We start from the raw sequence: 57,671 nt of genomic DNA, 5'->3' as shown, positions 1-57,671 counted from the left end.
CCGGACGAAGGGGCCACCGTTAACGAACCGTTTTGACTTAGGCTATAGCTATCCGGGGTTGAAGAAACGGGAATTTGTTCTTCCACAAACGGAAAATAACCATCCGTATTAAAATAGTAATTAAGTTTGTACGGCACTGGAGACGCGTCGCTTAAATCCGGCAGACCAAAAGCAGTCCCATTGTAAGCAAACCGTCGGTCAAGCAAAGCAAACAGCGGGGCGTAGAATTGGATGGGATACATCTGGCCTTCAGCCGGCGTATAAAAGTTAGCATGCATATTGTAAATTGGAAACAACGAGATTTGACCGAGCCATTCCTCGCCCATTAATTCAGTTGAATCGAAGCCTGACATCGAGATGGCATAACATATTTGCGCCGTCCCGCCGTTATCGCTCGGAACGTTAATCGAAGCAAGGTTAGGCAGGGCGAATGTATTAATGCCATCTCCGCCGAAGGCATTGCCGATTTTATAAAATAATGATTCATTCCCCGCTTTCGGAAACACGCTTCCATCCGTCCAATGCGCGGAAGCTCCGGGATCGAGATCAAAAGCAACCAATCGGATTTCCCCCGCCAGTGGCAAAATGAAATCCCATCCGGTTGTCGGAAAGATTCCGCTAATCGAGATATAATAATCGACGCCGTCGATCGGCGCGGCTTTCCGCAAGTCGGGCAGCTTGAAATTCGTGACGCCGTCTCCTCCGTATTTGGTCCCGATCAGCGAGTATAATTCCCCATATTCCGCAATACTCAAGATTTGCCCGTTGCAATAGGCCCAGCCTGAAGGTGGCCCGCCGTAAGGAAACAGCCGAATTTCACCCATTAGCGCAGAGCCGCTAGAGGCAGATACGGGCTTCGCGAAGCTTAAACCGCTCAGAAGCATCGTTAAAATCATGAAAGCAAGCAAAACCTTTTTCCCAGTCGGCGACTTACGCAACTTGCTCATCTCCCTATCGAACGAAGTAAAACATCTTTCGATAGCGTAGCAAGGCATTCTCCCAAAATTCTCACAAAAACAAAAAAAGGCCAGGACTCCTCAAACAAGGGCGCCCCGGCCTATTCCTCCGTCTTATATTTTCAGAACCTCCAGCAGCTTATAAATCATCGCCGTCGCTTCCGCCCGGGTTGCTTGATGATCGGGCCGGAAAGTTCCATCCTCATAGCCGTTCAAAATTCCTGCCGAAACGGTCGCCTCAACCGACGCTTGGGCCCAGCCCGGAATGGCCGCAGCATCTTTGAAGCGATCTGCTCCGCCATCGGTTGCATTCCCATCTGCACACAACGCGCGCGCGATCATGACAGCCATTTCCGCTCGGGTGATCGTTTGATCAGCCTTGAAACGTACTGCCCCTTGCTCTGGATATCCGTTTATAAGACCGGCTTTCACCGCTGCGGCTACGGCTGATTTGGACCAGGACGGAATTTCGCCATCATCCGCAAAACCGGTAACTCCAGCGGCTGCCGGAAGCCCCAACGCTGCGGCAAGCATTGTCGCAAATTGCGCCCGCGTTACCGTTGCATCCGGACGGAACGTTCGATCCGGGTAGCCTGTAATTACTTTCATGCCCATCAACCGGTCGATAAGCACCTTCGCCCAATGCCCTGCCATATCGGCAAACGAGAGCGGCTCATATTCGAAAACGGCGAATTTCGTGAAATGGCTGACGCTTACCGTTACCGTCCCGTCCGCGTTAACCGTTCCTCCGATATAAATCCATCGATGCTGCTGCTCGTTGTAGTAATAGACGGCTGCTTGACGCCCATCGCCGATTTTCTCCTGATCATAGTGGAACGTAATCTCCACAGGCTTACTGAACGTATGGCCGGTCGAGCTTGTGAATTCGACCACCTGGCTTGCCGCTTCAAGCTCGCCTGTCGGAGGAACCTGATCATCGGCGACAACAGCCACGAATATTTTACCATCCGCCGGCACCGCTCCTGCCGGAACCTTCAGCTCGGCCAAATCTTTTATTTCCCCTGACCCGCCTTGCTCCGGAGTTACGCTCATTTGCAGCGGACCGGCGCTATTCGGGACTGGATCTGCTGACGGAGCTGGACCGTTGCCGCTACCGCTGCTGCCGCTGTCGCTTCCGCTGACAGGCTTCGCGCTAACCTGAGCGGAATTTACGCTTTCTCCAATCGCGTTGTGCGCGGTGACCACATAATAGTACGTGGTTCCGTTTGTTAAACCAGTATCGACATAAGCTGCCGATGTGAGATTCGTCGCGATCGTCACATAAGGACCTCCGTCGATCGTGCTGCGCTTCACGGAATAGAATTCCGCTGTTCCCACGGCACTCCACGCTAAGGCAACTTGGCGGCTGCCTGGCGCAGCCGCCAAGCCCTCAGCCGAAGTCGGCACAGAAAGCGGCGTTACCGGAGCCGAGGCGACGGACGCGGGTGAAGTGCCATTCGCGTTGACCGCGACAACGGTGAAGGTATATGCCGTTCCGTTCGTCAGACCCGTTACCGTGATGGGGCTAGACGAACCGGATGCCTCTTTGACGGCCTGTTCATCTTTCCAAGCCGTAACCCGGTATTCCGTGATCGGGCTCCCGCCATCATCCGAAGGCGGCGTGAAACGGATCGTCGCCAGTCCGTTGCCCGCGGAGGCGGTCACTCCCGTAGGTGCTCCCGGTATCGTTCCGGGACGAACAATCGACAAAGGCGTTGCGCTTACTTGCTCGGACATCTCGCTCAAGCCTATCGAGTTCCCCGCTTTCACGATAAAGTAATAGGTTGTGCCGTTCGTCAGGTTCTGGATCGTGTAAACAGAGTCCGCTACCGTTGCAACTGCAATCTCCCCAAACTCTCCTGGAACGTCTGCCAAATAAACCGCATAGTAAGTGGCCCCCGTCACCGTGTCCCATTCCAGCGCAACCTGACGGTCTCCTCCAACTGCAACAAGGTTCTGCGGATTCGCAGGTACTTCAGAAACCGGTGCCGCCGCGACTGTTATCGTTGCCGTGCCGCTCTTGGAACTATCCGCCGTCGATGTTGCGGTAATCGTGTAGTCGCCCAAAGCGGCGTCGCTTGCGACCGTGACCATCCCCGAAGCATCGACGGCGACTTTCCCGCTCGCATCGCCGCTTGTCCAAGCAGCCGTCTGGGCCGCTCCACCCACGACGGTTACGGTCGCCGTCAACTGCAGGCTTTCCCCTTGAGTAACAGTCGCGCTGGCCGGGCTTACAACCATGCTCGTGACGGAGGGAGTCGGTGTCGAGTCGCCGATAGTGACGATCAGCGTCGGATCCGTTCCCGCGCTCATGTCGAACATGAATACTTGATCCCCTGCATCCAGGGCGGCCAAATATTCCTTTTTGATCGTCACCGTGTCGCTGGAAATAGTGTAGTCGGTACCCGAAATCAACGGCGTACCGCCATTCGAGATGTTCTGAAACGTATTGCCGTTCAGCGTCATCGTTGCTGTGACGTCCGCCTGCGCCGATGCATTCTTGTCGAAGGGGGCCGTCTCCGGACTGATCGCGCTGTCCAAGGTAAACCTTGATATCGCAACCTCTAGCATCCCTTTTTTCATCGGACTGGTCTTCGAAGTCGCCACCAGTGTGAACTTGCTCTTGTCGGCCGCCGAATCGGTGACCGTAACCGCCCCTGAATCCGCATCCACGCTGACGCCGTCAACCGCACTCTGCAAGCTCCACGTTACCTGTTCACCCGTCAATATCGCGCCGTTTTGATCCTTAACCGTAGCCGTATACGTTTCCGTCCCCGAATGACCGCTCTGCAAGTCGATCGACGTCGGACCCGAAATCTCAACCGTAGTCACGACGGTAACATCGACGGTCGGCGTGAAAAAGATCATCTGCACTACGCTCGGCAGCGCGGCGGCTGTCGCGGCCGTCCTCACCCTGAATGTTTTCGTGCCGGACAATTCAGGCGGCGTCGAACCGGCAACCCATGTCGATCCGCCGTCCAAGCTATATTCGTAAGCGTCCGTCAGCCCCGTTATCGTGTCCGCCGTATCGTCGTATTCGAGATTCGGCGCAGCCGCCGGCGGAGCGATGACCGCGACCGAGCGGACATTCGTATGATCCGAAGCTTCTCGAACATAGACGTTTCCGGCAGCAAAGGCGATGTCCAACGTCTCCCCATCGCTTGCGGTGCTCCAACTCCCGTCCGTTCCATCCGTAGAATCCAGGCTGTAATCCATTCCGGAGGTCGTACCCGTGATTTTGCCGGCCGCCACGTTGACGGCCACATCCAACATGTGGTCGCTCGTACTGGCCGCGGTCCGCGTAACCTTCACAGTGTAGGTTTTCGTCGCGACCCCGTCCTGGCCCTTGACGACAATCGGGATCGTATTATCCCCTGTAACTAGCGGGACCGTAACCGCATGCCCGCTCATTGCCGGATTCCCGTTCACCGTCATCGTCGTCGCGCCGTCTGCGAGCGTCGGCGTAATATCCACGCTTGCAACGGGGTAAGCGACATTGACCGTATAGTTCGTGGTGTCCGCGTCAAATGACAGCGTTCCTTCGCTAATCGTCAAGCCGCCCAAATCCACATACGAACCAATCGCCAATCGGCTAATCTCGTTTCCTCCCGCGAACAACGTGCCATTCAAATAGGCGAGGTCACTTGCAAAATACGGGCTGCCGTCAAGCTTTTTCCACATGCCGTTCCGGTTGGTCCATACGCCGTCGTACGCCCCTACATAAAGCGTGCCGTTTAGCCCGAACATGGAGTAAACGACGCTCGGTGTGCCGCTCAGCGGCGTCCAGACGCCGTCTTTATAGACTTGTATCCCGGAAGAGCTCTCTACATACAAAGCACCATTCAGGTTGACGAAGTGATCCACGTCGGCAGGCGAGCCCGGAACGAGCGTCCAGCCTCCTTCGCCGTACGTCCATATATCCTGAGAGGTCGCCCCGTACAGCGTTCCGTTCGCTTCGGCCAGGACTCGGATACTTCCCGTATCCGGCATCGTCCCCGGCGTCTCCGACCAAGTTCCGTCACGGTAAGCGTACACTTTCAAGTCCGTAGATAGCGCGTACAACGTACCGTTCACGTACGCCAGTGATATGACGCTATCCGGCGAGCCCGGCATTCGTGCCCAATTGCCGGTTTCGAACGTCCATACCTCGTTGACATCGGATGCCGCCGTCGATCTCGTCCCCGCGTAGAGCTTGCCGTTAGCTTGAATCAAATCTTTCACGGCGCTCATCGGGGTCACGATCTCCGTCCATTCGCCATTGCTATAAGCCCAAGAGCCGCCGGCCCCATACGAATACAGCGTTCCGTTAAGAACTTCGAATTCGCTGATAGATCCCGGCATTCCCGGTATATGTGTCCACATCCCGCCGCTGTAAGTCCACATCCCGTTGCTGCCGACATCCGAAACCATTGCCACCAGCATGCCGTTCAGTACCGCCAACGCGGTTACGTTGTTAGGCGATCCATCGATTTTCGACCATGTGCCGTTCTCATCCGCTTTCCAAACGCCGTCGTATTTGGACAGCGCATAGACTGTGCCTTCCACAACACTCAAGCTGTTCACATAGTCAAGCGAAACGCCCGTTCGCGAAAAATTACCGCTTGCGTCCATGGACCAAATCGCTTGACTCCTTTCATTCGTTACCATATGCAGGGTCCCGTTCGCATAAGCGAGGTCCGTCACAAAGACTAACGAATCCGGCGGCACGAACACGTTCGTCCATGTTCCATTCGTCTTATCGTACTTCCACACGCCTTTATCGCTTCCAGCGTACAGCGTGCCGTTCGAGTTCGCCAGCGCTGTTACCAGTCCCAAATTACCGCTCGTCGCCGACCATTCGCCGCTGTTGTCCATCTGCTTGACGCCTAAAGAGCTGTTCGCGGCATAGAGAATGCCGTCTATGTACTCGAGATCAGCCACGAACCCGTTTACCCCGCTGGATGGAATCAATTCCCCGCTCACGCCCATCGACCAGACGGGTTGAATGCCGGAGGAGCCCGCATACAAGATCCCGTTCGCGTATTCAAGGGTACGCACGTTCCCTGGCGAGCTAAAGTGCCCCCACATGCCGTCGCCGTATACCCACAAGCCGCTACCAGGAGAACCCGCGTACAACTCTCCGTTCACCGCGACCAGCGACGTGACGTCGGCAGGGGGTTCGAACGGCACATCCGTCGTCCATGTCGGCGCCGCCGCGCTTGCCGTCATCGCCGGACCGGACAGCACCGATAAGACGATGGCGGGCAGCAATAGCCATGCCGCGACCCGCCTCCACATTTCAATCCCAAACCAAATATAATGCTGCTTCATCAAAGCACCTCTAATCAATAGAAATCAACAGATTCGATCTATTGACGACAGGGTACCAGACGATTCTCCCAAAATTCTCACAAGACGACAACCGGCATGAAGAAAAAAGAGACTCCGTTTCAGAGTCCCTTTGCGCAAACCCGATATCATCGACTCATGCTTGCCGCAAGCTCCCGCATCGCGGCCGAGGGAGCGATACCCAGCTCGTCCTCCAGCAGCCGCCTGTAGCTCTCGTAATGCCGGCAGAACGCCGCCGCGTCTCCGCTCTCCGCGCAGAGCCGCAGCAGCTCCGCGTTCATCTCTTCGTCGAGCAGCTCGTGCCCGAGATAGAGGGAAAGCACGTCCTTGGCGGACGCGAGATCGCCTTGCCCCCGGTGCCAAGCCGCCAGCATCCGCGCAAGCGTTGCCTGCTGCGCGGACGCCTCAGCCGCGATGCCCGCGCTCCATGCATAATCCTTGCCTCCGAACAAGGTTCCCCGGCAAGAAAGCTGCAGCTTCTTCGCTTCCGCGGCGTTCCGCCCATCGATCTTGGCGGAGCGGCCCAGAAACTCCCGCAGCCGCCCGAAATCCGAAAACTCCGCGCCCGAAGCCAAATGATACCCTTCGTTCGTGCTGCCGAGCTCCAAGGAGAACCCCGCTGCTTTCAGTGCCTTTTTGAGCCGGTAGACGGTGTTATGGACATTATGGAGCCCGCGCTCTTCATCGAGATCCGGCCAGAGGAGATCGGACAGCTGCCACTTGTTCACAAGCCGGTTCGGATAAGCGAGCAGGTAAGCGAACAGCTCCTCCGTCTTCCGGGTCGGCCAGTTCACCATGCCGCCGCCCGCCCCTCTTGTTTCGAACGTACCGAAGCAACGGACGGACGGCACCGCTTCCTCGGCCGGCTCGCGGTTCCCCGCTCTCAGCGAATGGTTCTTCGAAAGTCGGCCCGCGACCCTCTCCAGATCGTCCGGCGTGACCGGCTTGAGCAAATAATCGACCGCGCTCACGCGGAACGCGTCGACCGCGTAGCCGGGATAAGCCGTCGTGAACACGACCTGGAGCTCTTCGTCGATCGCTTTAAGCTTTTCCGCCAGCTCGATGCCGCCCATCTTCGGCATCTCGATGTCGAGAAAGGCGGCGTCCGGCTTCAGCTGCGAATACCGTTCCAGCGCCTCGATCGGACTCGTGAACGCTCCCGCGACCTCTAGCATCGGATGCCGGCCGACAAGCCTCTCCATCAGATCCAAGATCGGCTCCTCGTCCTCCACGATGATGACGCGAAGCATGTTTACTCCCCCCTGCATCTTCAGCTTGCCTTCGTGTGCCGATCCAACCAGCTCAGCATATCCGCGAAGAAACGCTCCCGCCCCAAATCATCGAACGGGCGGTGCCGCATGGCATCGTACTCGTAGGTTTGTTTGTCCCCGGAACCGACCGAATGGTAAAATTCCCGTAGCTTCCCGGGGGGAGTAATCTCGTCGCCAAGTCCGTATTGCAGCAGCAGCGGGAGTTGAATAGACTTTGCCTGTTTCATGACCCGTGATACGGCTTGCATCATGCCGAGGCCCAAACCCGGCGTTACCGTATCGTGCCGTAACGGATCGGAGGCCAGCCGATTTCGAATTTCGGGATCTTGCGTGAGCAAATCCGGGCTCCCGTTTTTTTGAACGGTCATATCCGGCTTCAGTTTCCCCATGAGGACAACAAGGCATTTTTCAAAGAAGGGCGATTCATAGGAAATGGCAGGAGCAATCAGCACGAGCCCCGAAATCCCCTGGCCATAAAATAACGAATAATCCGCGCTAATGAGTCCGCCAAGGCTATGTCCCATCACGTAAACGGGCAGTCCGGCGGTCTCGGAGGCGACCAACTCGCGAAAAGCATGCAGATCACCCCGATACTCTTCCCATTTGCGGATACTCCCCCGGACCCCCGGGCTTCTGCCATGTCCCCGCAAATCATGGGCATATACGTGGTAGCCGCTGTCGGCCAATTTTTCAATTAGGTTCTCCAGCCCTCTGCTGTGGTCGCCGTGTCCGTGAACGGCAATGACCGCTCCTCGAACCGTTTCCCTTGATGTCAGTATTCTTCTGTAAAACAGTTCAACCCCGTTAACCCCGTAAAAGGTTCCTTCCGAGACTGCCACTAACGAATCCCCCGCTCGCTGTAAGTAAATGCCAGTACCCTATATTCGAATGATAGATGAGCCCGCTCCCAAAATTCTCCCAAGGAGGGACAACGGTCTACCTGCAACCGATGTCCTTTTAACCCGCTCCCAATGCCGCCACACCCTGCTTCGGCAAATAAACGGTGACCTTCGTCCCCCGCTCCAATGCGGAATCGACCGTCACGCTCGCGCCCGGAATAGCCGCCAGACGCCTGCGGACGTTCGTCATCCCGATGCCGGCGCTTTCCGGCCGGTCGCCTGCTCTTAGGCGGTAGAGCGTGTCATCCGCCATGCCGACGCCGTCATCGGCGATATCGAATCGGATATAACCGTCACCGTCCGCGATGGTCAACGTTACCGTGCCGTTGCCTTCTTTTTCGAACAGGCCGTGCCGGATCGCGTTTTCGACGAACGGCTGGAGGATCAGCGAAGGAATGACGGCCGTTTCGAGATCCGGATCCGTCTGCAGCTTGTAGGCTAGCCGTGCGCCGAACCGGGCTTTCTCGATTTCCACGTATGCTTTGATAAGCTCAAGCTCCGTGCTTAGCGGCACGAACAACGCCTTTTGGTCGCGTTCGAACACGATTCGCAAATAGCGGCTCAGCATGGATAGCAAATAAGCGGCCTTTTCCCCGTCGGTATAGCAGAAAGAGACGATGCTGCTGATGGCGTTGTACAGAAAATGCGGTTTAATTTGCGCTTGCAGGAACGCCATTTCGTTCTTGACGGCCCGGTCCATCGAGGTTTTCATCGACAATAACGTCCGTACCCTTGCGGCGAGCGTCTTCGGATCGAACGGCTTGGCGATGAAGTCGTTCCCTCCCGCCCGGAAGCAAAGCTCTATATCGTGCAGGGAATCCTTCACCGTCGCGAACAGAACGGGCAATTCGAGCACCGAACGCGTTTCCCGTACGGTCCGGCATAGATCGATGCCCGACATCTCCGGCATCATGACGTCGAGGATCATCAGATCGATCCGCGGACGATCTTCCAGCTTGCGGAGCGCCTCCTTCGCGGAAAAAGCCGTCAGCACGTTGTACTCGTCGCCCAGCAGATTGAGCAGGATACGGACGTTGGACGCCTCGTCGTCGACGACAAGCACGGTGTACTCCCGCGTCTGGTCGACGATATCGAGCTCCGCCGGGAAGACCTGGCTTGGCCGTTCCGCGGTAGCGGCAACATAACCTTCCGCGGATGCCCAGCCCTTGGGATCGGCGGCCGGGAGGGTGAACGCCATCCGCGTGCCTTGTCCAGGCTCGGAGCGCTCCACGCGGATTCGGCCGCCCATCCGTTCCACCAATTGGCGGCTGATGTATAGACCAAGCCCCATTCCCGTGTAACCGTCCTGAGGCAGGAGACGTTCCGCTTGCTCGAAATATCCGAAGACCGCTTCATGGCTTTCCTGCGGAATCCCGATTCCCGTGTCCTCCACCCATACGGTAACTTGGCCGTCCGCAACCGTCGCGCCGATCTCGATCCAGCCTTTTTTCGTATGCTTGATCGCGTTATGGATCAGGTTGTACAGCACCTGACGCACCCGGTTTTCGTCTGCGAGGACGAACGTACCCGGAGCAATACGGTTCTCCCATCGCACATCCTTGCCCGCCAGCTCGAACTCCAGCACCTGGAACGCCGTCCGAGCGGCGACTCGCAGGTCCAGAACCGTCTCCTGCAGCCCCAGATCCCCATGCTTCATCCGGACGACGTCTACGAGATCGTTCACGAGCGCGGACAGCTTTGTGGACGTATCCTGGATGAGAGACAGCTCGCTCCGCTGCTTGTCCGTAAGTGCCCCCGCCTTCCCGTCGAGCAAATAGGAGGCCATATTCTGGATGCCGTGCAGCGGCGTCTTTAATTCGTGCGACGTGTTCGCCAGAAATTCGTCCTTCAGCTTATCCCGTAGGATCAATTGCTCCGTCAACTGTTCTGTGCGATTCGTGGCGCGGGCGAGACGGAAAGCAAGTAGTGTGTTCATGAATGCGATGACCGCGAGAAACGCGATCTTCTGGCCAAGATAGGTTTCGACCAAACTGAGGGAATAGAAGATTCCGAACATCGCAATCATCGTGATCGCCACGATCATCCCGACAAGCAGAATAATTTCCTTGCGGTCCAATTGACCGTCTTGCTTGATATACAACCGTATGGCCCGGTAGAGGTAATAAGCAATCAACAGTGCCGCATAGTACGATATAGGATCGCTGAAGCTCGAATAGTACGAATAAGGAAGCGTCGCAACCGCAACGAGAAAAACGGCAATCGGAGCCATAAGCAACTTAAGCAGCCTGAGAGACATCAGCTTGCCGTCCAAATGATAGAGGAAAATCCCAAGCACCACGTAATTCAACAAGCCGGCAAAATAGAAAATTTGCTTCGCTAATTCGTAAGAAAATCCCGGAACGAGTTGGAGCAGCAGCTTATCCCCGCTCATTGAGGCTACGGAAAGCAAGGTTAAGAAATATATGGCGCTGAATAGATAGGCTCTGTCCTTCGGCCTTATGACGTAGAGACTCAAATGATATCCGCTAAATAGCAGCATGATGAGCATACCGGCAAGCTCTACAGCGAAGAGGATCCGGTCCTTGAGGAGCATGTCCGCCTGTAAACCGAGCTGCAATTCCTCGAATCCCCCGGAATGAGCGTAATTCTCGTTCGCCACTTGAAGCATGATATCCAAATTCCTGGTTACATTTTGGACGAACGTCGTGTACGGCTTGTTTTCCGGCTTGTAATCCTGCGGATTATCGGACGGATTTCCCCCGTTCCCGATCAGAAGGCCGTTCACATATAGTCGGTGCGCCCGATTGATGTTGTTCACCCGTATGCCGTAGCTGCCGCCCTCCTTGAGCTTGACGGCCAGCCGATATGTACCGTACGGGGCTTGGCTCGCCTCATTCGGAGGGCTTCCTCCGTACCAAGCATTCGGGATGCGGGAGGTGATGGCACTTATGCCGCCTTCTCCGCCGCTTCGGAAATCGTCCGGCGTTAGCAGCCGGTTCGGATAGAACGTCCACTCACCGTCGAGATTGACGAAACCGCTCCCGTCGAAATCCCATTCGCTCAGATCCAGCACGCCGTCCTGCGCGATCGGGGCCGACCGGTTCGGCACCGTATATTCGTAAATCCCCATCAGCAGAAGAATCGAAATAAGCGGAATCAACGTCAGGCCTAACGCCCGGAAGCCGAAACGCACCCCTTTTCGCAAACCTATGCTTCCCACCGCCGTCCCTCCCGACTTCCCCATTTTCGCTAGCATATCAGCTTGCGCTCCCAAGATACTCCCAAGGCCATTATCACAGAATTTTCGACAACCCGCCACGTTAAGAAAAAACCGTCAGTTCACCCTGACGGTCCTTGCGCTATGCTTCTTCTATCCGATTAGAATCATTTTTGAGGACTCAGAGTTTTGATTAGCTCGGTAAGCTCCTCTACACTGTGAACATTCCCTGACCCGCTGACGATCCCCGACTTGTCTGCCACATAGAGATAGGGAGTCGACGGCACCTTATACAAGTCTGTCATTTCATCCTCTCGTATAGGATATACGGGAAAGTCGAATTCATAATAATCCGTTAATTGACGAATTTCCTCCTCCTTGCCTTTGACGAACATCCGCACGCCTCCCGCAAAACCGCTCAAAAACGAGGGCAAGTCCGACAATAGATAAACGCACTCCCGGCATGTTAAGGAGATAAACAAGGCGAGGTTAACATCGTTTGTCGTCCCCGCAAATTCCAAAGGGAACGGTTGGCCAGGCGGAATCGCTTCTACTGCAACTTTCCCGGACTGCTTCATCTGAATAGACTTAAACAACTGTTGGAACGCTCCCATATTTAGACCGGACCCCCTCCATGGTATAAGCTTCAAACATACGACTGTATTTTCCATTCAATTGCAGCAATTCATCATGATGACCTTGTTCGACGATTCGCCCTTCCTGAAGGACGACACTCTTGGAGAAAAGAGGGCAGACGTTCATCCGGTGAGTAATGGCAATCAACGCTTTAGTCGAGCGCTCCGTCATCAGATCGTGGAAAAAACGCTTCTCCGTCTCGGGATCCAATGCCGAAGTGGCTTCATCCAGAATTAATACCGGAGAATCCTTATATAAAGCTCGAGCGATCGCGAGCTTCTGCCACTGTCCCCCGGACAATTGAGTGGCTCCGGTTCGATCAAGGCCAACAATCGAATGCTTATCCATTCCCTCCGGGAAAAGATACGGATACCGCTTCCTTATAGCCTCGTAACGGGCGTCGTCGGGATCGGCGCTCATCGTCACGCATTCGTAGATCGAGAATGGATAGTTGATATAATCCTGCGTAACGATCGATACCTTTTTGTAAATTTGTCGACGTTCAAGCCTGTTGGTATCGGCTCCGTTGTAGAAAATCATTCCCGCATCCACCTCATGGAGCCCCGCGATCAGCTTGGCCAAAGTCGATTTGCCGCAACCGTTATCGCCTACCAGCACGATACTATCGCCTAACCGAATCTGCAGAGAAACTTGCCGGATCGTCGGCCAATCCCGGCCCGGGTAAGCAAAGATTAGGTTTCTCAATTCAATCGTTCGAAGCCTCTGTTGGAAGAGCATCGGCTCGTCTTTCTTCGATTGTTCGCTCAAGTATTCATTCAAAAAGCCGATCACTTTCTTCTTCGTCAATTTATAGTGGTGCAGTTGCCCGGCATATGAAGCAAGCGACAACAAAGAGGCTTCCAGCACTCCCGTAGCGGCAATGACCGAGATGTAAGCTCCAAGGGTAATCGAGTGCTGAATGACGCCGACAATAAGCAGGAACTGTACCGCGATCTGAGCGATGACGGCTATACAGGAGTAACCCATCTTTCGTATGGTTTCCAGTCGATTGAAGCGCAGCTCTTGCTTCATATTTTCGGCGTAAGCTCTCCTCCACTTTCTCATGATGAATAGTTTGGAAGCGAATACGAGTTGCTCCGAGAAGGTGGCCGGATTGAATAGCAGTTCTTGAAGCAGCGTTTTCTCGCGGGCAACCTCGGATGTCCGCACCGCGAAGACAAACCGGTCTCGGGCAGTCCGCCGTTCTTGATGCCACTTGGGCGCATTCAACAAGAGAATAACGAATGGCAAATACCATACATGTTTGAAGATCAGAATCATATAAGTTCCGATCGATACGACGGCAACCGTGATTTGCATAAAAGTCAAATATAATCCCGCCAAAGATTGAAAGCTGAACCGCACCACGTTCAAATCGTTTTTGAATCCGGGAGTTTCGGTTCTGCTGATGGTGACGGGTTCGATCGAAAAGGCTAATATCCGGTCCAAATTCCCTTGTACCCGAAGTTGAATTCCGTTCTGCCTATATTGTTGGTATAGGCGAAGCAACGCCGCGCAGATCAGCAAAGCGAACAACTCGGCAAGCAATAATAACGCCGTTCGCGGAGAGGCCAGGGCAACCAGCTCGTCCGTCATATTCTTCGTGACATCCAGTTGATAGGACGTCAGGGCGGTTAACAGAAGTCCAATCAGCGCCGTGATCGCGTAATCCTTATACGTTCCCTCCAGAACCTGCTTGTTGAACGATCGAGAATCAGTCATGACGATAGCGGGGGAGTCCGGAGCGGTTCAATCAACCGCTGGAAGGACTCCAGATCCAAGAACGGATGCGTCGACAAAATTCGTCTGTCCTCGCCTACACAAAATGCCGTGGGCAAGTACTGCATTTTTAAATATCGATTCATGAGGTGAGGCATGACGATGTAGATCCTGGCCCGATTGTTGAAAATGTTTCTTAGCTCGTGAAGAGCGGCGGGATGTGTATCCATTAAGATCAACACGTTCAAGTCGCTGCTGCGCATTGTATAGTCGTTCAAAGCATCCAGGGTCTGTTCGCATAAATCGCACCCCGTGCTTCCCAACACGAGGACAAGATGATCCGTAATATAACTGTGTAAATTCGTCTCCGTTCCATTCTCGTCTTGAATCGTCAAATCCGGAAGCAACTCGCCCGCTTTCAATGTTTCTTCTTCGAATCTTTGCAGTACGGGAGGCTTTTCTTTTTTTAAATAACGGTTTATCATCCAATCCCCTCTCTTCGCTTCGATATCGAATCATCTGCATTATAGAGCATTATTTTACCTATTTCCCTAAATTGCGCATTAATATTCCCGCAAAATAATTGACACCATCTATAATAAATGTAAACATTAGGCATGAACTTCCAAACGGAAAGGGGAGAAGCCAAATGGTCATTATGTTATGGACTCGATGTTGGACATGCTCTTTGCCGCTTGAGACAGAAATCGTTTTCAAGGGGCATCAACTGATTTCCATCGTCAACCGCAATGAACTAACCCCTCTTCAGTTGGATTCAATCAAGCACATTCTCTTATACTGGCCAACGCTATCGGCAAGCGATTTGGACGTCTGCCTCTCGATTCGCAAGAGCTATTCCATGCCCGTCACTCTCATCTGCCAGCGATTAAATCCTGAGGACGCTTCTGTATTAACCTTGCACGACATTGAGATTATCGAGAACAATGTAAGCGTTTCATTGCAACGCATTCAACCGGCGGAGGCCATTGAGCCCGAACCTAACGTCTCTCAGGCGTTGTCTAGATCCGGTACTGAACGCTCGATTCAACTGATGCATTCAACTCGAACGGTAAAGGTGGGAAATAAAGAAGTCGAGTTAAGCCGAAGGGAATTCGGCTTGCTGAAGTTCATGTTTGAGAGAAGCGGGAAGATTATCGATCGCGAGGAGCTGATTCATTCGATCTGGGACGGAGCGGCCGCAGACTCCAATGTGTACATCACCATTCAGAAGCTACGTCAGAAGATTGAGGAGAACCCTCAATATCCGAAGTACATTGTCACCAAAAAAGGCGGAGGCTATATGCTCTATAACCAATAAGCCTTGGAAGGCGGGAGATTTTTATGATTCGTTTGTTCATAGACACGTCGATTGCGCTATTGTTCATGTCGGCTTTCTATTTCAAAATCAAAAAACCGAGAGACACCGTTCGGAACATCCAAGCCTATCGAGTCGTCAGTGGCGCTTGGGCCATTGGGGCCGCGATCGTTCTCCTCTTCGCCGAGCTGTCAATCGCGCTGTGTTACATCTACGATTGGTTCGGATTGTGGAGAGACCTGGCTTGCGTCGGCATGCTCGCGGCTTTTCTCTATTTGGTGTTAAAACGGAAGAACGAGGGGCAAACGGATTGCGGCTGCTTCGGATCGATTCGTTGGCTGAACCGCTCCCCCCTACTCCGGAACCTAGCTATGTGCCTGGCGATTGTCTGCCGCGAATGGCTGCCGGCCCGAACGGCTTCGGCTCCTGATTCTACCCTGTTACTGATGCTGCTCGTGCTGCTCGTTCTAGCGTCGGATGCGGTACTTCTTATCCGAACCTTCAAGGAGTATTCGTCCTATGGCAACCTTCGAGCACAATGAGTCTTTTATCGCCTTGGCCGCGATCGCCGTTTTTATTTTATCCGGTGGAATCGCCTGGATAACCCGTCAAATCCACATTCGGGAGAATCGATTGATTAAGCTGATTTGGAAGGAACTGAATTTTGTCGAACCGTTCGGGGACAATCGGCAGGCGCTGCTCATTCTTCGTCTGGATTCGAATCATTTCGTTCTTATGGATAAGCTTCTTCAAGACGAGCGCCTCCCCCCGCTTCATATCTGCCTTCTCGGTCCGTCTTGGCTCGCGTCAACCAAACAGACGATCTGGCAGCGGCATGTCGTCAGACCGGGAGAGTCATGCTCTATCTGTGGCAAGTTCGGTTCGCCGAACGACCGGATCTTCGTTCTCGACAACGGCGTCGTTCGGGAGAGAAGCCAGGAGCCCGTCATCTTTTTGGAGGAATGGTCCACACGGCTCGCGCGAAAACCGGCTTAACAAAACGATTTGCAAGGCGGATTGGATCTACCTTGCAAATCGTAAGTTCTTGGAAGTGCTAGCAATCGCAATCTTGCCAGTAGCTGTTATTCCAATAACAATAACTCGGCGCTCCGGAAACGGGAGGTCTGCACTTATCCCAAGTATTCAAGTACAGCGCTTGATTGCTCCAACCCGAACAAGCCGTGCCGCAGCTATACGTTGCGGTACAGCCGCCTTCATTAATCCATCCGCTTGGACATGCCATTCGATTTCACCTCCTTTATTTTGAACTACTTTTAGTATAGAAACGTCTAGTAAATGTTGGAATAAACGACCAATAAATGATTGATTAACTTTACCTTACTTTTGAAGGGAGAGTAACGATGAAGACACGTCTATGTTTAACCGTCGCAATCATGCTGATATTCGCCGCTCTGGCATCGGCCTGCACCGACCGCAAGAAGGAGCCGTTCGACCGTTCCGAACACGTGACGCTGAAGGTGTTGGGAGACGGCGACGAGAAAAGCTTCTACTCCGCCTACGGGAACGACTTCAACGACGAATATCCAAACATCGAGTTCGAGTTCGTCAGCTTCCAGGATATAAATCCGGACCGGACAATCGAGAAGTTCATCGAAACCGAGAAACCGGACATCGTCATCGCCCAGCGGTACAACTATCCCGTACTCGCGGAATCCGGATTGCTCGCCGAACTTGATCCGTTCGTAAAAAGAGACGGGTATGACCTGTCGACGATATCACCGCCGGTTATCGACCTGCTTCGGGCTACGGACAGCGGCAGCCTCTACGGATTGGCCCCCTTCTTCAACAATAGCGTCCTCTATTACAACGCTGCCTTATTCCGCCAATATAAGGTCGAACCTCCTCGCAACGGGATGTCGTGGGAACAGTTGCTCCAACTCGCCAAGCGGTTTCCCGCGGATTCCGGAATCTCCGGATTAAGTCTGGATCGCAATTCAAGGCCGCTCGGCACCCTCGGAGCGTTATTCGCTCAGATCGGCAAATCGAACGGCCTCCGGCTGGCAGCGGTTAACCGGAAGGATAACCTGGTACTCGATACGGAGGGGTGGATCCGGGCGGCGGAGACCGCCGCCTTGGCCTACCGTTCCGGAACGATCGCCATCGACGATAACAAGCAGCCTCTGCCTCCGGACGACGCCGTCAAGAAGAATCGATTCATCTCCGGCGATAGCGCCATGACAATCGGCGGCTTCTCCCTGCTTCAGCTGATCGATCGCCATCTGTTCCCCGTGAACGGCGTCCAGCCCATCGACTACGGTATCGTCACCGTACCGATCGACCCAAGCCGCCCCGAAGTCGGTACGCTCGCCGAACTCGGAGGCGTCCTCTGCCTCTACAAGAACTCCGAGCACCGGGAAGCCGCCTGGGCCTTCATCCAATATCTCGGCGGCGACGTCTACGCGAAGCTCAAGTCCCAGTCGAGCGAACAACTGATATCCCGAACTTCTCATCAGAAGGATCTCGTGCCCGAACGGAGCCTGGAGCCCTTCTACTCCCAGCATGCCGATCCGGATGCGGATGCCTATGCCGGTATCAATCCCCGCGTATACGGCGGGCTCGTTCAGCTCTTCGACCGGAAGCTCAAACAGGCGGCGGAAGGAGAAGTATCCGTTCAGGAGGCGATTGACTCCATGGTATCGGAGGGCAATACGCTGGTGAAGTCGTGGCGGGAGAAGGTGAATGCCTCATGAGGCGGCGCCGGGCGTTCAAGATCGCCGTCTGCATCGGTCTGGCAGGCCTGCTCTCTCTGGCTTCCGGCTGTCGGGACGACAAGCCGTTCGGCCCGAAGGATCGCGCCGAGCTCGCCGTCATGTATGGGGACGAGCGAAGCTTCGCGACCGATTATGGCCGCGCGTTCGCCGCGCTGTTCCCGAACGTGACGATACGAGTAGTGCCTACCGGAACCGAGACGGCCGAATCGCCGGACATCGCGCTGTCCAACCTGGCCCAATACGAAGAACGCGCGACCGCAGGCTCCTTCGTGAACCTTGAACCGCTTATCCGAAGCGACCAGTATGATCTCGACTCCATAGCCCCCGTGGTACTGCACCTACTGAGGGGATACGGTTCCGGCCAGCTGTACGGGCTCGCTCCCGTTTTCTCGGCGCAAGCGCTCTATTATAACGAAGATCTGTTCCGCGAGAAGGGCGTGGAACCGCCTGTGAACAGGATGAGTTGGGCGGAGGTGCTCCGTCTGGCCGAGAGGTTCGCCGAGGCCGAGGGAGGAAATGGCGGCGGTACCGATCCCGACTCCGAGGAAGCCGGCATGGGCAGCGATGGCAGCGGGGCCGGGAGCCAAGATGGCGAAGTGGTTGGGCTGACGTTCCCTTCGACCGTCACCATCGCCTCCCTGCTCGCCCGAATCGGACAGACGGAAGGGCTGAACCTGATCGATCCCGTTCAGCATACGCTGCTGCTCGATTCACCTAAGTGGAAGGAAAATGCGGACCTGCTTCTGCGGGCGTTCCGATCGGGAGCGGCGCGCATCTCCGATGAGGCGACCGGACGCACGCCGGACGAGATGGCGCGCAAGCACCTGTTCGCGGCCGGACGCAGCGCCATGGCCGTCGAGGACGAATCGTTGCTGTCGCTTCTAACTTCAGGGATGCTGGAGCGGCCGATTCCCTTCGCCACCGTCACCGCGCCCGTAAGTACCGGCGACCGGAATCTCGGTTACGGCCAGCGGCTGGACAAGATTTTCAGCATTCATGCCGATTCCGATCAACTTGACGCCGCATGGGAGTTCCTAAAGTTCGCGGCCGGCGAAGATCGCGCCAAGCGCCAGGCGCGAACGGACAGGGAATTGGTCTCGCGCATCCCTTACGCTTACGAGCGCAGCCCGGTTTACGAGGCGTTCTACGCGCCGGATGCGAATTCGGAATCGCGCCCGAACGGCGGGCTCGGCTATCAGGACTATACGATGCTCATCGGATTGATCGATGAGCAGCTGCGATCCGTCCTGCAAGGCGGTCAGACTTGGGAAGAAGCGGTCGCCCGGATGAAGGCGGACGCGGCTCCGCTGCTGGCCAACCTGGATTCTAGCAAGACAGGAGAGCGATAATCGCTCTCCTGTCTCGTTCCCGCCAGCCGAACCGCTCGCCCGCATCCGCTTGCACGATCGGGTGAAGCGCTAAGAGCTGATCCGCTAATGCAAAAATCCCCGGAGAAGAGTCGTCGTCTGGGACGGTCTTCTCCAGGGATTGGAGAGTTAAGCTAGAGTTATACGGCTTGCTTGATTACTTAAAGTTTTTAAGGTTGTAGAACGCTTTTTTGCCCGCGTAGGAAGCGGTCGTTCCCAATTTGTCCTCGATGCGGAGCAATTGGTTGTATTTCGCGACCCGGTCGGAACGGGAAGGAGCGCCCGTTTTGATCTGACCCGCGTTCGTAGCGACCGCGATATCGGCGATCGTGCTGTCTTCGGATTCTCCGGAACGGTGGGAGATAACGGCCGTGTAGCCTGCGCGTTGAGCCATCTCGATCGCGTCGAACGTCTCGGTCAAGGAACCGATTTGGTTGACTTTAACGAGAATGGAGTTGCCGATGCCGTCTTCGATGCCTTTGGACAGACGCTCGGTGTTCGTTACGAACAGATCGTCGCCGACGAGCTGGATTTTGCCGCCCAATTTCTCGGTGAGCAATTTCCAACCTTCCCAGTCGTCTTCGGAGCAGCCGTCTTCGATCGTGATGATCGGATATTTGTCGGCCCAGCTAGCGAGCAGGTCGACGAACTCGGCAGGCGTGTAGGATTTGCCTTCGCCTTCGAGGTGGTATTTGCCGTCTTTGAAGAATTCGGTGGAAGCGACGTCCATGCCGAGGAAGACGTCGACGCCAGGTTTGAAGCCGGCTTTCTCGATCGCTTCGAGAATCGTCGTGATCGCTTCTTCGTTGGAAGTGAAGTTAGGAGCGAATCCGCCTTCGTCGCCTACAGCCGTGTTCAAGCCTTTCTTTTGCAGGACGCCTTTCAGGGAGTGGAAAATTTCCGCGCCCGTGCGAAGAGCTTCCGCGAAAGTAGGAGCGCCTACAGGCAGAACCATGAACTCTTGCACGTCGACGTTGTTGTCCGCGTGCGCGCCGCCGTTGATGATGTTCATCATCGGAACAGGCAGTTTTTTGGAGTTGAAGCCGCCCAGGTACGTGTACAAAGGAACGTCCAGCGCTTCGGCAGCCGCGCGAGCGACGGCGATGGACACCGCGAGAATCGCGTTGGCGCCCAATTTCGCTTTGTTCGGCGTGCCGTCCAGAGCGATCATTTTGTTGTCGATCTCGACTTGGTCGAGAGCGTCGTAGCCGATGATTTCAGGGGCGATGATCGCGTTTACGTTCTCGACCGCTTTCAGTACGCCTTTGCCGAGGTAACGGCTTTTGTCGCCGTCGCGAAGCTCTACCGCTTCGTATGCGCCGGTGGATGCGCCGGATGGTACGATCGCGCGGCCGAGAGCGCCGGATTCCAAACGAACTTCGACTTCGACCGTCGGGTTGCCGCGGGAGTCGAGCACCTCGCGTGCGTAAACGTCAGTAATGATCGTCATGAGTAACACTCCTTAATGGGGTTTAGGTTTTACCGGGTCAATCTTCTAGACGATTAACGTCTTGCCCGTCATTTGTACGGGTTGAGGCAGTTGCATCAGCGTGAGAATCGTCGGAGCGACGTCGGCGAGAATGCCGCCTTCGCGAAGCGAATGACCGGATTGCGTCACGATGCACGGAACCGGGTTCGTCGTGTGCGCCGTGAAAGGACGTTCATTGTCATCGATGACCATATCCGCGTTGCCATGATCGGCGATAATGACGCAAACGCCGCCTTTGGCCGTAACCGCGTTGACGACTCTGCCTAGGCACTCGTCCGTCGCTTCGACCGCTTTGATCGTCGGCTCCAGCATGCCGGAGTGGCCGACCATGTCCGCGTTCGCGAAGTTCAGGATGATGGCGTCATGGTGCTCCGCTTCGATCTCCTTCTCCAGCGCATCCGTAACCTCGTAGATGCTCATCTCCGGCTGCAGGTCGTATGTCGCGACCTTCGGCGAATTGATGAGAATCCGCGTCTCGCCTTCCAGCACGTGATCGCGTCCGCCGCTGAAGAAAAACGTGACGTGAGGATACTTCTCCGTCTCCGCGATACGAAGCTGCTTCTTGCCTTGCTGCACGAGAACCTCGCCCAGCGTGTTGTCCAGCTCCTTAGGCTTATACGCAACGAAGCCGCCGACGGTTTCCGCGAAAAGGGTCATGCAGACGAAATACAGGTTTTTCGGGAAGCTTTCGCCGCGGTCGAAGCCGCGGAAGTCTTCGTTCGTAAACACGTTCGAGAGCTGAATCGCGCGGTCCGGACGGAAGTTGAAGAAAATAACCGAGTCTTCCGCTTCGACCAAGCCGACCGGCTTGCCGTCTTCAGAGACGATAACCGTCGGGAGGAAAAATTCGTCGTAAACGGCGCTCTCGTACGATGCCTTTACCGCAGCGATCGGATCAGCCGCCGTCGGACCTTCACCGTACACCATGGCGCGGTACGATTTCTCCGTCCGCTCCCAGCGCTTGTCGCGGTCCATCGCGTAATAACGGCCTTGCAGCGTCGCGATTTTTCCTACGCCGACTTCCGCGATCTTCTTCTGCAGCTCCTCCACGTAACCGAGGGCGCTGTCCGGAGACACGTCGCGGCCGTCCAGGAACGCATGGACGTACACTTCATCCAAACCTTGCTTCTTCGCGAGCTCGAGCAGCGCGAACAAGTGGGCGATGTGGCTATGTACGCCGCCATCGGACAGAAGTCCGTACAGGTGAAGCTTCTTGCCGTTATCCTTCGCGTGCTTGACCGCTCCGAGGAGCGTCGAGTTGTCGAAGAAATCCTGATCGCGGATCGACTTGGAGATGCGGGTCAAGTCTTGATACACGATGCGGCCCGCGCCGATATTCAAGTGGCCGACTTCGGAATTGCCCATCTGGCCTTCCGGAAGTCCGACCGCTTCGCCGCTAGCCGTCAGCGTCGTGTGCGGGTAATTGTCCCACAGCCGATCGAAGTTCGGCTTCTTCGCTTGCGCGACGGCATTGCCGTGCGTGCTTTCGCGAAGGCCGAAGCCGTCGAGGATAATGAGAGCTACCGGTTTAGGAGCCGCCATCTTACTTCGCTCCTTCGACCAGCGCCACGTACGAAGCCGGCTCCAAGCTCGCGCCGCCGACAAGGGCGCCGTCGATATCGGATTGGCCGAGGTATTCGGCAACCGTGTTAGGCTTCACGCTTCCGCCGTATTGAATGCGTACTTTCGCCGCGACTTCCGCGCCGAATTGCGACGCCACGACGCCGCGAATGTAGGAGATCGTCTCGTTCGCTTCCGCGGACGTCGACGATTTGCCCGTTCCGATCGCCCAGATCGGCTCATACGCGATAACTGTCTCGGCGACTTGCTCGGTCGTCAGACCGGCGAGTCCGCCTTCGGTTTGCACGCGGACGACTTCGTTCGTCGTGCCGGCTTCGCGCTCTTCGAGCTTCTCGCCGACGCAGACGATCGGCACGATGCCGTGACGGAACGCCGCATGGGCTTTCTTGTTGACGATCTCGTCCGTCTCGCCGAAATATTGACGGCGCTCGGAGTGACCGATGATGACGTAATGAACGCCGAGATCCTTCAGGAACGCGCCGCTGATTTCGCCGGTGTAAGCGCCGCTGTCTTCGAAATGCAGGTTTTGCGCGCCGACCTTGATCGACGTGCCTTTAACCGCTTCGATAAGAGCGGGAAGAGCCGTGAACGGAGCGCAAATGACGCTTTCCACGCCGGCGACTTCCGCTTTGCCTTTCACTTCGGAGACGAACGCCGTAGCTTCGCCAGCCGTCTTGAACATTTTCCAGTTACCCGCGATGATCGGAGTTCTGCTCATGGTTTCACCTCTATTTATCGTTGAGGGCGACGACGCCCGGAAGAACTTTGCCTTCCATGAACTCCAGGGAAGCGCCGCCGCCCGTGGAGATATGGTTCATCTTGTCGGCCAGGTGGAACTTCTCGGCTGCCGCAGCGGAATCGCCGCCGCCGATGACCGTATAAGCCGCCGTGTCCGCGCAAGCTTGCGCGACCGCGCGAGTGCCGTGGGAGAACGGCTCGATCTCGAACACGCCCATCGGTCCGTTCCAGACGACCAACTTCGAGTTCTTAATCACTTCCGCGTAGATTTCGCGCGACTTAGGACCGATGTCGATGCCTTCCCAGTCGGCCGGGATGGAGTCAGTGTCCACGATTCGCGTGTTCGCGGAAGCACTGAAACCGTCGGCGACGACGATGTCGACCGGCAGGTAGAAGTTCTTGCCGAGCTGCTTCGCTTTCTCGATAAAGCCGAGCGATTGCTCCAGCTTGGAGTTGTCGAGCAGGGATTTGCCGATTTCTTTTCCTTGGGCTTTCAGGAACGTATAGGAAAGGCCGCCGCCGATGATGATATTGTCCGCGATCTCGATCATTTTATTGATGACGTCGATCTTGTCCTTTACCTTCGAACCGCCAACGATCGCCGTAAACGGACGCTCGGGGTTGTTCAACGCTTTGCCCAACACGTCCAGCTCTTTCTCCATCAGCAAACCGGAGACCGCGGGAATGTGGTGCGCGATGCCTTCCGTCGAAGCGTGCGCGCGGTGCGCCGCGCCGAACGCGTCGTTCACGAACAGGTCCGCGAGCGAAGCGAAAGCTTTCGCCAATTCCGCGTCGTTGCTCTCTTCGCCCGGGTGAAATCGGACGTTCTCGAGCACGAGCACGTCGCCTTCATTCAAAGCGTCGACTTGCGCTTGCACGCTAGCTCCGACGACTTCGTCGGCTTTCGTGACCGGCTTGCCGAGTAATTCGGATAAACGGGCAACGGCAGGCGTCAGACGCAACGCGTCGACGACTTCGCCTTTCGGACGGCCGAGGTGGCTAGCCAGAATGACCTTCGCGCCCTTCTCGATCAGGAACTTGATCGTAGGCAGCGTCTCGCGGATCCGCGTGTCGTCCGTAATGGCGCCGTTCTCGAGCGGCACGTTGAAATCGACCCGGACAAATACTTTCTTCCCTGCAACATCGACGTCTCTAACGCTTTTCTTGTTCAAGAGTCAAACCTCCTAGGGGATGCTGGTTGTATGTCTCCGGGCGCAAAGCTAGGCTCCAAGCTTATGGAGCCTTGCTCTATGTCCTTATGGTTCGTTACGGTATTCGAGCGGCGCAGACAGCGCGGGGAAGTACCACGCTTTGGCTTGGCACTTCGAGCGGCGCAGACAGCGCGCGGAAGTACCACGCTTTGTCTTGGCACTTCGAGCGGCGCAGACAGCGCGCGGAAGTGCCACGCTTTGTCTTGGCACTTCGAGCGGCGCAGACAGCGCGCGGAAGTGCCATGCTCTCGTTAAGGACTCGCAGCGCGCGAAATCGCGCGACTCGAGTCCCCCGCCTGCTCCTAAGTAAAGCGTAGTCCCGGTTTGCGAAGCAAATCCGGGACGTAGCGTTCTATGCACGTTGTAACCCCACCCCGCTCGTCGACCGATCATCCGGCGATTTGCGGGTGTCCAGAGGGCGCGGCCCTTTGGAGTCCCCCTTCCTGGAGGAAGGGGGATTTAGGGGGATGGTCGAAATTTCTTCGAAGAAGAAACTTATAGTCCTTTAGAAGCGATAAATGCAGCCAGATCTACAACGCGGTTAGAGTAGCCCCACTCGTTGTCGTACCAGGAGATGACTTTAACCATGTTGCCTTCGACGACCATCGTGGACAGCGCGTCGATCGTGGAGGAAGCAGGATCGCCGTTGTAGTCGCTCGATACGAGCGGCTCTTCGGAGTAGTTCAAGATGCCTTTCAGAGGGCCTTCGGAAGCAGCTTTCAGAGCCGCGTTCACTTCTTCGACCGTTACGTTGACTTTGAGCTCGGCAACGAGATCCGTTACGGATACGTTAGGAGTCGGAACGCGCATGGACATGCCGTTCAATTTGCCTTTCAGCTCAGGCAATACGAGGGAAACGGCTTTCGCTGCGCCCGTGGAAGAAGGAATGATGTTTTCGGCGGCAGCGCGAGCGCGACGCAGGTCTTTGTGCGGGAGATCCAATACGCTTTGGTCGTTCGTGTACGAGTGGATCGTGTTCATCATGCCTTTAACGATTCCGAATTGGTCGTTCAATACTTTAGCGAACGGAGCCAAGCAGTTCGTCGTGCAAGACGCGTTGGAGATGATTGTATGTGCGGATGGATCGTATTTGTCTTGGTTAACGCCCATAACGATCGTGATGTCTTCGTTCGTCGCGGGAGCGGAGATGATGACTTTTTTAGCGCCGCCTTTAAGGTGGAGCTCGGCTTTTTCTTTAGCCGTGAAAATACCCGTCGATTCAACGACGATTTCGGCGCCTACGGAAGCCCATGGCAGGTTGCCCGGGTCGCGCTCGGCGAATACTTTTACCGTTTTGCCGTTTACGATCAGCGCGCCTTCGCCCACTTCGACCGTTCCGTTCAATTTGCCGTGAGTCGTATCGTATCTGAGAAGGTGAGCAAGCGTGTTAACGTCCGTCAGGTCGTTGATCGCTACGATTTCTACGTTCGGGTTGTTGAGGGAAGCGCGAAAAACGTTACGTCCGATACGACCAAATCCGTTAATACCCACTTTTACTACTGCCATGATTGGTTTCCTCCTTGGAATGAAAGCCTTTTTATATGTCAGGCGCCAAAACGCCGAGACCTCGTTACTTTGTAGGATTCCCCGTTATTCGGGCTTAAAACTGAATACGGCGTCCGCATCGTGATTCACACGTGCTTGAGCGCCTCCGAAGCCGCCGCTTCGTCCGTCACCAGCACGTCGTCGTGACCGAATCTCATAACCGAAGCGATCGCTTCTCCCTTGCTCTGGCCGCCCGCGATGCCGATGACAAGTCCGGCCGCCTCGATATCGTCGAGTCTGAGCCCCGCCGTCGCCATACGATGAACGACTTTCCCCGTCCGGTCGAAATAGTAGCCGAACGCTTCCGCCAGCGCGCCGTCCTTCACGAGCTCTTCCTTCGTCTCTTCGCTGAGCTTTCTTCGCCTCGCCATCGTGACGGCGTCCCCGATGCCATGAACGACGATTCTCGCTCCCCGGATCATGTCGACCACTTCGCGTACATTGGGCTCCTGCATGATCGTCTGGTACGCTTCTTCGCTAAGGTGGTCCGGCACGTGGAGCATGCGGTAACGCGCTCCCGTTCTCTTGGCCAGCTCCGCGGCGATCGTGTTCGCCTGATAATCGACGCTCTCGCCCAAGCCTCCCCTTGCGGGTACGAACCAATTATCCTTCAATTGAGACGGATTGGAAAATTGCGAAGCCATGCGGGCCATCGTCGATCCGCCCATGACGGCAACGACGTCCCCCGACGACAAGCTCGTTCTCAGCACGCGGCTGCCGGCTCTGCCGAGCTCCATCTTCGTATGATCCGATTCGTCCGAATTGCCGGGAACGATAATGACCCGCTTCAATCCGAAAGCCTCGCGCATACGGTCTTCCATGTCCGATAGTCCGAACAACTCCTTGACGATCGGTTCCATCTCTTCGACCAGCTGTTTGCCGCTCGCGCTCAGCGTCATGCCGGAAGGGGCCATATCGAGCAACCCTTGCGCGCGTAGCAGCTCTAACTCGGCTCGCAGCACCCGTTCCGTCATATCGACGTTCGCGGCCAGCGTGCGCCTGCCGATCATGCCCGCCAAGTTGATGCGATGGAGAATGTCGTACCGTTTCTCCATGACCTGCAGCAGATCGGGTAGAAGCTTCTTCTGAATATCCACGATTTTTCGCATAGTTCCCGCTTTTCCTCCCGAGACCGGATGGCTGTTGCCGGCTTCGATGCGAATGTTGTGGTGACATCGGTTGGTTGGACATAAAACGTCCCGCATCAACCTTTTTAGTCCCACCTTTATTTTAGCTAAAATCCCCCTCTCGCGCAAGTACGGCCGTACACGAAAATTACAAATTTAAAATGGTCCATTCCCTTGCTTTTTAACTTCCCGCGGATTATAATAATTCTTGCTGTCATTCACGAGCGCCCGTGGTCCAACGGATATGACGCAGCCCTCCGAAGGCTGAGATTGAGGTTCGATTCCTCACGGGCGCGCCAACTTTTATCATTTAACTTCCCCGACCGTGCCATACGGTCGTTTTTTTGTTTTTATCGGCTTTTCCCCACCTTTGACTTTCTTTGACTTTTGCTCGAGGATTCGCTATGATTAGAAAACCGCAAGCGTTACATTAGATAAAACCATTCATGAGGAGGGACGCCAGCATGAGTTTCGTACCTATGGTTGTCGAGCAAACGAATCGAGGAGAACGGGCTTACGATATCTATTCCCGTCTGCTCAAAGATCGCATCATTTTCCTCGGAACGCAGGTTAACGACGTGGTTGCCAACTCGATCATCGCCCAATTGCTGTTCTTGGCGGCCGAAGATCCCGAGAAAGACATCCACCTGTACATCAACAGCCCCGGCGGTTCCATTACGGCGGGAATGGCCATTTACGATACGATGCAATTCATCAAACCGGACGTGTCCACCATCTGCGTCGGCATGGCCGCTTCGATGGGCGCTTTCCTGCTCGCGGCGGGCGCCAAAGGCAAACGCTTCGCGCTTCCGAACAGCGAAGTAATGATCCACCAACCGCTCGGCGGAGCGGAAGGCCAAGCGAGCGATATAGAGATTCGCGCTCGCCGCATTCTCAAGCTTCGCGACAAGCTGAACGGCATCTTGTCCGAGCGTACCGGCCAACTGCTGGAGCGCATCGAGAAAGACACCGACCGCGACAACTTCATGGAAGCCGCGACGGCCCAGGAATACGGCTTGATCGACAAAGTCATCGATAAAGTCACCTAAACCACGAAAAACTCCGACGCCGTAACCCGGATGTCGGAGTTTTTTTGCAGATATCGCCCAAATCGCCCCATCTATTACCACACTATTCGCGATATGTCAACAACAATTCAAATCTTTGAATACCCCCTCTGCGATCCGGACAATCCATGGTATGCTTTCCATGAGGTTATTCCAATTGCCTCCAATTATAGTTATCTCCTAGGAACCGCAGAGGAGGGAAATTAATGTCAGATCGTACTTATCCTTACTTGGTGAACAACTCTTCCACGATGCATTCACCGCCCATTGCTACCCGAAGTTTCCATGAAAGAGAACACGACTCCCACATCGACATGGTAGCCGCCCGCCGGCTTAGCGACAAAGCATCGCTTCTTCGCCCGCTGAAGGACGAGCATCTGCTCGAGGTGTACAGGGAAGCGAAGAAAATGAACCTTTCCGTGGAATTCATCGAGCTGCTTGAAGAAGCTCTCTCCATTCGGCAGATGCACCAATACAAAGAAGCTTAATCGGCCCGCGCATTCGCGAGCCCTCGCATGAACCGTCTCCGGCTCCCGGAGGCGGTTTAATTTGTGTTCGAAGCCACGCCTGACTAGAGCAAGACCGGATTCCGGTCTTGCAACGCCTTTATTGGCCGGATCCGCACCGCAAGACCGGATTCCGGTCTTGCAACGCCTTTATTGGCCGGATCCGCACCGCAAGACCGGATTCCGGTCTTGCAACGCCTTTATTGGCCGGATCCGCACCGCAGGACCGGATTCCGGTCTTGCAACGCCTTTATTGGCCGGATCCGCTCTGCAGGACCGGATTCCGGTCTTGGAGGGAAAAACGAAAAAATGAGCTGCCCGCAATGTCACTTTGAAATGACATTCGGAACAGCTCATTTTTCCTGCCGGGCAATGGCGATCGGCTCGCTTTATTCTCGTTAGCCATGCCTCATCCCGCTATCTTAACGTCCTTCTTACTGCATCTCGTACTGTACCGTCACTTGAGCGCCGATCTCGATCTGCCCCGCCTGCACCGATGTCGGCGCCGCGGAATCGGCGGCCATCTTCGCCATCGAATTAAACATGACGCCCGGATAGGGGATCGGGCTCGTTCCCGAGTCGCTCTGAACGATGTTGATGACGCCCTTGAGCTGACGTTTCGCCGAAGTGGCGAGGACGCCGGCTTTGGCCGCCGCGTTATCCATCGCCTTCTTGAGCGCGTCCAACTCGTACTGGTCCCGCTTCTCGGTCGAGAACTGTACGCCGTTCACGCGATTGGTGCCCGCCGCCGTCAAAGCGTCGAGCAGCTTGCCGATTTCCGTCAGCTTGCGGTAGGACACTTGAATGGAATGAACGGCGACGTATCCCTTCAGCACTTGCCCGTCTTTCTCCGTGTAGTTGTACTCGGGCTGCACGTCGAAGCCGGTTGTCTGCACGTCTTTCTTGTCGATGCCGAATTTCTCGTACAGCACTTTCTCGACGCCCGCGAATTTGTCCGCGTTCGCTTGCTGGGCGTCCGTCGCTTTCGCGCCCCTCGTCTCCACCGCCACGTTCACGTAAGCGATATCCGGATCCACCTTAATCGATCCGCTAGCTCCAACCGTTACCGTGTAAGGCGCCGCTCCCGATGCCGCCGTCGTTTCCGCGGATGCCACGCTGCCCTCTCCCCTTCCGAATCCGATCCATGCGACCGTCAGTACCATCGCCGCGGCCACGGCCCCCTGTAACCATACGCGTCCTTTCATACGATCCAACCACCTTTCGACTGTTATCATTCATAACTCATGACGCAATCGGATAACCAAATGTTTTAAATAATGCCCGAAAAATGCAAAAAGCCCCCATCGGGAGCTCCATGCAACGGTTGCTTATTGGTTTTCGAGCTCTTCTTTGCTGACCAATTGGACTAAAGCGGTTACAGCCTGCTCCGCGTCGGAACCTTCCGCGCTGATCGCCACTTCCGTGCCGGAGCTGATCGCCAAGCTCATAATGCCCATGATGCTCTTCGCGTTGACTTTCTTGTCATCCTTCTCCACGAAGACGTCAGAGGAGAATTTATTGGCTTCTTGCACGAATAGTGCCGCCGGTCTGGCGTGAAGACCCGTTTTAAGCCGAACGACTACCGGCTGTCTCGTCATGGACCGGATACCCCCTATCATTGTTCGTCCCGCGCGTCGGGACCCCCGAGCTACAGTTTCCATCCTATTATAACACTGAAGTGAACAAATACGCCATACGGTTTATGCGCCGCCGTTCCGGATTTTTTCCGCCCATTCGTCAAGCTTCCGAAGCCGATGGTTTACCCCCGACTTGCTGACCCGGCCTTTGAGCAGATCGCCGACCTCTTTCAGGTTGATATCCGGGTGCTGCAGTCGAATTTCCGCGACTTCCCGCAGTTTGTCCGGCAAGTTATTCAAGCCGACTTCCTTCTGCAGAAGCTTGATATTGTCGATCTGCCGCACGGCCGCCCCGATCGTCTTGTTGAGATTCGCCGTCTCGCAATTGACGATCCGGTTGACGGAATTGCGCATGTCCCGCATGATGCGAACGTCCTCGAACTTGAACAGCGCCTGATGCGCGCCGATTATGCTCAAGAATTCGATGATTTTCTCGCCTTCTTTAATATAAAGAATGAAGCCCTTCTTCCGTTCGATGAATCTCGCGTTCAAGTGGAACTTGTTCGCCAACTCGACGAGGGCGTGGCAATGTTCTTCGTACATAGACGCGATTTCCAGATGGTACGAGGAGCCCTCCGGATTGTTCACCGAGCCGCCGGCGAGAAACGCCCCGCGCAAGTAGGCTTTCTTGCAGCAAGGCTTGCGAATCAGATTCTTGTCGATGCTCGGATGGAACAGAAACCCTTCGGAGACGATCGATAGATCGTTCAGGATCGTTTCCGCGCCCGCCGGTACCCGCACGACGTAGACGTTGTTTTTCTTCAGCCGCATTTTCTTCCGCACGAGCAATTCGGTCACGACCTTAAAATGCTTCTTCAGAAGGGTGTACATCCGGCGTGAAATCGCGGCATTCTCGGTTGCGATGTCGAGGATCACCCGTCGGTTCGACAGGGCGATCGTTCCGTTCATGCGGATGAGCGCCGAGAGCTCCGCCCTCTGGCAACATTCCTCCGCGTCGAGCATCGTTAACTCCTTCTTCGTTAGCGCCGCAAACGACATGCCTTATCCCCCCTTTCGCAGCATCCAATCTTCGACCAGATGATAAATGTGATCGCTTAGCTTCGCGGCGTCATGGCGTAAATACGTTCGGAAAAGCACCAACGTATCCGCGATGACCTTGTAGCCTCGTTTCGTGACTTCCTCCAAATCCAGATGTACCGCGGTCGATCCCTGCTCCGCGTACAGGTCTTGGACTTGGGGCGGAATTTCCCCATCGTTCACGATGACATAGTCGAACAGATGATGGCCGATATGCGCGTGCACCGCGGCCAGATGGTCGCTGACCGAATAATTGTCCGTTTCCCCCGGCTGCGTCATGACGTTGCAGACGAACAGCTTTACCGCCTGCGATTGTACGATCGCCTCGGCGAGCTTCGGCACGATCAAGTTCGGAATGATGCTCGTATACAAGCTTCCCGGCCCGATCAGTATCGCGTCCGCGTCTTGAATGGCCTGCACCGCCTCGGGCAGCGCTTCGACGTCCGCGGGCTCCAGGAACACCCTGCGGATCGCGAGCCCCGACTTCGGAATGGTCGACTCGCCGACGACGATCGAGCCGTCCTCCATCTCCGCTTTCAGCACGATCGCGTGGTTCGCCGCCGGCAGCACGCGGCCTCGCACCGCGAATATGCGGCTCAGCTCCTTGATACCGGTCACGAAATCTCCCGTAATATCGGTCATCGCCGCAAGAATAAGATTCCCCAAGCTATGTCCGGCTAAGCTAGGTCCGTTGTTGAATCGGTACTTCAGCACTTCCGCCAAGAGCGGCTCCGTGTCCGCGAGGGCGGACAAGACGTTGCGTATATCGCCCGGCGGCGGAATCTGCAGTTCCTCCCGCAGAATGCCCGAGCTGCCGCCGTCATCCGCTACCGTCACGATAGCCGTAATGTCGAGCGGTTTCTGCTTCAAGCCGCGCAACATGACGGACAACCCCGTACCCCCGCCGATGACGACGATACGCGGTTTCCGGCTTAGAGTCTGTTGTTGACCCTTCATCCCCTCACCTCGGCTCTGCCTGATCGCGATCGGAATCGCGGTGGCTTACTCTCACCATCTCGGTATCGCTGGAACCGAGCCTGCGGCCCAAATACTCCGCGAGCGCGACGGAGCGATGCTTCCCGCCCGTGCAACCTATCCCGATAACGACTTGGCTCTTGCCTTCCTTGTGATAGAGCGGGATCAGATATTGCAGCATATCGAGCAGCTTCGTCAAAAACGTTTGCGTCTCCGGCCATTTCATGACGTAGTCGTACACTTCCGGATCGACGCCCGTCTTCGGGCGAAGCTGCTCGATGTAGTGCGGATTCGGAAGAAAACGGACGTCGAAGATCAAGTCCGCGTCGATCGGTACGCCATACTTGAAGCCGAAAGAAGTGACGTTGATATTGATATGGTTGCGGTCCATGTTCGTGAACCGGTTAATGATCTTCTCCTTGAGCGCGGCGGGCTTCAAGCTGCTCGTGTCGATGACTTGCGTCGCCCAGCCCTTCAAGTCCTCGAGAAGCTTGCGCTCCGAATGGATGCCTTCGAGCGGCAAGCCTTCCGGCGCGAGAGGATGCCTTCTGCGGCTTTCCTTGTACCGTTGCACGAGAACGGAATCGGTGGCGTCCAAGAACAAGATCTCGTAATGGAACGTGTAATGCTCGCGTATATGACTCAAGGACTCGGACAGCGCCGTGAAGAACTCGCGGCCCCGCAAGTCGATGACGAGCGCGATCTTCGCGATTCGTCCTTGGGATTGCTCGATCAGCTCCGCGAACTTCGGAATCAGCACGGGAGGCAAGTTATCGACGCAAAAGAACCCCAAATCCTCCAAGCTTTGTACCGCGATCGTTTTCCCTGCGCCCGACATTCCCGTGATGATGACGAGAGTCGGCTGCGTCCCGATCGTATCCATGCCTATTCCTCCCCCGGTAACAAACGACGACTTTGCGATGATGAAACTCGATGATCGGAACACGTATGAGTTCGTCCGAAGCAAGAGGCGCCCGGCCCGCGATAACGAGAAGCGGTGCCGGGCGCCTGCTTTATGTTATGCGCGAAGGAACAATCCTGCCGCGCCCACCACTCCGGCGTTGTTGCCTAACTCCGCCGCGACGATCTCGACGCCCTTGCGCGCGCTGTCCGGCGTCAGCTTGTCGAACACCTCGCGGATTTGCGCGAACAAGAATTCCCCGGCCTTGCTTACGCCGCCGCCTAGAATGAACCGTTGCGGGTTAACGACGACGGCCACCGCGGCCATCGATTTGCCCAAGTAGAACGCCGCCCGGGCGACGATGCGCTGCGCGGCTTCGTCGCCGGTTTTCGCCGCGTCGAACACGTCTTTCGCCGTCAGCTCGCCTTCCACAAGGCTCAGCGTCGTCCGGTCTCCCCGGGCGACGGCGTCCTTCGCCATGCGAATGATACCGGTTGCCGACGATACGGTTTCCAAGCAGCCCATCTTGCCGCAGCCGCATTGGATCGCTTCGAGATCGGCCACGATCGACATGTGGCCGAGTTCTCCTGCCATGCCCGAGAAACCTTCGATCAGCCTGTCGTTCAGAATAATGCCCCCGCCGACTCCCGTTCCGAGCGTATAGCAGACGCAGTTGGCGACGCCTTTGCCCGCGCCTCCCCAAGCTTCGCCGAGAGCGGCTACGTTGGCGTCGTTATTGATCTTGACCGGCTTGCCGATCTTCTCTTCCATGATCTTCTTCGCGGGAACGTCGCGGAAAGGAAGGTTCGGCGAGAAATCGATGATTCCCTCCGGGATGTTAAGGAAGCCGGCGATGCCGATGCCGACACCGGCGACGGCTTCCCAATCCGGCGTTCCCGAAGGAACGAGCTCCTTGACATAGGACGCGATATTGGACAGCACGGCGTCGGTCCCGTCCGCGGCTTGCGTCGGTCCTTCGAACGTGCGAATCAACTCTCCCGCCGAATTGCACAAGCCTACTTTAATGGCGGTACCGCCCAAATCCACGCCTACATACAACGATTCTGACATTTTTGTCGACACCTCATAAGGAAAATTAATGGTCGTACGAATGAAGGGTTCTCGGTGCTGAAAACCGGTCTTTTTGAACTCGCATTTACAGCGTCTGGCTCCAGTCGTGAACGGCGGAGTGCTCCAGGAATTTCTCGCAATCGAGCGCGGCCATGCAGCCGCTGCCCGCCGCGGTAATCGCTTGGCGGTACTTGTGGTCCTGCACGTCGCCGCAAGCGAAGACGCCCGGCACGTTCGTCTCGGACAAACCCGGCTTCACCTTGATGTAACCAAGTTCGTCCGTCTCGATCTGGCCGTCCAAGAACTTCGTGTTCGGCGTGTGGCCGATCGCGACGAACAGGCCTTGCGTGTCGAGAATTTCTTCTTCGCCGGTCGCGTTGTCGCGCACTTTGAGCCCGGTAACTCCGTTCTCTCCCGCGACGACTTCGACCGGCGTCTTGTTGAGACCCCAGAGGATTTTGTTATTCTCCCGCGCGCGATCCTGCATGATCTTCGACGCCCGCATCTCATCGCGGCGATGAACGAGCGTAACTTCGGACGCGAACCTCGTCAGGAAGTTCGCTTCTTCCATCGCCGAGTCTCCGCCGCCGACGACGATGATTTTCTTGCCCCGGAAGAAGAAGCCGTCGCAAGTGGCGCAGGTGCTGACGCCGCGGCCTACGTTGTCTCTCTCGCCGGGAATGCCCATATATTTGGCGGAAGCGCCGGTGGAGATGATGATCGTCTTCGCCTGCAGCGTCTCCCCGCCTTCGAGGTTAAGGGAAAACGGCCGCTTCGACGTATCGACCGAGTTGATCCAGCCCGTGCGGAACTCCGCGCCGAAGCGCTCCGCCTGTTTGCGCATGTTCGCCATCAGTTCCGGGCCCATGATGCCTTCCGGGAAACCCGGGAAGTTCTCGACCTCGGTCGTCGTCGTCAACTGTCCGCCCGGCTCCGGTCCTTCGATGACAAGGGGGTTCAGGTTCGCCCTGGCCAAATAGATGGCCGCCGTCAATCCCGCGGGACCGGTACCGATTACGATCGTTTTGTGCATTCGTTGTTCCTCCTTGTTGCGCAACGCGAGATGCGAGATGCCGTCAGTGAAACGAAGGCGTCGTCAGATCCAGCTTTTCCCGGATGCCGCAGGCTTCGTCGATCCGGTTCGCGTAACGGCTGATGCTTGCCTGGGAGACGCCGTATCGATCGACCAAATCCGCGTACGTGACCGTTCTTCTGTGCATTTTCGCCGTCCAATACTCCAGCGCCGCCGCCCATCCCGTCGACTTGTGCAGCTTCGGCACCTCGGGATAGACGCGGGACAAATAATCGACCCAAAGCGTCATCATATCGTGCTGCTGCACGACGTCGTAGCGGCCCGACATACCGTCGAGCGCCTGCTCCAGCACCGCCTGCCAAGAGCTGTCCCATACGGGCAACCTCGCCGACTTGCGCCGGGCTTCCAGCGTCAGCGTCCGTCCGCTGAACGTCACGGCGAGCGAATCCTGTACGCCGATCGACCGCAGGACGAGCACCGCCACCCGTTTCAACTCGTCTTCTTCTTCCGCGTCCACGAGAAACGCCTTCAGCGCGTCGATCACTTCTTCGTCGGCCACGAGACCGAGCGCCTGAATGACCTGCACCTTCGTCCGGCGATCGCCGTGGCGAAGCGCCCAGAAGAACGAGGAACGGATGAGAGGATCGCGCTTAAGCGCCTCCGTCACTTGTCCCGGGCTGTCCGACCATTGCCGGAACTGCTCTTCGAACGGAAGGTGGTAATGATAATGCGTCGGCGTGTTCTCTTCCCCGGCCCGCACCCGTTCCAGCCTGCGCAGGTAGAACGTCGGCACGGGAGATTCGGCGTCGAGCCGTTCGGCTTGCTTCCAATGCTTCTCTGCGTCGTCGTACCGCTTGAGATTCGTCGCGGCCACGGCGGCGAAGTGGTGCAGGCTCGGTTCGTTCGCCAGCTCTCCCGTACGGAGCAACCGGCGGAAATGGGAGTACGCCTCCCGATGCTGCCCGACGATGCCGAGCGTCGTCGCCAGCTTGAATACGTGCTCGGGGTGGATCGGCACCGTCTTGTTCAGCTTGCCGACAAGCGTCTGCAGCGGTCCTTCCCGGTTCGAGTGCTGGTAGAAAATCGCCAAGTTGCACAGCGCGTGCAGGTTGCCCGGCTCCGCGTCCAGCACTTCGGAGATCGTGACGACCGACTTCTCGAACAGGCCCATATAATAGTATGCCAGCCCCAGGTTATTCCTTGCCGCGAGAAAAGTCGGTTCCCTCTCGATAATTTCTTCCAGCATCTTCACGGCTTCCGCGAAGCGCCCCGCTTCGAGCAGCTCGCGGGCTTTGTCGTGCGCGTATATGTTTTCCTTCGCCTTGATCGTAGACAGCTTCGTCGGCCGGTTCAGCTCGTAATGGAGCAAGTCAAGCAGCTCGTCCGACTCGTCCAGGAATTGCCCTTCCGCGTCGTTCTCCAAATACCGGACGAGCGCCTCCTCGGCCGCCTCGAACAGCTCCATGTTGGCGTAGTTATTGGCGAGGTAATAGTAGCATTCGGTCATCTTCGGATCGATTCCGTCCAGCACGGAGCGCAGGACGACGTTCGATTCCTCGTAACGTCCCATCTCCGACAAGATTCCCGCCATATTGCAATGGTTAACCGGATTCTCCGGTTCGTACTCGACGGCGCGGCGAAAATATTTAAGTGCCTTGTCGTAATGGTACCGATCCAGGGACTGCACGGCGCGTTCGAAGAAAAACGTCGCGTCCAGCCGCATCGGGATCACTTTGGAACGTCGGTTCTGAACCGCGCGTTTCCGCTGACTCATCGGCAAGGCACCTCCTGATTGATCTGGAATTCCATCACCCACGATTATAACACAGCATGGCGATCCATAAAACAAAATCGCCCGGGCGCGAGTCCCTTCGGGAAACGAAAGAACCGCTAACGAATGGCGCGCTGCGACATTCGTTAGCGGTTCTATGATCCTTGCGATAAAATACGATTAGATGCCGGCGTTCTTGAACAGCGTGCTGATCGAGCCGCCTTCCATGATGATGCGGGTCGCTTCGGCCAGCATCGGCGCGACGCTGATGATCTTAAAACGCGAAGAGCGATCTTCCGGCAGAAGGATGGAGTCGGTGACGACGACTTCCCGGATGCTCGGATGGTCGAGGCGCTGGAGGGCCGGACCGGAGAACAGCGGATGCGTCGCGCAGACGAACGGGTCTTCCGCGCCGCGTTCCTTCAAGCCCTCCACGACGTTCACGATCGTCGTGCCGGTATCGATCATGTCTTCGATGATGATCGGCGTGCAACCTTCGACGTCCCCGATGACGTGGGTGATGACCGATTCGTTGTGCGCCGGGCGCTTCTTGATCATGATGGCGAAAGAGCAGTCGAGCTGATTGGCCAGCTTCTCCGCCGTCGATGCCCGTCCCGCGTCCGGGGATACGACGACCGGATTCCGGATGTTCTTCGACGTCAAGTAATCGCTGATGAGATCGAGAGCGGTCAAGTGGTCGACCGGAATGTTGAAGAAACCTTGGATAGCCGGGGCATGGAGGTCAATCGTTACGATCCGGTGCGCGCCGACCGTCGTCAGGACGTCGGCGACGAGCTTCGCGGAGATCGGTTCGCGAGGCGCCGCTTTGCGTTCTTGGCGCGCGTAACCGTAATACGGCAGAACGATGTTGATCGTTCTCGCCGATGCGCGCTTGGCCGCGTCGATCATGACCAGCAACTCGACGAAGTGGTCGTTGATCGGATGGGATAGCGATTGAACCAAGAAAACGTCGCAGTTACGGATCGTTTCCTCGTAGTGAACGTACACCTCGCCGCTCTTGAAACGGGAAAGCTTGATTTTCCCTAGCGGCAACCCGAGGTTTTCCGCGATTTTGGCTGCCAGTGTCGGATTGGATGATCCCGAAAAAATACGAAGCTTGCTGCTGTACATGTGCCCCTCCAAATTTAGCTTCAACACTGTCCGTGTCGAATACCGTCAGTCAACCTGCATTCCTACATAGTCAACCTACATTATACATGTTTTCGGGTGAAATTCAAAAAGGTTTCAGGGTCCGTATACGCCCTTCAAACGTCGCCAGGTGCGTAAATCCGACGTTTTTCAGCAACGCTCGCGCGTCTGCCCCTTTTTGTCCCACTTTGTCGGGATGATGGGCGTCCGAACCGAAGGTGACGGGAATTTCCAGCTCCAGCGCGCGCTTCAGAATGCGGTCCGCCGGATACATTTCCTTGCACGGCGCGTAGAAGCCGGCGGCGTTCAGCTCGAACGCGACGTCGTGCTTCTTGACGGCCTGCAGCGCGGCTTCCTCCAACGCGGCGACGTCCTCTTCCGGAGGCGTCGGAGCGAAGCGCTTGATCGCGTCGATATGGCCGATAAAATCGTAGAAGCCGGTCGCCGCCGCCTTCGCGATCGCGTCGAAGTATAGCGCATACGCTTCGGCGACGTTGCGGCCGTCCCATTGGTTCGCCTGGCGGAAGTCCGTCACGTCCCAGCGGCCGAGAAAATGAACCGAACCGATCACGTAATCCCACGGGTAATCGCGGACGATCCGCTCGATCTTGTCCTCATAACCTTCGACGTAATCCCCTTCGAGCCCGACCCGGACGGCGATCCGGTCCTTGTATTTCTCCTTCAGGGAGAAGCACTCTTCGACGTAACGGGGAAGCTCTTCCATCGGCATGGCGATATCCGGATGCTCTTCCTGCGTCAGGTTGACGAGCGGCATATGATCGGAGAGACCGATCTGCTCCATTCCCTTGTCGATCGCGCTGAGGACGTATTCCTCCAGCGTTCCGACCGCGTGGCCGCAGCGGTAGTTGTGAGTATGGTAGTCGATCGGCATGCCTTGCGCTTGCGAATCGCGGCGTTCCTCCGTCATCTTCATCCCTCCGTCTTAGTCCTTCTTAACCGGCTTCCGGTGCCGGAATTCAAGCTCTTGCAGCACGTCGTCGAACGGAATGCCTTGCTCCCGAAGCAGCACCATCAAGTGGAAAATCAAATCGGCGGACTCGCAGCGAAGCTCGGCCGTGTCCCGCTTCATCGCCGCGATGATGACTTCGGCGGATTCCTCGCCGATCTTCTTGACGATCTTCTCGACGCCCTTCTCGAACAGATACGTCGTATACGCGCCTTCCGGACGTTCGGCGTCGCGTTGCGCGATCGTCGCCTCGAGGCGGCTGAGCGGACCGAAGCGGTCTTCCGGTTGACTCGACGGAGCCGGCGAAGACGCGGCCCCCCCGGAGGCGGAGCCTTCGCGGTAGAAGCAGCTGTACGCGCCGGTATGGCACGCCGGACCGTTCTGGCGCACCTTCACGAGAAGCGTGTCTCCGTCGCAGTCGTAGTGCAGCGAGACGATCTGCTGCGTATGGCCGCTTGTCGCGCCCTTGTTCCATAGCTCGCCCCGGCTGCGGCTCCAGAACCAAGTCTGGCCGCTTTCCAGCGACAACCGGAGGGATTGCTCGTTCATGTAAGCGAGCATGAGCACTTCTTTGCTGACGGCGTCCTGCACGACGGCGGGCACGAGCCCGTCCGCGTTCCAGGCGATTTGCTCGGCTAACGGTACATTCGATTGGGATGGACTCATCTGACGTTCACTCCTTGGTCGCGCAGGGCCGACTTGACCTCTTGCACGGACAGTTCCTTATAGTGGAAAATACTTGCCGCGAGCGCCGCGTCCGCCAGTCCCTGCTCGAACGCGTCCGCGAAATGATTGGCCGTTCCCGCTCCGCCGGAAGCGATGACGGGGATGCCGACGTTGCCCGATACGGCGCTCGTCAACTTGATGTCGAAGCCGTCCTTCGTGCCGTCCGCGTCCATGCTCGTCAGCAGAATTTCTCCGGCGCCGAGCTCCTCGGCCTTCTTCGCCCATTCGACGGCGCGAATGCCGGCCGGGTTGCGTCCGCCGTGCGTGTATACTTCCCATTCGCCCCACTCGGCGTTGTATTTCGCGTCGATCGCGACGACGATGCACTGCGCCCCGAACGTTCTCGAGCCTTCCGTGATCAGGCCCGGATTGCGTATCGCCGCCGTATTGATGCCGATCTTGTCGGCCCCCGCCCGCAGGAGCCGTTTCATGTCCTCGACCGCGGCGATGCCGCCGCCGACCGTGAACGGGATCGTGATCTCGCCCGCGGTGCGGCGGACGACTTCGACCATCGTCGCCCGGCCTTCGACCGACGCCGAGATGTCGAGGAACACGAGCTCGTCCGCGCCTTCGCGGTCGTACAGCGCCGCCAGCTCCACGGGGTCGCCGGCATCGCGCAGGTTCACGAAGTTCACGCCTTTCACGACGCGTCCGTCCTTGACGTCCAGGCACGGGATGATTCTTTTGGCTAACATGCTGCGTTCCTCCCTTCTACCGCGACTGCGACTTCTCGCAATAGGTCACCACTTCTCTGTACGGCAGCGCCCCTCCGAAAATATCGAGAGCGCTGCCGATCGTAATGTCCAGCTTGCCTCCGGTCAGCTCCCGGAACCGCTCCAAGTCCGCGATCGAGCGCGCGCCTCCCGCGTACGTGGCCGGGATCCGGGTCCATTCCGCGAGCTTCGCCGCCAGCTTCTCCTGCACGCCTTCCCGCTTCCCTTCGACGTCGACCGCATGGATGAGGAACTCGTCGCAATAGCTTTCGAGCTCCCGGACGGTTTCCTCGTTCACTTCCAGGTCGCTGAACGTCGTCCACTGGTTCGTGACGACGTACCACTTGCCGTCCCGCTCCTTGCAGCTTAGGTCGAGCACGAGCCGTTCCTTGCCGACTTCTTCAACGATCCTTCTCAGGTTATCCCTGTGCAGACGCCCGTCCCGGAATACGTAAGAGGTGACGATGACGTGCGAGGCGCCTTCGCGCAAGTACTCCGCCGCGTTGTCCGCCGTAATGCCGCCGCCGATCTGCAAGCCGCCGGGATACGCCCGAAGGGCGGACAGCGCCGCCTCCAGGTTGCCGGCGCCGAGCATGATAATATGTCCGCCGGTTAACCCGTCTTCCTTGTACAAAGAAGCGTAATCCTCCGCGCCCCGCTCGGAGACGAAGTTCTCCACGACCTTCGAGGCGTCCGCTTGCAGCGTCTCCCCGACGATCTGCTTCACTTTGCCTTGGTGAATATCGATACAAGGTCTGAACCGCAACGCATCTCAGTCCTTCTAGAGGAAGTTCAAAAAGTCCGATTTTGATCACGAAAAGATTTCGAGAAGCTGATTCGACGTCGAAACTTGAATTCAGCCGGATTTTGAACCCTCATTATATTTTTTAAGCTTGCGGATTACGCACGGTCAGATCCGCGAATTTACGAAGCAGCGCCATGCCGAGCTCGCCGCTTTTCTCCGGGTGAAATTGCATGCCGTACAGCGAGCCTCTGCCGACGATCGCCGTTACCGGTTGATGATAGTCCGTCACCGCAAGCAGATCCGATTCGTTCTCCGGCAGCGCGTGGTAAGAATGCACGAAGTAGACGTGCCCCGGCCGTACGCCGTCGAACAACGGGCTCTCTTGCTTGAACGCCAGCTCGTTCCAGCCCATGTGAGGGACTTTGTAGTCCCCTTGGAACCGGACGACGCGACCCGGCAGCAGATCCAAGCCTTGATGAATGCCGTGCTCCTCGCTCTCCGTGAAGAGAAGCTGCATGCCCAAGCAAATGCCGAGCAGCGGCTTGCCCGTTACGGCATAAGCCTTCACGACGTCGATCAGTCCCGTGTCGCGCAAGTTCGCCATCGCGTCTCCGAAAGCGCCGACGCCGGGAAGGATCGCTCCGTCCGCCGTCAGAATCAGCGCCGGATCGGATGTGACGACGGCTTCACGCCCGAGTCGCTCTACGGCCTTACTGACGCTATGCAGGTTCCCCATGCCGTAGTCGATGATCGCGATCACTTACAACACCCCTTTGGTGGAAGGCACGCCCTTCACGCGTGGATCGATCGAGGTGGCTTCGTCAAGGGCGCGTCCGAGCGCCTTGAACACCGCCTCCACCATGTGGTGCGTATTGCGTCCGTAGTGGACGATGACGTGCAGCGTAATACGCGCTTCGAGCGCCAGCTTCCACAGGAACTCGTGAACGAGCTCGACGGAGAAGCTGCCGACCGTCGCCGACGGGAAGTCCGCGTGAAGCTCGAAGTGGGGCCGGTTGCTGATGTCGATGACGACTTGCGCGAGCGCCTCGTCCATCGGCACGAACACGCTGGCGTAACGCTTGATGCCCGCTTTGTCTCCGAGCGCTTCGCGGAGCGCTTGGCCGAGGCAGATGCCGATGTCTTCGACCGTGTGGTGATCGTCGATGTCCACGTCTCCTCGGGCTTCGACTTTCAGGTCGAACTGTCCGTGCTTCGCGAACAGGTCGAGCATGTGGTTCAGGAACGGAACGTCCGTCTCGATGGACACCTCGCCGGAGCCGTCCACCCCGAGCGCGAGTTGAATGTCCGTCTCGTTCGTCTTGCGGGATACGGCCGAGCTGCGGCCTGCTTTCGTCTGTTCGGTCATTGGGTTTCCCTGCCTTCCAATCGGATTTCCACCGCGCGGGCGTGGCCTTCCAGCCCCTCGTGGCGGGCGAGCGTCGCGATTCCCGCGGCGTCTCTGAACAAAGCGTTCTTGCTGTATCGGATCAAGCTGGATTTCTTCAAGAAGTCGTCCACGTTCAGCGGGGACGAGAACCTCGCGGTCCCGTTCGTCGGCAGAATGTGGTTCGGTCCGGCGAAGTAATCGCCGACCGGCTCGGAGCTGTACGGGCCGAGGAAAATCGCGCCCGCCGTCTCGATGCGGCCGAGCAGCTCCATCGGATCCTCCGTCATGACCTCGAGATGCTCCGGAGCCAGCTTGTTAATGACGTCCAGCCCTTCGTCCAGGCTGTCCACGACCAGGATCGCGCCGTGCTGCTCCAGCGAGCTGCGCGCGATCGTCTCGCGCGGCAGCGTCGCCACCTGTCGCTCCAACTCCGCCGCTACCGCGTCGGCAAGCGCCTGCGACGTCGTCACGAGCACCGCCGACGCCATCTCGTCGTGCTCCGCCTGCGACAGCATATCCGCGGCGATATACCGCGGATCCGCGCCGTCGTCCGCCAGCACGGCGATTTCGCTCGGGCCCGCGATGCTGTCGATGTCGACCGCGCCGAACACGGCGCGTTTCGCCAACGCCACGTAGATGTTGCCGGGCCCGCAAATTTTATCGACGGCGGGAATGCTCGCCGTCCCGTAAGCGAGCGCGGCTACCGCCTGCGCTCCCCCGACCCGGTACATCTCCGTCACGCCCGCTTCCGCGGCCGCCACTAAGATGTACGGATCGATGCCTTCCTTCCCGCCGGTCGACGGCGGCGTCACCATGACGATCTCCGGCACGCCGGCGACCTTCGCCGGAAGCACGTTCATCAGCACCGACGATGGATAAGCCGCCTTGCCTCCGGGAACGTACAAGCCGACCCGCTTCAGCGGCCGCATGACCATGCCGAGCATCGTGCCGTCCGGTTGAACGTCGACCCACGTGCCTCGTTTCTGCTTCTCGTGGAACGCCGTAATATTCGCCGCCGCCCGGCGAAGCGCGTCCAAGAAGATCGGCTCCACTTTCGCGTAAGCCCCTTGAATCTCCTCTTGCGTCACGCGCAAGCGGTCCGGCGTCAATGCGACCTTGTCGAAGTCGGCCGTGAACCGGAGCAGCGCCGAGTCCCCTTCGTCGCGGACGGCAGCCACGATCCGCTCCACCGCCGCGTTCTGCTCCGGCGAGCCGTATTCGTTCTCCCGCTCCAGCTTGAAGCCGCTCGCTTTACCTCTATACATGCGTACCCCTCCTCGCCTTATTTATCTATGTTAATGCCCTTAACTCTTCGCCGCCTTAAACTTTGCTCGCGATCGCCGCGTTCAGCCTGTCGCACAGCGATTGAATCGAGACGTTCTTCATCCGGTAGCTCACGCGGTTGGCGATAAGCCGGCTCGTCACTTGGAACAGCGTCTCCCGCTCCACGAGTCCGTTCTCCTCCAACGTTTTCCCCGTTTCCACCATGTCCACGATCCGGTCCGCGAGTCCGATGAGCGGAGCCAGCTCGATCGAGCCGTTCAGCTTGATGACTTCGACCTGCTGTCCCAGTTCCCGGAAGTATTGGGACGCGACGCGCGGATACTTCGTCGCCACCCGGGGATGGATGACCGGCTTCCAGTCCGGCAAACCGATGACCGACATCCGGCACTTCGCGATGCCAAGGTCGAGCAATTCGTAGACGTCCTTGTTCTCTTCCATCAACACGTCCTTGCCGACGATGCCGATATCGGCGACGCCGTACTCGACGTACGTCGGAACGTCCACGGGTTTCGCCATGATGAACTCCATGTTCGCTTCGGGGACCGGGATAATGAGCTTGCGCGAATCGTCGAAGTCTTCGGGAATCGGCAGCCCCGCTTGGCGGAACAGCTTGCTCGCCTGCTTGTAGATACGCCCCTTGGGCATCGCGACCTTCAATACGCCATTGTCCGTCATACCCATCCCTCCGCTTCCTTGCCGATGCATACCAGTCCGTGATAGTTCTTGCCTTTATAAGAGAAAGTGCCATCCTTGAATTCGCGACTAGCCTTTAATCCCTCTACGTTAGCCGCCGAGAACGACTCCGTCACGACGGATTGCCCTTGCGAACGCCGGTGCCGCGCATCGGCGAAAGCCGCTTTCCGTTCCGATTCGTCGTACACGATCAATACTCGCGTTTCTTCCTCCGCCGCGTCCCCGACGACTTCCAGTATGCGCGTCGTCTTCAACGCGAACCCCGTCGCCGCCGCCGGACGGCCGAATTGCGCGAGCAGGTTGTCGTAACGGCCGCCGCTGACGACCGGGAAACCGAGCTGCGAGGCGTAGCCCTCGAACGTCATTCCCGTATAGTAAGAGAAGTCTCCGATCATCGTCAGGTCGATCAGCACGTGCTCCTGCAAGCCGTAGGCTTCCAGCGCGTCCCACACTTCGCAGAGATGCCCGATGGCCGCCCTCGCGCCTTCGTTCGCGCTAAGCTCCAACGCTTGCGCGCACACGTCCTTGCCCCCGCGAAGCCGCAAAATATTTTCCAGCTCCCGTTGCCGGGCGGCATCGACGGACAGCTTCCGGATCTCGTCGCGGTAGCCGACGTGGTCGCGTTGGAGCAAACAAGCTTTCAAAGCCTCTTGCTCGCTCTCCAGTCCCGGAAGCGTCTCACTGAACAACCCGTTCAGGAAGCCGACATGGCCCATCGCGATCTTGAAAGACGGAACGCCTGCCGCCTGCAGCGAGGCGATCGCCAGCGCGATCACCTCCGCGTCCGCTTCCGGAGAAGCGTCGCCGACGAGCTCGACGCCCGTCTGGTAAAATTCCGCTTCGCGTCCCCCTTCTTCCTCGAACGCCCGGAACACGTTGCCGTGGTAGCTGAGCCGGATCGGGAACCGCTCATCCTTCAGCAGGGAGCCGACGACGCGCGCGATCGGGGCCGTCATATCCGAACGAAGAACGATCGTCGTGCCCCGTTGGTTCAGCAGCTTAAACAACTTCTGGTCCGATGTGGCGCTCGCCACCCCGACCGTGTCGTAATATTCGATCGTCGGCGTCATGATTTGTTCGTAGCCCCAGCGGCGCATGCACGCGAGAACGTCTCTCTCGATGCGGCGCAGCTTGGAAACCGCGTGCGGTAAATAATCCTTCACGCCGGTCGGTTTCTCGAATACTTTCGGTTTCGTCATCGTCCGTAACCCCGTTTCTATGCGTCGATTCATTTTATGTATGATTCGTTTAATTTGCTTCATCACGTTAAAGTACTACCAAGTTACCATGCTGCCAAAATAAAGGTTTACGGGTATACTACCATGTTGCCCTTTGATCGTCAATTACAAAGAATCCCGGCACCTCCGAAGAAGTGCCGGGAATCCCATCGTAGCGCAAGACGGGTTTATTTGTATTCGACGCCCGCGATGGACTTGATCGCTCCCCGAACGATCATAAAGGCTTCGCCGTTCGTGAGCTTCGCGGGATTCTTGATTCCCTTAATGAAATCCTTGGAGACGATCGATCGATTCGTCATGACTTCGATAGCCGCCTCCGGTTCTGTTTCGATGCCCGCGCTTAAGGCAATAATGTTAGCAGCTTGTTTTAACGATAATGGAACGTCTTTCGAAAAGTCGTCCGCATTCATCGTCATTTTATTCGGAAATGCCTCCGGGAACATCCGATGGAAAGCCGCCGCCGTATTGTAAAATCTTTTCGGGTTGGACGGGCCGTCCAAGTCCCAAGCATCGTTCGAGTAACCGCCGACCGCCGCAGCGAGGCTGGCGGTCGCCAGAAGTCCCGGGTAATACTTGTGCTTCGAGTATTCCGGAGCGGCGAACTTCACCATTCTCAAGTCCATGCCCTGTTTGGTTAAGCGCTTGCGAAGCTCGGCGATTCCGCTCTTCGATTTCGTTAGATCGCGAAAACTCATCTTGTATTCCTTCGCCAGCTTTACGGCAGCGCCCGCCGCTTGTCCCGTCGCCATGCCGAGCGGCATGACGCGCGCGCTGCCGTGCGGAAGCGTATCGAAGCTTGCCGCCCTGCCAACGACGAGCAAACCGTCGACTTGCTGCGGAACGAGCGTCCGGAACGGAACGCCGTATTGCTTCGGCTTCATGACGACCGCGCCCGAGTACGCGTGGGTAAAGCTTTGGATATCGACCTCGTAGGAGCCGTACGCGATCGCGTCCCAGAAGTCGCGGTTGTTCATCAGATCGGCCATCGTCAGTCGATATTCGCCCTTCATATGCCGGGATTCCCTGACGTAGAGCTCCGGCGCGGTCCCCGCGTAGGACAGCGTAGCGAACTCTTTGTATTTCTTCTTCAGGTAGTTAACGATTAACGGCGCTTCCTTCTGGCCGATCTTCATTCCTTCGCTTAGCGACGCGGGATCGAGCGGATCGATGCCGTATATCTGCATCGTATTGATGAGTAACGTGCCGTCTTCTTGCCGTCCGATATTCAAGCTTCTGATCTTGACGCGGGTCTGATCGGACGAGACGTATTCCTTCGCGTCTCCGTAACCCCAGATCGACATGGCGTCAGAGCCTGCGCCTTTGTGCTGCCGTAGCGTCTTCCAAGCTTTGTCGTTGACGCCACTAAGCTTGAACACGAGCGTGACGGCGATCTTCGAGGCCGGATCCCCGATGTCTTCCCTGTCCATCGTGAACGGCGCTCCCGCCGCAGCCATCACGTCTCCATCCTGCGTCGCGTCGATGACGGCTCCCGCCCGAACCGTATACGCCTTGCCGCTTCCGTCGACGATTTGCATGCCGGCGACTTTGTTGCCTTCCATGAGCGGATTCATCGACCGCGCGTTCATCAGGACGTCGATGTTCTTCTCGTCCTTGACCATCTTGGCGAAGGCGTTAGCCGCCCTCCTGACGTCGAACGAAGTGCCGCCGATCAGGTAATACCATTCCTGGAACAGGCCTTTGTTCAAATACGGCGAAGGGAATTCCTTGCTCACCTTCGGCGATTTGTTCAGATCGAGCGAATTCAGCCAGCCGAGCGTCATGAGCCCGCCCATCACGTTCCGCGGCCTATTCTCGACTAGCAATACTTTCAATTGGTTGCGGGCCGCCGATACGGCCGCCATGATGCCTTCCGGGTCGGTGCCCGCCACGATGACGTCGTAGCTCGGTTTAATGACGGCGGTATTAGCGACAGTATACGTGTGAAGCGTCTTCGCCGCCTTCGCGTTCGTCTGTGGAATGAATAACAACAGCGAGCACACAAGCATGGCGTTAATCCATGCGGTTACAGCGCGAGACCTAACCAACAAGAAGGACACCCCTCATTAAACGCGAATGAATGAATCGAATTAGTTCGTCGCTCTCGGCAATGAGCGGACGTATTGGTCCGACAGCTTCTCCAGCCCGAGAACGTAATCATAATCTTTGCGGTACTTGCTGAAGTCCGCTACCGGCTGCAGCGTTTTCAGATCGGTTGCCTTGCCGTCTTCGAAGCCTTTGCCGGGCAAGAACAGAATGTCGTCGTTGATAAAAGAGCCCGTCGGCATATAATAACGCATGCCGATCGTATTATGTTCCACGTTAAACAGATCGTTTCCGAATACCGTATACCCTTCGTCCTTCAGCGACACGCCGAGCAAGTTGGCGATCGTCGGCATGATGTCGACTTGTCCGCCCACGACTTCGCGCACGCTTCCTTGTTGCCCCGGCACGTGGACGAAGAACGGTACGTTGAAGCGGCTGACCCGCTCTTCGTATTTAATGCCGAGTTCTTCGCTGACCCAATCCGGGTCGTTGTCTTTCGGTTGCAGTCCGAAGTGGTCTCCGTAGAGCACCAGAACGGTATTGTCCCACATGCCGTTGTCTTTTAGGCTTTGAATAAGTTGCCCGATCGCGTAATCCGTGTAATTGAGCGCCGTCAAATAATCGCCGAGCTGCGTGCCTTCGATCGACTTGGGCAGATCCAGCTTACGCAGGTTTTTCGGTATTTTGAACGGATGATGACTCGAAGCCGTCACGAATTGCGCGTAGAACGGTTGGTTCGCGTCCTTCAACGCTTTGAGCTTCTCGATGCCGACCCGGTACAGTTCGACGTCCGAAGCGCCGAATCCGTTGAAGTTATCGTTGGTGAAGCTTGGCTTGTCGTAATATTTGGTAAACCCGAGCGCCGGGTACATTTGGTTCCTGTTCCAGAAGGTCACGTCGTTCACGTGGAACGTATTGGAGACGTAGCCTTGTTTGCCTAGCAGCCTCGGCGTGCTCGGGATGACGCGGTCCCCGTAACCCGCGGACATCGCCTCGACGCCCGTCGGATAGATGGACGTATTGGACATGAATTCCGCGTCCGCAGTATTTCCTTGGCCGATTTGTTGGAAAAAATGCGGGAAGTAGAAATCGCTGGACGCCAATCCGTTCAGAACCGGCGTGACTTCTTGACCGTTCACCTTCAATTGGACGGCGAAGTTCTGGAACGCTTCGAGCTGCACGACGATGACGTTCTTCCCTTTGGCCACGCCGAACATGGACGTCGGAAGAGTCGTGGGATCTTCCTTCGGTTTGTCTAAGCCCGCTTGCTCCTGCTGAAGCTGCTCAACATTGGACACGATCGTTTCCTTGTCGACCGCTCCCGCGCCTTCGTTCACCTTGATCGCCGCGGTGATCTGATAGTTCAGGAAGCCGAGATTCTCGGAAAGGACGAGCTCGTTGGCGATATCCTTGTCCGTCTTGATGTAGAATCCGGAAAGCACGACGCTTACCGTCAGCACGATCGCGACTTGCCAGCGCTTCGCGATCTGCGCGCTAGCGGGGAACTTGCCGTTCTTGTATCTCTTATATAAGAAGAATAATAGAAGGATAGGCAGGTCGATAAACAACAAATAGTTCGTTCCCTCGATGGAGGCTCGAACGCTGTCCCCGACTTGACCGACTTGGCCGGCTCCGTTGAGCGCCGTATAGATCGGCACGGTGCTGTAATAATTGAAATAAACGGTCGAAGCGAAAAGCATGAGCGAGATTGCGAAGTTCACTATGCCGAACACGAGAGCTTTCCATCTCGCGGACGTGACGATTTCGAACAAGCATACGACGGCCAGCACGGCGACGACGTCGGAACGCATGCCTTCCAATTTGACATTGTCATAGATGAAACTCCTAAATAGCACCATCTTCAACAATAACAGCGCGAACATCGATATGAAAAGTAAGCCCCTCTGCCCTTTCGGGACGGAAGTCGATTGCATCGGTCCTGCTCCTTTGGTATAGCCCTAAAGCTTATTTTGTTAACGCCAAATAAACTCTCCATAAACGCAACGTTAACGCAATTAACTATACTCTATTTCACAGATCCTTTAAAGGATTTCCTCCGACTCTCGCTCCCGGAGCCACGTCCTTATGCACGACGGAACCCGCGGCGACGACGGCGCCGTCGCCGATCGTTACCCCGGGCAGAATCGTGACGTTCGCGCCGATCATGACGTTCGATCCGATGCGAATGTCCCCTAGCCGATATTCTTTGATCAAGTATTCGTGCGTCAGCATCGTCGTGTTGTACCCGATGATCGAGTTGTCCCCGACGATGATCCGTTCGGGGAAGAAGACGTCGACCATGACCATGAGCGCGAACGCCGTATGGCGTCCGACCCGCATGCCGAGAACGCGTCTGTAAATCCAATTTTTCACCGGCAAGCTGGGGCAATATCTCGAGATTTGAATGAACACGAAATTACGTACCGCTTTGAACCTCGACACCGTTCGGTACAATTGCCACAGCGCGTTCGGTCCTTCTACCGGATACCGCTCCACGTTTCTCAACGATCGACGCCCTCGATTCCGCACAAGGCCGGAAGGTCTTCCATCCCGTAAAGCATGTGCTCCGCCCCGGCTTCGTATAAGTTGTCCGCTCCCTTGAGCGACCATGCCACGCCGACCGGTATCGCGCCGGCCGCGATGGCCGACTTGATGTCGACCGAGCTGTCGCCTACCATGAGCGTCTGCCCGGGAACCGCCTCGAGTGCTTCGATAGCCTTCGCGACCGGCTCGGGATGAGGTTTCGCGTGGGTCACGTCGTCTAACGTCACGATCGTATCCATGTACTTCAGCAGTCCGAGCAGCTCGAGCGCGCGAAGCGTCGTCGAACGCATCTTCGTCGTAACGATACCGAGCTTCAGTCCCGCCGAGTGAAGACGGGCGACGGCATCCGCCACGCCCGGAAATAACGCGACCATCTCGTCGTGCTTCAGATGGTTGTATTCCCGGTATGATTGCGTCAGCGTCGCCACGTCCTCCTGTCCGGAGAATTGCTGCAGTTGGTCCGTGAGAGGCTGCCCCATGCTCGGTATGATGTGCTCGCGCCCGAACGACTCGGGCACGATGCCCTTCAAAGCATAGAAGAACGACTGTATGATCAGCTCGTTCGTATCGATGATCGTTCCGTCAAGATCAAACAGGACGGTCGTGATGTTCCTCTTGTTTGTCGGCATGGCTTGTCGTCTCCGTTTCGTCTTGCGGGATTGCGGAAGGCGCCGCCGTCGAACCCGTCTTGAAGTTCACGAGCGGATCCTTGTATCTCTCCTTGGCGAAGCCCATCGTGCGGCGGACGATGATGGCCGCGACGCAGAAAACGACGAGGATCAACGCCAGAAGCTGCGATACGCGGATGTTGCCTTCGTCCGGATTCATGTAACCTAAATCGAATACGGAATTCATCGGGCTCCATAGGGCGTTCAAGAACGATTCCAGCCACGCCGGCCCTTTGAACAGCAAGCTATCCGTACGCAACGCCTCGATGAAGAAACGGCCGATCGAATACCAGATGAAATAAGCGAACAATTGCTCCCCGGCCCGCAGGAAATCCCGACGGCGGAGTATGAACAGAACGGCCAATCCGACCAAGCTCCACAGCGACTCGTATAGGAACGTCGGATGATGATAGATCCCTTCGACGTTCATTTGGTCTATGATGAACGATGGAATATGAAGCTTGTCGCTCAAGAACGATCTTTCGACCTCGCCGCCGTAGGCTTCTTGGTTAACGAAATTACCCCAGCGTCCGATCATTTGTCCGATCAGCAGAGAAGGCGCGCAAATATCGGCGACCCTCAGGAAGCTGTAGCCTTTTCTCCGGATATAGATGTATCCGCATATGAAAGCGCCGATCAATGCCCCGTAGATGGCGATGCCGCCGTTCCACACTTCGAACAATTCGTTTAGATGATCCTTATAGTAACCCCATTTGAAGGCGACGTAATATAGCCTGGCCGCGATGATCGCCGATGGCACTCCGAAGAGCAGGAGATCGAGGAAGAAATCCGCGTTGATGCCGAACCGTTTGCCCTCTTGAATCGCGATCAGCAAGCCGGACAATGCGCCAAGTCCTAAGATGATGCCGTACCAATGCACCGTTAACGGCCCTATCGAAATCGCGACAGGATCCAAAAGCATCGTAAACATGGTCGTCCTCCAATGGATAATGATCTATTCGTAGTCGTCTTCGGAGATGGCTTCCGTCAGCTTGTTCGTGAATTGCAGGGCAGCATTGTAGCCCATGTTCTTCAGCCTGTAATTCATCGCGGCCACTTCGAGAATTACCGCCAAGTTGCGTCCGGGGCGTACCGGGACGGTCAACAGCGGAACTTCCGTCTCGATGATCTTCGTCTTCTCTTCGTCCAGACCGAGGCGGTCGTATTGCTTGTCCTGCTGCCAGTTCTCGAGCTTCACGACGAGGCTGATGCTCGTCGAATTGCGCACTGCGCCCGCGCCGAATAGCGTCATGACGTTCAGGATGCCCAGACCGCGAATCTCGAGCAGATGCCGGATCAAGTCGGGCGCCGTCCCGTACAGGTGGTTGTCGGACGTCTGGCGAATCTCGACCGCGTCGTCCGCGATGAGCCGGTGTCCGCGCTTAACGAGTTCCAGCGCCGTCTCGCTTTTGCCGATGCCGCTTCCTCCGGTAATGAGCATGCCGACGCCGTAGACGTCGACGAGAACGCCATGGATCGTCGCCGTAGGCGCGAGCTTCTTCTCGAGGAAGTTCGTGATCCGGGAGAGCAGAATCGTCGTCGCGACGGAGCTTCTAAGCACCGGAAAATGACGCTCGTTCGCGATCTCGATCAGTTCCGCGGGCGTCTCCAGCCCGCGCGTCAAGATAATGCACGGCGTCTCTTCGTGGCACAGCCTTTCCATGCGGTCGCGCCGTTCCTCGGACGTAAGCGTCTCGAGGAACGCAAGCTCCGTGCGGCCGAGAATTTGCAGCCGATCCGAAGGATAGTAATTGAAATATCCGGCCATCTCGAGGCCCGGTCTGTTCAGGTCGTCCGTGACGATCGTGCGCTTCAAGCCATCGTCGCCCGCGACGATCTCGAGATGAAATTGCTGCACGAGCTCAGATACTCTCACTTTTTTAGCCATCGTACAGCTCCTTTTAGTGGAAGTTCAAAAAGTCCGATTTTGATCACGAAGGATTTCAGGAAGCGGACTCGACGTCGAATCTTGAATGCAGCCGGGACTTCCGGTTCTCACGTAGGTTTGCCTACGCTCCGATCCTCATTCCCTAGCTTCATCCAACCTTCTCGGTGCTGAAAACCGAACTTTTTGAACACTCACTTTAACTAATTTCTTATCCTATCATCGTATCGAAAATATCGGGACAAATCAATCCGAGCCGCGCCATCCTGCAAATAATTCTATTCCACTGGAGGCGGGATGCAAAAAACCGCCCGGCCATCGGCCGAACGGTTTCTTATCGTAAAGATTAGTTTTCGAAAATGTTCAATTCCGTGTCTTTGTCGAAAACATGGATTTTGTTCATGTCGATCGCCAATTTCACGTTTTGGCTCTCGCGAAGACCGGAGCGACCATCTACGCGAGCGATAACGTTCTCTTTGCCCAGGCCGTTCAGGTAGAGGAACATTTCGTGACCCAGGTTCTCGGAAACCTCGATCGTCGCGTTCACGACGCTGTTCGGGGAAGCTTCGATGAACACCGGCTCTTCGTGGAGATCTTCAGGACGAATGCCCAAGATGATCTCGCGGCCGATGTAGCCTTTAGCGCGAAGCGCTTTGGCTTTGCCTTCAGGGATTTCGACGTTGAAGCCCGTAGCGCGGAAACGTACGGATCCGCCTTCTTCAACGAGTTGGCCCGTGATGAAGTTCATCGCAGGAGCGCCGATGAAGCCGGCAACGAACAGGTTAACCGGGTGGTTGTAAAGAACGTCCGGCGTAGCGGCTTGTTGAATGAAACCGTCTTTCATAACGACGATGCGGTCGCCCATTGTCATGGCTTCCGTTTGGTCATGCGTTACGTAGATGCAAGTCGTTTCGAGGCGCTTCATCAATTTGGAGATGTTAGCGCGCATTTGCGTACGCAGTTTAGCATCCAAGTTGGAAAGCGGTTCGTCCATCAAGAACACTTGCGGTTCGCGAACGATTGCGCGGCCCAGGGCGACGCGTTGGCGTTGACCGCCGGAAAGAGCTTTAGGTTTGCGATCCAGCAAGTGCTCGATTTCGAGCGTGCGAGCCGCTTCGCGAACGCGACGATCGATTTCGTCCTTGCGGAATTTACGCAATTTCAAACCGAAAGCCATGTTTTGGTACACGTTCATATGTGGATACAAAGCGTACGATTGGAATACCATCGCGATATCGCGGTCTTTCGGAGCGACGTCGTTCACGACGCGGTCGCCGATGTACAGCTTGCCTTCGGAAATTTCTTCGAGGCCGGCGATCATACGCAACGTCGTCGATTTACCGCAACCGGATGGTCCAACGAGTACGAGGAATTCTTTGTCTTGAATGTCGAGGTTAAAGTCGGTTACCGATGCTTTGTCGGTACCTGCATATTTTTTATACACTTTTTCTAAACGAACGCCTGCCATGTACATTTCCCCCTAAACTTCGTTTGAAGGTACAGGATTATCTTAACCCACGCCCCGGTCAAATGACTATGCACAAAGCATACAAAAAATTCATTTCCTTTTCGTGACTTTGTACAATAGCAATAAAATTCGCACCAAAACCGCGTCGTTAAAGGAACGAACGTCCAAGCCGGCCTCGTGCTTGATTTTGTCTAAACGGTATAAAAGGGTGTTGCGGTGAATATACAGCTTCTTCGCCGTTTCGCTAACGTTGCAGTCCATCGAGAAGAAAGCGTCCAACGTGGAAACCGTTTCCGAGTCGGTAAATAAATCCGGCCGCCCCATCATTTCTTCGACGAACCGGGATCTGACTTGCTCGGGAATGCCGCTCAGCAATCTCTCCAGATGAACGAGCCATGGAAGATGGATCTGCATGCCGAGATGAAATTTCCGCCCTAGGAAAATCGTCTCCCGAAGGGTGCCGACGATGCGAACGACGCTTTCCGCAGGAACGATCGGTTCTCCGACCGCGACATGGCATTCCCCGCCCCATTCTCCCGTCAAGAGCTGATGGAGGCCTTCCGCCAACGTCGATATAATTTCCTTCGTCTCTTCGTGACCGAGCACTTCGTCATTATCGGCATCCGCTTCGGTCAATACCCGGTCGCTGCTAAGAATGAGCCACTCGTGCTCCCTGAGCGGAATGAGCAGCGTATCGTCCGTCAGAAACGTACGTACCGTCTTCTCGAGCTCGACGTAAGCCGGTTCTTTGTCTTCGACCTGCTCGCACAGGAGGAGAAAAGGCACCATGCCGTCGAACATCCGGTTGCGCAGTTCCATCCTGTCGGGAAGTTCGGCTCTCCACTCTCCGGCCGTGACCGATTGCTGAATCCACTCGCCCAGCCTTCGCGCTTGCCTTTCCAAGTCTGATCCGGCTCCTGCGGTCGGCTTGACTCCGCCTTGCTGCACCGCCCATCCGAGCAGTTGCCTCTCCAGCGGAGTCAACGTCGCGGAGATGGACAAACACTGCAATTCCGCCCCGTTCACCCGCACGACCATCAAGCACGTCTTTTCGGTCTGGGTCGCGTCGCCCGTCTCCGGATGTTTCCTTCCGCCCTCGCTCTCCCACTCCGCCCCCGTCATCGTCTTGAGCGATACGGGAGCGTTCAACAATTCACTCAGTTGCTGCAGCTTCGTTTTGTTCATTCGGAAGCCCCTGTCCGCTATATAATGGCGATATATGCGTCATTGTACCACAACTGACGCGCCTAAGGGACTTCTGGCGAACGGCTTCACGGCTTCAACGGAGCACGAGCAAGACGACGATGGACAAGAGCGAGAACACCGCCGCGATCAGGTAGAGGAAAGACACCGTCTGAACCTGGGTCAGTCCCCATTTCATCAAGCTATGGTGCGTATGCAGGTTGTCGGCCCGATGCAAGCCTTTTCCTTCAAACAATCTGCGGGAGAACACGATGGCCGTATCCAGAATGGGTACCCCGAGCGCTAATAAAGGAACGGATAACGAAAGCAGCGTCGCTCCTTTCAAGGTACCGTCGATCGCCGTAACCGCCAGCGTAAACCCTAGAAACGTCGCCCCGGCATCCCCCATGAAAATACGGGCGGGATGAAAGTTGTAAGCCAAGAAAGCCAAGCACGAGCCCGCGAGCGCCACCGCCACTAAGGCGGTCTGGTTATGGTTAAAAATCAGGGACGCCGCGAACAGCGTCATCGAAGAGATCGCGGTAACGCCCGAAGCGAGTCCGTCGATGCCGTCGATGAAATTAAGCATGTTAATCAGAGCGAATACCCAGATCAGGGTCACGGCGGCGGATACGACGGGGGAAAACAAAATCATCGCGGAGGAAGACGGAGAAGAGACGCCTTGAATGCCGATGCCTTGCCATACGGGAACGAGCGACACGGCAATATACGCGATAAGCCTCGGCCACACCGGAAAATCGAGCCCGCGCGACTTGTAGCCGTCATCGACGAGACCGACGAGAACGAGCGACGAACCTCCGATAAGAAGAGTGCGGAATAACGCGGGATGCCCCATGAAGACGAACGACGTCGCGATAACGCCCGCGAATATCGCCACGCCTCCCGATAGCGGAATCGGCGCGTCGTGAATCTTGCGCTTCGTCGGACGATCGACGAATCCGATGCGAAGGGCGATGCTCCGTACGAGCGGAACAAGCAGGATGACGACCGTAAAGGAGAAAACGAGCGCGTATAAGTAAACCATCGGACGTCCTCCGCGAAAGCGATTTACTCTTAACATGCCCAGAAACGACAAAAAAACAGACGCGAAAGCGTCTGTTTCGGTTGTTGGATAATGGTGAGCCATGAAGGACTCGAACCTTCGACACCCTGATTAAAAGTCAGGTGCTCTACCAACTGAGCTAATGGCTCGAAACTGGTGGAGGATGATGGATTCGAACCACCGAACCGTGAGGAAGAGATTTACAGTCTCCCGCGTTTGGCCACTTCGCTAATCCTCCACAATATGAGCCCGGTCTGGTTAACCGGAATACGAAAATGGTGGCTCGAGACGGAATCGAACCGCCGACACGAGGATTTTCAGTCCTCTGCTCTACCAGCTGAGCTATCGAGCCGTAAAACTTGAATAAAATAATGGCGGAGCCGACGGGATTCGAACCCGCGGTCTCCTGCGTGACAGGCAGGCATGTTAGGCCACTACACCACGGCTCCGCATTATTATGGTGGAGGCTGAGGGGATCGAACCCCCGACCCTCTGCTTGTAAGGCAGATGCTCTCCCAGCTGAGCTAAGCCTCCATGGGATGGTAAGAAAATCTGGTAGCGGCGAAGGGACTCGAACCCCCGACCCTCCGGGTATGAACCGAATGCTCTAGCCAGCTGAGCTACACCGCCACATTAAACAAGACCAAGGCTTGCGCCTTGAAAACTGGATGCGAAACAAAGCGTGATGGTCGCGACAACACTTGCGTGTTGCGCTAACATGATTAGAAGTACCGGCGTCTAACTCGTGAAACTGTTGTAGGATAAGCCCTCGACCGATTAGTACCCGTCAGCTCCACGCATTGCTGCGCTTCCACCCCGAGCCTA

General features: G+C 56.5%; 48 protein-coding genes and 7 tRNA genes (1 of these 55 running past the window's edge). 8 read left to right on the top strand and 47 right to left on the bottom strand.

Features of this window, described 5'->3' with window-relative positions; all coding sequences use genetic code 11:
- The 8 genes from ACFPPD_RS22700 to ACFPPD_RS22665 all read right to left on the bottom strand — a co-directional run.
- Positions 1 to 938, bottom strand: the 5' portion of a protein-coding gene (locus tag ACFPPD_RS22700) for a tail fiber protein (RefSeq protein WP_209745742.1). The gene continues 3,712 nt to the left of window position 1, outside the view; only the first 938 of its 4,650 coding nucleotides appear in the window; its start codon is at positions 936 to 938; its stop codon lies off the left edge, out of view.
- 132 nt (positions 939 to 1,070) lie between these two features.
- Entirely contained in the window at positions 1,071 to 6,266 is a 5,196-nt protein-coding gene (locus tag ACFPPD_RS22695) for an S-layer homology domain-containing protein (protein ID WP_209745739.1), read from the bottom strand.
- A gap of 146 nt (positions 6,267 to 6,412) precedes the next feature.
- Positions 6,413 to 7,534 (bottom strand): response regulator, encoded by a 1,122-nt coding sequence (locus tag ACFPPD_RS22690; RefSeq protein ID WP_209745736.1) that lies wholly within the window; start codon positions 7,532 to 7,534, stop codon positions 6,413 to 6,415.
- Positions 7,535 to 7,554: 20 nt separating this feature from the next.
- Positions 7,555 to 8,394 carry an alpha/beta hydrolase gene (locus ACFPPD_RS22685; RefSeq protein ID WP_209745733.1) on the bottom strand — a complete coding sequence of 280 codons (840 nt, stop codon included), beginning with the start codon at positions 8,392 to 8,394 and terminating at the stop codon, positions 7,555 to 7,557.
- Positions 8,395 to 8,512: 118 nt separating this feature from the next.
- Positions 8,513 to 11,635 (bottom strand): ATP-binding protein, encoded by a 3,123-nt coding sequence (locus ACFPPD_RS22680; RefSeq protein WP_209745730.1) that lies wholly within the window; start codon positions 11,633 to 11,635, stop codon positions 8,513 to 8,515.
- Between the two features lie 164 nt (positions 11,636 to 11,799).
- Positions 11,800 to 12,246 (bottom strand): TlpA family protein disulfide reductase, encoded by a 447-nt coding sequence (locus ACFPPD_RS22675; RefSeq protein ID WP_209745727.1) that lies wholly within the window; start codon positions 12,244 to 12,246, stop codon positions 11,800 to 11,802.
- Complete coding sequence (locus ACFPPD_RS22670; protein WP_209745725.1) at positions 12,221 to 13,990, bottom strand: ATP-binding cassette domain-containing protein; 1,770 nt, start codon at positions 13,988 to 13,990, stop codon at positions 12,221 to 12,223. The genes ACFPPD_RS22675 and ACFPPD_RS22670 overlap by 26 nt, the downstream gene beginning before the upstream one ends.
- On the bottom strand, positions 13,987 to 14,472 hold the full coding sequence (locus tag ACFPPD_RS22665) for a TlpA family protein disulfide reductase (protein ID WP_209745723.1): 486 nt from the start codon (positions 14,470 to 14,472) through the stop codon (positions 13,987 to 13,989). The genes ACFPPD_RS22670 and ACFPPD_RS22665 overlap by 4 nt, the downstream gene beginning before the upstream one ends.
- Before the next feature lie 164 nt (positions 14,473 to 14,636).
- Here ACFPPD_RS22665 and ACFPPD_RS22660 point away from each other — a divergent pair, with 164 nt between their 5' ends.
- The 5 genes from ACFPPD_RS22660 to ACFPPD_RS22640 all read left to right on the top strand — a co-directional run bounded on the left by ACFPPD_RS22660 (position 14,637) and on the right by ACFPPD_RS22640 (position 19,383).
- Positions 14,637 to 15,305 carry a winged helix-turn-helix transcriptional regulator gene (locus tag ACFPPD_RS22660; protein ID WP_209745721.1) on the top strand — a complete coding sequence of 223 codons (669 nt, stop codon included), beginning with the start codon at positions 14,637 to 14,639 and terminating at the stop codon, positions 15,303 to 15,305.
- A gap of 23 nt (positions 15,306 to 15,328) precedes the next feature.
- Positions 15,329 to 15,844, top strand: a complete 516-nt coding sequence (locus ACFPPD_RS22655; RefSeq protein ID WP_209745719.1) for a MauE/DoxX family redox-associated membrane protein — start codon at positions 15,329 to 15,331, stop codon at positions 15,842 to 15,844.
- Positions 15,822 to 16,298 (top strand): hypothetical protein, encoded by a 477-nt coding sequence (locus tag ACFPPD_RS22650; protein WP_209745717.1) that lies wholly within the window; start codon positions 15,822 to 15,824, stop codon positions 16,296 to 16,298. Before ACFPPD_RS22655 ends, ACFPPD_RS22650 begins: the two co-directional genes overlap by 23 nt.
- 365 nt (positions 16,299 to 16,663) lie before the next feature.
- Entirely contained in the window at positions 16,664 to 18,013 is a 1,350-nt protein-coding gene (locus tag ACFPPD_RS22645; protein WP_209745715.1) for an ABC transporter substrate-binding protein, read from the top strand.
- Complete coding sequence (locus ACFPPD_RS22640; RefSeq protein ID WP_209745712.1) at positions 18,010 to 19,383, top strand: ABC transporter substrate-binding protein; 1,374 nt, start codon at positions 18,010 to 18,012, stop codon at positions 19,381 to 19,383. The genes ACFPPD_RS22645 and ACFPPD_RS22640 overlap by 4 nt, the downstream gene beginning before the upstream one ends.
- Positions 19,384 to 19,558: 175 nt before the next feature.
- On the opposite strand, the gene eno is transcribed toward ACFPPD_RS22640, so the two are convergent.
- The 6 genes from eno to ACFPPD_RS22610 form a co-directional block, all read right to left on the bottom strand.
- Positions 19,559 to 20,851, bottom strand: coding sequence for a phosphopyruvate hydratase (gene eno / locus ACFPPD_RS22635; RefSeq protein ID WP_209745709.1), 1,293 nt, complete (start codon positions 20,849 to 20,851; stop codon positions 19,559 to 19,561).
- Positions 20,852 to 20,896: 45 nt separating this feature from the next.
- On the bottom strand, positions 20,897 to 22,432 hold the full coding sequence (gene gpmI, locus ACFPPD_RS22630) for a 2,3-bisphosphoglycerate-independent phosphoglycerate mutase (RefSeq protein WP_209745706.1): 1,536 nt from the start codon (positions 22,430 to 22,432) through the stop codon (positions 20,897 to 20,899).
- A 1-nt stretch (position 22,433) separates the two neighbouring features.
- A complete protein-coding gene (gene tpiA / locus ACFPPD_RS22625; RefSeq protein ID WP_209745703.1) occupies positions 22,434 to 23,189 on the bottom strand; it encodes a triose-phosphate isomerase in 756 nt (251 codons plus the stop codon).
- A gap of 10 nt (positions 23,190 to 23,199) precedes the next feature.
- Complete coding sequence (locus ACFPPD_RS22620; protein WP_209745701.1) at positions 23,200 to 24,381, bottom strand: phosphoglycerate kinase; 1,182 nt, start codon at positions 24,379 to 24,381, stop codon at positions 23,200 to 23,202.
- A gap of 534 nt (positions 24,382 to 24,915) precedes the next feature.
- Entirely contained in the window at positions 24,916 to 25,926 is a 1,011-nt protein-coding gene (gene gap, locus ACFPPD_RS22615; RefSeq protein WP_209745698.1) for a type I glyceraldehyde-3-phosphate dehydrogenase, read from the bottom strand.
- Positions 25,927 to 26,051: 125 nt separating this feature from the next.
- A complete protein-coding gene (locus ACFPPD_RS22610) occupies positions 26,052 to 27,074 on the bottom strand; it encodes a sugar-binding transcriptional regulator (RefSeq protein WP_209745695.1) in 1,023 nt (340 codons plus the stop codon).
- 242 nt (positions 27,075 to 27,316) lie between these two features.
- Here ACFPPD_RS22610 and ACFPPD_RS22605 point away from each other — a divergent pair.
- From ACFPPD_RS22605 to sda, 3 genes are all read left to right on the top strand, one after another.
- Positions 27,317 to 27,391: transfer RNA gene (locus ACFPPD_RS22605), tRNA-Arg, on the top strand.
- Between the two features lie 165 nt (positions 27,392 to 27,556).
- Complete coding sequence (gene clpP, locus ACFPPD_RS22600; protein WP_209745692.1) at positions 27,557 to 28,141, top strand: ATP-dependent Clp endopeptidase proteolytic subunit ClpP; 585 nt, start codon at positions 27,557 to 27,559, stop codon at positions 28,139 to 28,141.
- Positions 28,142 to 28,365: 224 nt separating this feature from the next.
- Entirely contained in the window at positions 28,366 to 28,647 is a 282-nt protein-coding gene (gene sda, locus ACFPPD_RS22595; protein ID WP_378083444.1) for a sporulation histidine kinase inhibitor Sda, read from the top strand.
- 452 nt (positions 28,648 to 29,099) lie between these two features.
- Here the strand turns inward: sda and ACFPPD_RS22590 are convergent, their stop codons facing one another.
- The 33 genes from ACFPPD_RS22590 to ACFPPD_RS22430 all read right to left on the bottom strand — a co-directional run bounded on the left by ACFPPD_RS22590 (position 29,100) and on the right by ACFPPD_RS22430 (position 57,476).
- Positions 29,100 to 29,870, bottom strand: a complete 771-nt coding sequence (locus ACFPPD_RS22590) for an SIMPL domain-containing protein (RefSeq protein WP_209745690.1) — start codon at positions 29,868 to 29,870, stop codon at positions 29,100 to 29,102.
- Positions 29,871 to 29,993: 123 nt separating this feature from the next.
- The gene (locus ACFPPD_RS22585) at positions 29,994 to 30,263 is read right to left on the bottom strand and encodes an HPr family phosphocarrier protein (RefSeq protein ID WP_027086334.1); all 270 of its coding nucleotides are present in this window, start codon (positions 30,261 to 30,263) and stop codon (positions 29,994 to 29,996) included.
- A 102-nt stretch (positions 30,264 to 30,365) separates the two neighbouring features.
- Positions 30,366 to 31,301 carry a DNA-binding protein WhiA gene (whiA, locus tag ACFPPD_RS22580; RefSeq protein WP_209745687.1) on the bottom strand — a complete coding sequence of 312 codons (936 nt, stop codon included), beginning with the start codon at positions 31,299 to 31,301 and terminating at the stop codon, positions 30,366 to 30,368.
- A gap of 3 nt (positions 31,302 to 31,304) precedes the next feature.
- Positions 31,305 to 32,297, bottom strand: a complete 993-nt coding sequence (locus ACFPPD_RS22575) for a gluconeogenesis factor YvcK family protein (protein WP_209745684.1) — start codon at positions 32,295 to 32,297, stop codon at positions 31,305 to 31,307.
- Between the two features lie 4 nt (positions 32,298 to 32,301).
- Complete coding sequence (rapZ, locus tag ACFPPD_RS22570; RefSeq protein ID WP_209745681.1) at positions 32,302 to 33,198, bottom strand: RNase adapter RapZ; 897 nt, start codon at positions 33,196 to 33,198, stop codon at positions 32,302 to 32,304.
- A gap of 135 nt (positions 33,199 to 33,333) precedes the next feature.
- Positions 33,334 to 34,287, bottom strand: coding sequence for an ROK family glucokinase (locus ACFPPD_RS22565; protein ID WP_209745678.1), 954 nt, complete (start codon positions 34,285 to 34,287; stop codon positions 33,334 to 33,336).
- Positions 34,288 to 34,372: 85 nt separating this feature from the next.
- A complete protein-coding gene (gene trxB, locus ACFPPD_RS22560) occupies positions 34,373 to 35,320 on the bottom strand; it encodes a thioredoxin-disulfide reductase (protein ID WP_209745675.1) in 948 nt (315 codons plus the stop codon).
- A 43-nt stretch (positions 35,321 to 35,363) separates the two neighbouring features.
- On the bottom strand, positions 35,364 to 37,094 hold the full coding sequence (locus ACFPPD_RS22555; RefSeq protein WP_209745672.1) for a tetratricopeptide repeat protein: 1,731 nt from the start codon (positions 37,092 to 37,094) through the stop codon (positions 35,364 to 35,366).
- A gap of 177 nt (positions 37,095 to 37,271) precedes the next feature.
- Positions 37,272 to 38,222: a ribose-phosphate diphosphokinase gene (locus ACFPPD_RS22550; protein WP_209745669.1), complete on the bottom strand. Its 951-nt coding sequence runs from the start codon at positions 38,220 to 38,222 to the stop codon at positions 37,272 to 37,274.
- A 103-nt stretch (positions 38,223 to 38,325) separates the two neighbouring features.
- Positions 38,326 to 39,132 carry a histidinol-phosphatase HisJ gene (gene hisJ / locus ACFPPD_RS22545; protein ID WP_209745964.1) on the bottom strand — a complete coding sequence of 269 codons (807 nt, stop codon included), beginning with the start codon at positions 39,130 to 39,132 and terminating at the stop codon, positions 38,326 to 38,328.
- A 51-nt stretch (positions 39,133 to 39,183) separates the two neighbouring features.
- The gene (gene hisIE / locus ACFPPD_RS22540; protein ID WP_209745666.1) at positions 39,184 to 39,873 is read right to left on the bottom strand and encodes a bifunctional phosphoribosyl-AMP cyclohydrolase/phosphoribosyl-ATP diphosphatase HisIE; all 690 of its coding nucleotides are present in this window, start codon (positions 39,871 to 39,873) and stop codon (positions 39,184 to 39,186) included.
- A complete protein-coding gene (gene hisF, locus ACFPPD_RS22535) occupies positions 39,870 to 40,628 on the bottom strand; it encodes an imidazole glycerol phosphate synthase subunit HisF (RefSeq protein WP_209745663.1) in 759 nt (252 codons plus the stop codon). The genes hisIE and hisF overlap by 4 nt, the downstream gene beginning before the upstream one ends.
- Positions 40,629 to 40,644: 16 nt before the next feature.
- On the bottom strand, positions 40,645 to 41,412 hold the full coding sequence (hisA, locus tag ACFPPD_RS22530; protein WP_209745659.1) for a phosphoribosylformimino-5-aminoimidazole carboxamide ribotide isomerase: 768 nt from the start codon (positions 41,410 to 41,412) through the stop codon (positions 40,645 to 40,647).
- A gap of 121 nt (positions 41,413 to 41,533) precedes the next feature.
- Positions 41,534 to 42,151, bottom strand: coding sequence for an imidazole glycerol phosphate synthase subunit HisH (gene hisH, locus ACFPPD_RS22525; protein WP_209745656.1), 618 nt, complete (start codon positions 42,149 to 42,151; stop codon positions 41,534 to 41,536).
- Positions 42,152 to 42,757, bottom strand: a complete 606-nt coding sequence (hisB, locus tag ACFPPD_RS22520; RefSeq protein WP_209745653.1) for an imidazoleglycerol-phosphate dehydratase HisB — start codon at positions 42,755 to 42,757, stop codon at positions 42,152 to 42,154.
- Positions 42,754 to 44,043 (bottom strand): histidinol dehydrogenase, encoded by a 1,290-nt coding sequence (gene hisD, locus ACFPPD_RS22515; RefSeq protein WP_209745650.1) that lies wholly within the window; start codon positions 44,041 to 44,043, stop codon positions 42,754 to 42,756. The genes hisB and hisD overlap by 4 nt, the downstream gene beginning before the upstream one ends.
- A gap of 55 nt (positions 44,044 to 44,098) precedes the next feature.
- Positions 44,099 to 44,737 (bottom strand): ATP phosphoribosyltransferase, encoded by a 639-nt coding sequence (gene hisG, locus ACFPPD_RS22510; RefSeq protein ID WP_209745647.1) that lies wholly within the window; start codon positions 44,735 to 44,737, stop codon positions 44,099 to 44,101.
- Positions 44,734 to 45,954, bottom strand: coding sequence for an ATP phosphoribosyltransferase regulatory subunit (locus ACFPPD_RS22505; RefSeq protein WP_209745644.1), 1,221 nt, complete (start codon positions 45,952 to 45,954; stop codon positions 44,734 to 44,736). The genes hisG and ACFPPD_RS22505 overlap by 4 nt, the downstream gene beginning before the upstream one ends.
- Positions 45,955 to 46,160: 206 nt before the next feature.
- Complete coding sequence (locus ACFPPD_RS22500) at positions 46,161 to 48,041, bottom strand: FAD-dependent oxidoreductase (protein ID WP_209745641.1); 1,881 nt, start codon at positions 48,039 to 48,041, stop codon at positions 46,161 to 46,163.
- A 39-nt stretch (positions 48,042 to 48,080) separates the two neighbouring features.
- Entirely contained in the window at positions 48,081 to 49,970 is a 1,890-nt protein-coding gene (locus tag ACFPPD_RS22495) for an LTA synthase family protein (RefSeq protein WP_209745638.1), read from the bottom strand.
- Between the two features lie 97 nt (positions 49,971 to 50,067).
- Complete coding sequence (locus ACFPPD_RS22490; RefSeq protein WP_209745636.1) at positions 50,068 to 50,541, bottom strand: acyltransferase; 474 nt, start codon at positions 50,539 to 50,541, stop codon at positions 50,068 to 50,070.
- Positions 50,538 to 51,209 (bottom strand): pyrophosphatase PpaX, encoded by a 672-nt coding sequence (gene ppaX, locus ACFPPD_RS22485; RefSeq protein WP_209745634.1) that lies wholly within the window; start codon positions 51,207 to 51,209, stop codon positions 50,538 to 50,540. Before ppaX ends, ACFPPD_RS22490 begins: the two co-directional genes overlap by 4 nt.
- On the bottom strand, positions 51,169 to 52,179 hold the full coding sequence (lgt, locus tag ACFPPD_RS22480) for a prolipoprotein diacylglyceryl transferase (protein WP_209745632.1): 1,011 nt from the start codon (positions 52,177 to 52,179) through the stop codon (positions 51,169 to 51,171). Before lgt ends, ppaX begins: the two co-directional genes overlap by 41 nt.
- Positions 52,180 to 52,203: 24 nt before the next feature.
- A complete protein-coding gene (hprK, locus tag ACFPPD_RS22475; protein ID WP_209745630.1) occupies positions 52,204 to 53,136 on the bottom strand; it encodes an HPr(Ser) kinase/phosphatase in 933 nt (310 codons plus the stop codon).
- A 343-nt stretch (positions 53,137 to 53,479) separates the two neighbouring features.
- On the bottom strand, positions 53,480 to 54,601 hold the full coding sequence (locus ACFPPD_RS22470) for an ABC transporter ATP-binding protein (protein WP_209745628.1): 1,122 nt from the start codon (positions 54,599 to 54,601) through the stop codon (positions 53,480 to 53,482).
- A gap of 90 nt (positions 54,602 to 54,691) precedes the next feature.
- The gene (locus ACFPPD_RS22465; protein ID WP_209745626.1) at positions 54,692 to 55,786 is read right to left on the bottom strand and encodes a PucR family transcriptional regulator; all 1,095 of its coding nucleotides are present in this window, start codon (positions 55,784 to 55,786) and stop codon (positions 54,692 to 54,694) included.
- A gap of 94 nt (positions 55,787 to 55,880) precedes the next feature.
- The gene (locus ACFPPD_RS22460; RefSeq protein ID WP_209745625.1) at positions 55,881 to 56,828 is read right to left on the bottom strand and encodes an MraY family glycosyltransferase; all 948 of its coding nucleotides are present in this window, start codon (positions 56,826 to 56,828) and stop codon (positions 55,881 to 55,883) included.
- Positions 56,829 to 56,919: 91 nt separating this feature from the next.
- Positions 56,920 to 56,995 (bottom strand) — tRNA-Lys (locus ACFPPD_RS22455).
- 5 nt (positions 56,996 to 57,000) lie between these two features.
- Positions 57,001 to 57,084 (bottom strand) — tRNA-Tyr (locus ACFPPD_RS22450).
- 38 nt (positions 57,085 to 57,122) lie between these two features.
- A tRNA-Phe gene (locus ACFPPD_RS22445) sits at positions 57,123 to 57,198 on the bottom strand.
- Positions 57,199 to 57,218: 20 nt separating this feature from the next.
- Positions 57,219 to 57,295 (bottom strand) — tRNA-Asp (locus tag ACFPPD_RS22440).
- Positions 57,296 to 57,304: 9 nt separating this feature from the next.
- Positions 57,305 to 57,380, bottom strand: a tRNA-Val gene (locus ACFPPD_RS22435).
- 19 nt (positions 57,381 to 57,399) lie between these two features.
- Positions 57,400 to 57,476, bottom strand: a tRNA-Met gene (locus ACFPPD_RS22430).
- Positions 57,477 to 57,671: the final 195 nt, after the last annotated feature.

The organism is Cohnella suwonensis, assembly GCF_042655365.1.
GTDB classification, from domain to species: Bacteria; Bacillota; Bacilli; order Paenibacillales; family Paenibacillaceae; genus Cohnella; species Cohnella suwonensis.
The sequence above is the reverse complement of the archived record's forward strand: the minus strand, read 5'-3'. Positions and strand labels throughout refer to the sequence as shown.

Excerpts from the sequence above, each read along its gene's own strand:
- ACFPPD_RS22695 (WP_209745739.1), bottom strand. The coding sequence starts at position 6,266 with ATGAAGCAGCATTATATTTGGTTTGGGATTGAAATGTGGAGGCGGGTC.
- ACFPPD_RS22690 (WP_209745736.1), bottom strand. The coding sequence starts at position 7,534 with ATGCTTCGCGTCATCATCGTGGAGGACGAGGAGCCGATCTTGGATCTG.
- ACFPPD_RS22675 (WP_209745727.1), bottom strand. The coding sequence starts at position 12,246 with ATGGGAGCGTTCCAACAGTTGTTTAAGTCTATTCAGATGAAGCAGTCC.
- ACFPPD_RS22670 (WP_209745725.1), bottom strand. The coding sequence starts at position 13,990 with ATGACTGATTCTCGATCGTTCAACAAGCAGGTTCTGGAGGGAACGTAT.
- ACFPPD_RS22665 (WP_209745723.1), bottom strand. The coding sequence starts at position 14,472 with ATGATAAACCGTTATTTAAAAAAAGAAAAGCCTCCCGTACTGCAAAGA.
- ACFPPD_RS22660 (WP_209745721.1), top strand. The coding sequence starts at position 14,637 with ATGGTCATTATGTTATGGACTCGATGTTGGACATGCTCTTTGCCGCTT.
- ACFPPD_RS22655 (WP_209745719.1), top strand. The coding sequence starts at position 15,329 with ATGATTCGTTTGTTCATAGACACGTCGATTGCGCTATTGTTCATGTCG.
- ACFPPD_RS22650 (WP_209745717.1), top strand. The coding sequence starts at position 15,822 with ATGGCAACCTTCGAGCACAATGAGTCTTTTATCGCCTTGGCCGCGATC.
- ACFPPD_RS22645 (WP_209745715.1), top strand. The coding sequence starts at position 16,664 with ATGAAGACACGTCTATGTTTAACCGTCGCAATCATGCTGATATTCGCC.
- ACFPPD_RS22640 (WP_209745712.1), top strand. The coding sequence starts at position 18,010 with ATGAGGCGGCGCCGGGCGTTCAAGATCGCCGTCTGCATCGGTCTGGCA.
- eno (WP_209745709.1), bottom strand. The coding sequence starts at position 20,851 with ATGACGATCATTACTGACGTTTACGCACGCGAGGTGCTCGACTCCCGC.
- gpmI (WP_209745706.1), bottom strand. The coding sequence starts at position 22,432 with ATGGCGGCTCCTAAACCGGTAGCTCTCATTATCCTCGACGGCTTCGGC.
- tpiA (WP_209745703.1), bottom strand. The coding sequence starts at position 23,189 with ATGAGCAGAACTCCGATCATCGCGGGTAACTGGAAAATGTTCAAGACG.
- gap (WP_209745698.1), bottom strand. The coding sequence starts at position 25,926 with ATGGCAGTAGTAAAAGTGGGTATTAACGGATTTGGTCGTATCGGACGT.
- ACFPPD_RS22610 (WP_209745695.1), bottom strand. The coding sequence starts at position 27,074 with ATGCGAAAAATCGTGGATATTCAGAAGAAGCTTCTACCCGATCTGCTG.
- clpP (WP_209745692.1), top strand. The coding sequence starts at position 27,557 with ATGAGTTTCGTACCTATGGTTGTCGAGCAAACGAATCGAGGAGAACGG.
- sda (WP_378083444.1), top strand. The coding sequence starts at position 28,366 with ATGTCAGATCGTACTTATCCTTACTTGGTGAACAACTCTTCCACGATG.
- ACFPPD_RS22590 (WP_209745690.1), bottom strand. The coding sequence starts at position 29,870 with ATGAAAGGACGCGTATGGTTACAGGGGGCCGTGGCCGCGGCGATGGTA.
- ACFPPD_RS22585 (WP_027086334.1), bottom strand. The coding sequence starts at position 30,263 with ATGACGAGACAGCCGGTAGTCGTTCGGCTTAAAACGGGTCTTCACGCC.
- whiA (WP_209745687.1), bottom strand. The coding sequence starts at position 31,301 with ATGTCGTTTGCGGCGCTAACGAAGAAGGAGTTAACGATGCTCGACGCG.
- ACFPPD_RS22575 (WP_209745684.1), bottom strand. The coding sequence starts at position 32,297 with ATGAAGGGTCAACAACAGACTCTAAGCCGGAAACCGCGTATCGTCGTC.
- rapZ (WP_209745681.1), bottom strand. The coding sequence starts at position 33,198 with ATGGATACGATCGGGACGCAGCCGACTCTCGTCATCATCACGGGAATG.
- ACFPPD_RS22565 (WP_209745678.1), bottom strand. The coding sequence starts at position 34,287 with ATGTCAGAATCGTTGTATGTAGGCGTGGATTTGGGCGGTACCGCCATT.
- trxB (WP_209745675.1), bottom strand. The coding sequence starts at position 35,320 with ATGCACAAAACGATCGTAATCGGTACCGGTCCCGCGGGATTGACGGCG.
- ACFPPD_RS22555 (WP_209745672.1), bottom strand. The coding sequence starts at position 37,094 with ATGAGTCAGCGGAAACGCGCGGTTCAGAACCGACGTTCCAAAGTGATC.
- ACFPPD_RS22550 (WP_209745669.1), bottom strand. The coding sequence starts at position 38,222 with ATGTACAGCAGCAAGCTTCGTATTTTTTCGGGATCATCCAATCCGACA.
- hisJ (WP_209745964.1), bottom strand. The coding sequence starts at position 39,132 with ATGCCGATCGACTACCATACTCACAACTACCGCTGCGGCCACGCGGTC.
- hisIE (WP_209745666.1), bottom strand. The coding sequence starts at position 39,873 with ATGAGTCCATCCCAATCGAATGTACCGTTAGCCGAGCAAATCGCCTGG.
- hisF (WP_209745663.1), bottom strand. The coding sequence starts at position 40,628 with ATGTTAGCCAAAAGAATCATCCCGTGCCTGGACGTCAAGGACGGACGC.
- hisB (WP_209745653.1), bottom strand. The coding sequence starts at position 42,757 with ATGACCGAACAGACGAAAGCAGGCCGCAGCTCGGCCGTATCCCGCAAG.
- hisD (WP_209745650.1), bottom strand. The coding sequence starts at position 44,043 with ATGTATAGAGGTAAAGCGAGCGGCTTCAAGCTGGAGCGGGAGAACGAA.
- hisG (WP_209745647.1), bottom strand. The coding sequence starts at position 44,737 with ATGACGGACAATGGCGTATTGAAGGTCGCGATGCCCAAGGGGCGTATC.
- ACFPPD_RS22505 (WP_209745644.1), bottom strand. The coding sequence starts at position 45,954 with ATGACGAAACCGAAAGTATTCGAGAAACCGACCGGCGTGAAGGATTAT.
- ACFPPD_RS22495 (WP_209745638.1), bottom strand. The coding sequence starts at position 49,970 with ATGCAATCGACTTCCGTCCCGAAAGGGCAGAGGGGCTTACTTTTCATA.
- ppaX (WP_209745634.1), bottom strand. The coding sequence starts at position 51,209 with ATGCCGACAAACAAGAGGAACATCACGACCGTCCTGTTTGATCTTGAC.
- lgt (WP_209745632.1), bottom strand. The coding sequence starts at position 52,179 with ATGTTTACGATGCTTTTGGATCCTGTCGCGATTTCGATAGGGCCGTTA.
- hprK (WP_209745630.1), bottom strand. The coding sequence starts at position 53,136 with ATGGCTAAAAAAGTGAGAGTATCTGAGCTCGTGCAGCAATTTCATCTC.
- ACFPPD_RS22470 (WP_209745628.1), bottom strand. The coding sequence starts at position 54,601 with ATGGCAGGCGTTCGTTTAGAAAAAGTGTATAAAAAATATGCAGGTACC.
- ACFPPD_RS22465 (WP_209745626.1), bottom strand. The coding sequence starts at position 55,786 with ATGAACAAAACGAAGCTGCAGCAACTGAGTGAATTGTTGAACGCTCCC.
- ACFPPD_RS22460 (WP_209745625.1), bottom strand. The coding sequence starts at position 56,828 with ATGGTTTACTTATACGCGCTCGTTTTCTCCTTTACGGTCGTCATCCTG.